45 protein-coding genes (1 of these 45 cut by a window edge) are annotated in these 48507 nt (G+C 72.3%); 23 read left to right on the top strand and 22 right to left on the bottom strand.

The genetic code is table 11. The features are described from left to right. Positions 1-50 precede the first annotated feature (50 nt). The 6 genes from ABD205_RS20110 to ABD205_RS20085 form a co-directional block, all read right to left on the bottom strand. Positions 51-2789 carry a cation-translocating P-type ATPase gene (locus ABD205_RS20110; protein WP_344047979.1) on the bottom strand — a complete coding sequence of 913 codons (2739 nt, stop codon included), beginning with the start codon at positions 2787-2789 and terminating at the stop codon, positions 51-53. Between the two features lie 27 nt (positions 2790-2816). Continuing rightward, positions 2817-5498, bottom strand: a complete 2682-nt coding sequence (locus ABD205_RS20105) for a bifunctional acetate--CoA ligase family protein/GNAT family N-acetyltransferase (RefSeq protein ID WP_344047977.1) — start codon at positions 5496-5498, stop codon at positions 2817-2819. After that, positions 5495-6517: a type I glyceraldehyde-3-phosphate dehydrogenase gene (gene gap / locus ABD205_RS20100; RefSeq protein ID WP_344048215.1), complete on the bottom strand. Its 1023-nt coding sequence runs from the start codon at positions 6515-6517 to the stop codon at positions 5495-5497. The genes ABD205_RS20105 and gap overlap by 4 nt, the downstream gene beginning before the upstream one ends. 229 nt (positions 6518-6746) lie before the next feature. Further along, a complete protein-coding gene (locus ABD205_RS20095) occupies positions 6747-7595 on the bottom strand; it encodes a universal stress protein (protein WP_344047975.1) in 849 nt (282 codons plus the stop codon). A gap of 5 nt (positions 7596-7600) precedes the next feature. After that, entirely contained in the window at positions 7601-8500 is a 900-nt protein-coding gene (locus ABD205_RS20090; RefSeq protein WP_344047973.1) for a class I fructose-bisphosphate aldolase, read from the bottom strand. A gap of 28 nt (positions 8501-8528) precedes the next feature. Then, positions 8529-8801: a DUF1876 domain-containing protein gene (locus ABD205_RS20085; protein WP_344047971.1), complete on the bottom strand. Its 273-nt coding sequence runs from the start codon at positions 8799-8801 to the stop codon at positions 8529-8531. Between the two features lie 264 nt (positions 8802-9065). Between ABD205_RS20085 and ABD205_RS20080 the strand changes: the two genes are divergently transcribed. The 6 genes from ABD205_RS20080 (at position 9066) to ABD205_RS20055 (ending at position 16723) form a co-directional block, all read left to right on the top strand. Further along, positions 9066-9851 carry an ATP-binding cassette domain-containing protein gene (locus tag ABD205_RS20080; protein WP_344047969.1) on the top strand — a complete coding sequence of 262 codons (786 nt, stop codon included), beginning with the start codon at positions 9066-9068 and terminating at the stop codon, positions 9849-9851. After that, the gene (locus ABD205_RS20075) at positions 9851-11107 is read left to right on the top strand and encodes a transketolase C-terminal domain-containing protein (RefSeq protein ID WP_344047967.1); all 1257 of its coding nucleotides are present in this window, start codon (positions 9851-9853) and stop codon (positions 11105-11107) included. The genes ABD205_RS20080 and ABD205_RS20075 overlap by 1 nt, the downstream gene beginning before the upstream one ends. A gap of 18 nt (positions 11108-11125) precedes the next feature. Further along, positions 11126-12166: a thiamine pyrophosphate-dependent enzyme gene (locus tag ABD205_RS20070; RefSeq protein WP_344047965.1), complete on the top strand. Its 1041-nt coding sequence runs from the start codon at positions 11126-11128 to the stop codon at positions 12164-12166. Then, positions 12153-13790 carry an NAD(P)-binding protein gene (locus ABD205_RS20065; RefSeq protein ID WP_344047963.1) on the top strand — a complete coding sequence of 546 codons (1638 nt, stop codon included), beginning with the start codon at positions 12153-12155 and terminating at the stop codon, positions 13788-13790. The genes ABD205_RS20070 and ABD205_RS20065 overlap by 14 nt, the downstream gene beginning before the upstream one ends. Positions 13791-13804: 14 nt before the next feature. Then, positions 13805-16213, top strand: coding sequence for a phosphoenolpyruvate synthase (gene ppsA, locus ABD205_RS20060; RefSeq protein WP_344047962.1), 2409 nt, complete (start codon positions 13805-13807; stop codon positions 16211-16213). Positions 16214-16543: 330 nt separating this feature from the next. Next, entirely contained in the window at positions 16544-16723 is a 180-nt protein-coding gene (locus ABD205_RS20055) for a hypothetical protein (protein WP_344047960.1), read from the top strand. Between the two features lie 26 nt (positions 16724-16749). Here ABD205_RS20055 and ABD205_RS20050 read toward each other — a convergent pair whose 3' ends face one another. From ABD205_RS20050 to ABD205_RS20040, 3 genes are read right to left on the bottom strand one after another with little or no spacing between them, the layout of a single operon-like run. Continuing rightward, positions 16750-16947 carry a DUF1918 domain-containing protein gene (locus ABD205_RS20050; protein WP_344047959.1) on the bottom strand — a complete coding sequence of 66 codons (198 nt, stop codon included), beginning with the start codon at positions 16945-16947 and terminating at the stop codon, positions 16750-16752. Positions 16948-16969: 22 nt separating this feature from the next. Continuing rightward, positions 16970-17959, bottom strand: coding sequence for a zinc-dependent alcohol dehydrogenase family protein (locus ABD205_RS20045; protein ID WP_344047957.1), 990 nt, complete (start codon positions 17957-17959; stop codon positions 16970-16972). Next, the gene (locus ABD205_RS20040; protein ID WP_344047955.1) at positions 17956-18456 is read right to left on the bottom strand and encodes a hypothetical protein; all 501 of its coding nucleotides are present in this window, start codon (positions 18454-18456) and stop codon (positions 17956-17958) included. The genes ABD205_RS20045 and ABD205_RS20040 overlap by 4 nt, the downstream gene beginning before the upstream one ends. 120 nt (positions 18457-18576) lie before the next feature. Here ABD205_RS20040 and ABD205_RS20035 point away from each other — a divergent pair, with 120 nt between their 5' ends. Then, complete coding sequence (locus ABD205_RS20035) at positions 18577-18996, top strand: pyridoxamine 5'-phosphate oxidase family protein (protein WP_344047954.1); 420 nt, start codon at positions 18577-18579, stop codon at positions 18994-18996. A gap of 75 nt (positions 18997-19071) precedes the next feature. Here ABD205_RS20035 and ABD205_RS20030 read toward each other — a convergent pair whose 3' ends face one another. The 3 genes from ABD205_RS20030 to ABD205_RS20020 are packed head-to-tail and all read right to left on the bottom strand — an operon-like array spanning position 19072 to position 22364. Beyond that, complete coding sequence (locus ABD205_RS20030) at positions 19072-20457, bottom strand: MBL fold metallo-hydrolase RNA specificity domain-containing protein (protein WP_344047952.1); 1386 nt, start codon at positions 20455-20457, stop codon at positions 19072-19074. A 7-nt stretch (positions 20458-20464) separates the two neighbouring features. Continuing rightward, positions 20465-21406 (bottom strand): universal stress protein, encoded by a 942-nt coding sequence (locus tag ABD205_RS20025; RefSeq protein ID WP_344047950.1) that lies wholly within the window; start codon positions 21404-21406, stop codon positions 20465-20467. Positions 21407-21434: 28 nt separating this feature from the next. After that, positions 21435-22364 (bottom strand): universal stress protein, encoded by a 930-nt coding sequence (locus ABD205_RS20020; RefSeq protein WP_344047948.1) that lies wholly within the window; start codon positions 22362-22364, stop codon positions 21435-21437. Between the two features lie 163 nt (positions 22365-22527). Here ABD205_RS20020 and ABD205_RS20015 point away from each other — a divergent pair, with 163 nt between their 5' ends. From ABD205_RS20015 to ABD205_RS20005, 3 genes are all read left to right on the top strand, one after another. After that, entirely contained in the window at positions 22528-24255 is a 1728-nt protein-coding gene (locus ABD205_RS20015) for a sensor histidine kinase (protein WP_344047946.1), read from the top strand. 163 nt (positions 24256-24418) lie between these two features. Further along, the gene (locus tag ABD205_RS20010; protein WP_344047945.1) at positions 24419-25909 is read left to right on the top strand and encodes a bifunctional aminoglycoside phosphotransferase/ATP-binding protein; all 1491 of its coding nucleotides are present in this window, start codon (positions 24419-24421) and stop codon (positions 25907-25909) included. After that, on the top strand, positions 25906-26562 hold the full coding sequence (locus tag ABD205_RS20005; RefSeq protein ID WP_344047943.1) for a hypothetical protein: 657 nt from the start codon (positions 25906-25908) through the stop codon (positions 26560-26562). The genes ABD205_RS20010 and ABD205_RS20005 overlap by 4 nt, the downstream gene beginning before the upstream one ends. 21 nt (positions 26563-26583) lie before the next feature. Here ABD205_RS20005 and ABD205_RS20000 read toward each other — a convergent pair whose 3' ends face one another. After that, complete coding sequence (locus ABD205_RS20000) at positions 26584-27492, bottom strand: universal stress protein (RefSeq protein WP_344047941.1); 909 nt, start codon at positions 27490-27492, stop codon at positions 26584-26586. Beyond that, entirely contained in the window at positions 27489-28055 is a 567-nt protein-coding gene (locus ABD205_RS19995; protein ID WP_344047939.1) for a flavodoxin family protein, read from the bottom strand. The genes ABD205_RS20000 and ABD205_RS19995 overlap by 4 nt, the downstream gene beginning before the upstream one ends. A 209-nt stretch (positions 28056-28264) precedes the next feature. On the opposite strand from ABD205_RS19995, the gene ABD205_RS19990 reads away from it, so the two are divergent. The 4 genes from ABD205_RS19990 (at position 28265) to ABD205_RS19975 (ending at position 31917) form a co-directional block, all read left to right on the top strand. Beyond that, a complete protein-coding gene (locus tag ABD205_RS19990) occupies positions 28265-30766 on the top strand; it encodes a cation-translocating P-type ATPase (RefSeq protein WP_344047937.1) in 2502 nt (833 codons plus the stop codon). Between the two features lie 75 nt (positions 30767-30841). After that, complete coding sequence (locus tag ABD205_RS19985) at positions 30842-31264, top strand: pyridoxamine 5'-phosphate oxidase family protein (RefSeq protein WP_344047935.1); 423 nt, start codon at positions 30842-30844, stop codon at positions 31262-31264. 89 nt (positions 31265-31353) lie between these two features. Further along, positions 31354-31740, top strand: a complete 387-nt coding sequence (locus ABD205_RS19980) for a carboxymuconolactone decarboxylase family protein (RefSeq protein WP_344047933.1) — start codon at positions 31354-31356, stop codon at positions 31738-31740. A gap of 15 nt (positions 31741-31755) precedes the next feature. After that, the gene (locus ABD205_RS19975) at positions 31756-31917 is read left to right on the top strand and encodes a hypothetical protein (protein ID WP_344047931.1); all 162 of its coding nucleotides are present in this window, start codon (positions 31756-31758) and stop codon (positions 31915-31917) included. Between the two features lie 294 nt (positions 31918-32211). Here ABD205_RS19975 and ABD205_RS19970 read toward each other — a convergent pair whose 3' ends face one another. The 4 genes from ABD205_RS19970 to ABD205_RS19955 all read right to left on the bottom strand — a co-directional run bounded on the left by ABD205_RS19970 (position 32212) and on the right by ABD205_RS19955 (position 35480). Further along, positions 32212-33141, bottom strand: coding sequence for a universal stress protein (locus tag ABD205_RS19970; protein WP_344047929.1), 930 nt, complete (start codon positions 33139-33141; stop codon positions 32212-32214). 119 nt (positions 33142-33260) lie between these two features. Continuing rightward, the gene (locus tag ABD205_RS19965) at positions 33261-33443 is read right to left on the bottom strand and encodes a hypothetical protein (protein ID WP_344047927.1); all 183 of its coding nucleotides are present in this window, start codon (positions 33441-33443) and stop codon (positions 33261-33263) included. 24 nt (positions 33444-33467) lie between these two features. Then, a complete protein-coding gene (locus ABD205_RS19960) occupies positions 33468-34919 on the bottom strand; it encodes a DUF4389 domain-containing protein (protein ID WP_344047925.1) in 1452 nt (483 codons plus the stop codon). A gap of 75 nt (positions 34920-34994) precedes the next feature. Beyond that, entirely contained in the window at positions 34995-35480 is a 486-nt protein-coding gene (locus tag ABD205_RS19955) for a hypothetical protein (RefSeq protein WP_344047924.1), read from the bottom strand. 212 nt (positions 35481-35692) lie between these two features. Between ABD205_RS19955 and ABD205_RS19950 the strand changes: the two genes are divergently transcribed. The 9 genes from ABD205_RS19950 to ABD205_RS19910 all read left to right on the top strand — a co-directional run bounded on the left by ABD205_RS19950 (position 35693) and on the right by ABD205_RS19910 (position 42207). Further along, complete coding sequence (locus tag ABD205_RS19950) at positions 35693-36115, top strand: pyridoxamine 5'-phosphate oxidase family protein (protein WP_344047922.1); 423 nt, start codon at positions 35693-35695, stop codon at positions 36113-36115. 111 nt (positions 36116-36226) lie between these two features. After that, positions 36227-36727, top strand: coding sequence for a DUF2231 domain-containing protein (locus ABD205_RS19945; RefSeq protein ID WP_344047920.1), 501 nt, complete (start codon positions 36227-36229; stop codon positions 36725-36727). 10 nt (positions 36728-36737) lie between these two features. Further along, positions 36738-37427 carry a response regulator transcription factor gene (locus ABD205_RS19940; protein WP_344047918.1) on the top strand — a complete coding sequence of 230 codons (690 nt, stop codon included), beginning with the start codon at positions 36738-36740 and terminating at the stop codon, positions 37425-37427. Further along, complete coding sequence (locus tag ABD205_RS19935) at positions 37424-38767, top strand: sensor histidine kinase (RefSeq protein WP_344047916.1); 1344 nt, start codon at positions 37424-37426, stop codon at positions 38765-38767. Before ABD205_RS19940 ends, ABD205_RS19935 begins: the two co-directional genes overlap by 4 nt. Positions 38768-38866: 99 nt before the next feature. Further along, positions 38867-39220: a hypothetical protein gene (locus tag ABD205_RS19930; protein ID WP_344047914.1), complete on the top strand. Its 354-nt coding sequence runs from the start codon at positions 38867-38869 to the stop codon at positions 39218-39220. Continuing rightward, a complete protein-coding gene (locus ABD205_RS19925; protein ID WP_344047912.1) occupies positions 39217-40143 on the top strand; it encodes an FAD:protein FMN transferase in 927 nt (308 codons plus the stop codon). The genes ABD205_RS19930 and ABD205_RS19925 overlap by 4 nt, the downstream gene beginning before the upstream one ends. Continuing rightward, positions 40140-40775, top strand: coding sequence for a hypothetical protein (locus ABD205_RS19920; RefSeq protein WP_344047910.1), 636 nt, complete (start codon positions 40140-40142; stop codon positions 40773-40775). The genes ABD205_RS19925 and ABD205_RS19920 overlap by 4 nt, the downstream gene beginning before the upstream one ends. Next, a complete protein-coding gene (locus ABD205_RS19915) occupies positions 40772-42016 on the top strand; it encodes an NADH-ubiquinone oxidoreductase-F iron-sulfur binding region domain-containing protein (RefSeq protein WP_344047908.1) in 1245 nt (414 codons plus the stop codon). Before ABD205_RS19920 ends, ABD205_RS19915 begins: the two co-directional genes overlap by 4 nt. Further along, positions 42013-42207 (top strand): ferredoxin, encoded by a 195-nt coding sequence (locus tag ABD205_RS19910; protein ID WP_344047906.1) that lies wholly within the window; start codon positions 42013-42015, stop codon positions 42205-42207. The genes ABD205_RS19915 and ABD205_RS19910 overlap by 4 nt, the downstream gene beginning before the upstream one ends. Before the next feature lie 33 nt (positions 42208-42240). Here the strand turns inward: ABD205_RS19910 and ABD205_RS19905 are convergent, their stop codons facing one another. The 4 genes from ABD205_RS19905 to ABD205_RS19890 all read right to left on the bottom strand — a co-directional run. Beyond that, positions 42241-43962 (bottom strand): copper resistance CopC/CopD family protein, encoded by a 1722-nt coding sequence (locus ABD205_RS19905; RefSeq protein WP_344047904.1) that lies wholly within the window; start codon positions 43960-43962, stop codon positions 42241-42243. A gap of 49 nt (positions 43963-44011) precedes the next feature. Then, positions 44012-44491: a hypothetical protein gene (locus ABD205_RS19900; protein WP_344047902.1), complete on the bottom strand. Its 480-nt coding sequence runs from the start codon at positions 44489-44491 to the stop codon at positions 44012-44014. A gap of 63 nt (positions 44492-44554) precedes the next feature. After that, positions 44555-47692, bottom strand: a complete 3138-nt coding sequence (locus tag ABD205_RS19895; RefSeq protein WP_344047901.1) for a multicopper oxidase domain-containing protein — start codon at positions 47690-47692, stop codon at positions 44555-44557. A gap of 11 nt (positions 47693-47703) precedes the next feature. Beyond that, a protein-coding gene (locus ABD205_RS19890) for a multicopper oxidase domain-containing protein (RefSeq protein WP_344047900.1) crosses the window boundary here: on the bottom strand, positions 47704-48507 show its 3' portion. The gene runs 564 nt beyond the window's last position; the window shows 804 of its 1368 coding nt (coding positions 565-1368); its start codon lies beyond the right edge, outside the window; it ends in the stop codon at positions 47704-47706.

Genomic DNA, 48507 nt, shown 5'->3' with positions numbered 1-48507 from the left:
CCGGACAGCCCGCGCCCCGACACCGTTCCGGCGTCGGAGCCGTCCTGCGCTCAGTCGTTCGCGACGGTTGTTCGCAGCGACCGTCGCCGGCGTCGAAGACCGCGATCCAGCTCGTCGACCCCCCACGTGACGAGCGGCAAGGGCAGCAGGGCCAGCACCATCCACGGCGACGGGACCGCAGTCCCGAAGAGCCGCTGCAGGGGTGGCACCACCACCACGCCAGCCGAGAACACCAGCTCGAAGGCGATGCCCCACAGCAGCATCGGATTGGTGGTGAGGCCCACCTCGCGCAGGGACGCGGTCTGGGTGCGGGCCGCGACCGCGGTGCCCACCTGGCACGCGACGATCCCGAGGAACGTCATGGTCGTGGCCTGCTCCCACAGGTGGTGCAGCGGACCCCTGCTGACGTCGTCACCCGGGCTCCAGCCACCGTCGACCAGGGTCCAGAGGAACAGGCCGGTCACCAGCACCGCGGACGTGCCGCCGAGCAGCCCCCAGGCCCTGGCGAGCATGGGTCCGTCGATGACGTTCTGCGTGCGGCGCCGCGGCGGCTTGTCCATGAGGCCCGGCTCCGCCGGCTCGCGTCCCAGGGCCAGGGCGGGCAGGGTCTCGGTGCCCAGGTCGATCGCGAGGATCTGCATGACGGTCAGCGGAAGGGGGATGCGCCCGCCGGACAGCGCGTATAGGAGGAACGGGACGACCTCCGGGGTGGCGTGGGCGAAGATGTAGACGATGAACTTCCGGACGTTGTCGTAGACCTGGCGGCCGGCCTGGACCGCTGACACGATGCTGGCGAAGTTGTCGTCGGTCAGGATCATGGTCGAGGACTCGCGTGCCACGTCCGTGCCGGACCTCCCCATGGCGACCCCGATGTCGGCTCGCCGGAGTGCGGGCGCGTCGTTGACGCCGTCGCCGGTCATGGCGATCACGTGTCCGAGGCTGCGCAGGGCGTCGGCGATCCGGAGCTTCGCCTCGGGGGAGCTGCGGGCGAAGACGAGCTCGGAGTGCTCGGTCAACAAGGCATCCAGCTGGCGCTCGGACATCGCGTCGAGGTCGCGGCCGGTGATGAGCGGCATGTCGTCCGCACCGATGCCGACCCGGCGGGCGATGCCTTGCGCTGTCAACGCGTGATCGCCGGTGATGACCACGAGGCGGATGCCGGCATGGTGGCAGCGCTCGACGGCGTCGCGGACCTCGGGACGAGGCGGGTCGATCATCGCGACGAGACCCAGGAGCTCGAGATCGCGTTCGACGTGATCTCGCGGAGACCCCGACCGGGCGCCGTCGAGAGAACGGCGAGCGATCGCCAGCACGCGCAGTCCGGTCGCCGCCCAGGTGCCGACCATCGCGAGGACGTGGTCGCGCTCCTCGGCGCTCAGCGGCCCGCCGTCGACGTACGAGCAGAGCGGGAGAACGTCCTCGGGGGCGCCTTTCGTGTGCGCCCACACGCCGCTCGGGTCTCGGTCGATCGTCGTCATGCGGCGCAGTTCCGGATCGAACGGAAACTCGGCGAGGCGCTGTGGTGTGTCGGCGACCCCGGCTGCCTCGGCTGCTGCTCTGAGTGCCGTCTCGGTCGGGTCGCCGGAGACGATGCCGTCGCCGAGAGTGGTCAGGTCGGTGCAGGCTGCCGCTGCGCGCAGCATGTCCCGGCTGCGCTCGTCCGCGGCTTCACCGCCCGCCAGATCGACCGTCCCGCCAGGCGTCCACGTGCGTTGCACCTGCATCTGGTTGAGGGTGAGCGTGCCGGTCTTGTCCGTGCAGATGACACTCGTCGAGCCGAGGGTCTCGACGGCTGAGAGTCGTTTGACGATCGCGCCCTGGCGGGCGAGGACACGAACACCGACCGCAAGAGCGAGCGTGATGGTGGGCAGGAGTCCCTCGGGCACGTTCGCCACCAGGAGGCCGATGGCGAACGTCACGGCGTCCTGCAGCGGCAGGCCCGCGGCGAGGGTGCCGATCGGCACGAACGCAAGACCCAGGCCCAGACCGACGAGCGCGATGATCCTCGCGACGCGTTTGACCTGGCGCTCGAGCGGTGAGTCCTCGGTCCGCACGCGCTGGGACAGAGCGGCGATCCTGCCGATCTCCGTGCGCATGCCGGTCGCCAGCACCACGGCGACCGCGTTGCCCTGCGTGCACGTCGTCCCGCTGAACAACAGGTTGCCGGCCTCGATCGGTGGGCCCACCTCACGGGGCGGCGAGGCGGTGCGGCTGACGGGTGCCGACTCGCCCGTGAGCATCGACATGTTCACACGCAGACTGCCCTCGATGACGCGCGCGTCAGCGCTGACGCTCTCGCCTTCGGCGACACGCATGATGTCGCCACGCACCAGGTCGCGCGCGGCGATCACGCTGGTCGATCCGTCGCGCACGACGCGAGCGGTCGCCGGCAGGTAGCTCGAGAGGGCCTCGACGGCCCGCTCCGCATGGCGTTCCTGGATGACCGCGAAGACGGCGTTGAGGAGGATCACGACCACGATGGCGCCGGCGAGGGGAGCCGACCCGCTCACCGCGGCCAGCGCCGCGGCGACCCAGAGCAGCGCCGCCAGCGGGTGGACGAGCTGACTGACGACCTCGGCCGCGAGTCCGGACCGCCGGTGGGCGGTGAGCGCGTTCGGGCCGTCGACCTCGAGCCGACGAGCTGCCTCACGCTGCGCCAGGCCGTCGAGCGAGGTCCGCAGCGTCGCCAGCAGGCGTGCTTGGTCCTCACGTGCCTCGGCTTCGGTGTCGTCGGGTGAGGACGGTGCTGCCGGAGTGAGCGACCCGGAGCGTGGCGCAGTGGCGGTCATGGGGTGGCTCCTGGCGGAGGGTCGGGGTCAGGCCGGGTCGCGGAGCCGTCGGGGAACGCCGTCGTCGTCGGTGGAGGCGGGGCGGAGCGCGACCTTGGCGTCGACGGCAACGGCGCCGCCCGGCTGGCAGAAGACGGGGTTGAGGTCGAGCTCGGAGAGCTCGGGGACGTCGAGGGCGAGCTCCGCGAGGGAGACGACCATCCCCTCCAGGGCGGCGACGTCGACCCGGGGCGCACCGCGGTAGCCGTCGAGCAGCGGCCACATCCTCAGCGACCGGATGGCCCGAGCGGCGTCCTGCGCGGAGACGGGCGGGAGGAGGAACGTCCGATCGGCCAGGATGTTGGTGGCGATGCCACCCGCCGCGACCATGACGAGCGGCCCGAACCCGGGATCGCGAATGACACCCATCGCGACCTCGACACCCTCGACCATCGGCTGCACCAGGACCGCCGTGTGCTCGGTGCCGACGATGGCAGCGAGGTCGCGGGCGCCGGCGGTGACCGCGGAGGCCGTCCGGAGGTCCACCCGCACGAGACCGCGGTCGGTCTTGTGCACGATGTCCGGACTCGCCGCTTTGAGCACGACGGGGAAGCCGATCTCGGCGGCCGCGCGAGCCGCCTGGTCCGGGTCCTCGGCGACGAGGCCGACGGGCGCGAGCCCGTAGGGGTCGAGCAGGTCGTGCACCTCGCCGGGCGGCAGCCAGCGGGCGGCGTCCTGGGTGGGGTCGACCAGCTTCGCGGCGACGGCGCGCACCGCGTCGGTCCGCGCGACGTCGCGCGGCGCGTACGACGCTGGGGGAGTGCGTCGCCACTCGGCGTACTGGACGGCGTGCGTGATGGCGTCGATCGCGTGCTCGAGGGCGTGGTAGACGGTGACGCCACCGGCTCCTTCGCCGAGATCCCCCAGACCGACGAGCACGATCGGCTTGTCCGCGTGCTGCGCCTGGAGCGAACCGAGGGCCTCGACCAGGGGACTGGCCGTTGCGACGGTGGTCGGGACGAGCACGACGAGCAGGACGTCGATCTCGTCGCTGCCGAGGAGCCCGTCGACGACTCGGGTCATGTGCCCGGCGGTCGCTCCGGCGCCGAGGTCGACGGGGTTGCTGGTGCCGACGGTGACGCTGACCTGCGTCGCCAGCTCGGCCCGAAGGTCACCGGACAGCTCAGGCACGAGCAGGCCGGCGGCCTCGGCGGAGTCGACGGCGAGCACGCCCAGGCCGCCGGCGTTGCTCACCACACCGAGTCGCCGGCCGGAGGGGAGCGGCTGCTGGTCCAGCAGCAGCGCGGTCCTGGTCATCGACTCGGCACTGTCGCACCTGATGACACCCGCTTGGGCGAACAGGGCCTCGACGCCGACCGCCGGTGTCGCGGCCGCCGCGGTGTGGGAGGCACCGGCGCGCCGGCCGCTGGCCGACAGGCCGCCGACGACGGCCAGCAGAGGCTTGCGCGCCGCGAACCGGCGGGCCACCCGTGCGAACTTCCGCGCGTTGCCGAACGACTCCAGGTAGAGGGCGGCGGCTGTGACCGACGGGTCGTCGACCCACGCGTTGAGGAGGTCGTTGCCGGACACATCCGCCTTGTTGCCGAGTGAGATGAAGGCGTGCACGCCGAGACCGTGCCGGCGCGCCGCGTCGAGGAGCGCGATGCCGACGCCACCGGACTGGGATGCGACGGCCAGACCACCAGGACGCGGGACGCTGCTGGTGAAGGTCGCGTTGAGCCTGATGTCGGGATCGTTCGAGGTCACGCCCATGCAGTTCGGTCCGACCAGGCGCATGCCGTGGCTGCGTGCCAGGCGCAGGATGCTGCGCTGCAGGTCGGCTCCCTCCGGGCCGAGCTCGCCGAAGCCGGACGAGATGACCACGGCGGCCGGCACTCCGGCGGCGGTTGCGTCGTCGATCGCCGCCACCACCTGATCGGCGGGGACGGTCACGATGGCGAGGTCGACGTGGTCGACGATGTCCCGCAGTCGGCGAACGGTGGTGATGCCCTCCATCGAGGGCACATCGGGATGGACCACGTGGACCTTGCCGGTGAACCCGCCGTCGATGACGGAGCGGAGCACCGCGTGCCCCAGGCCGCTGCCGTCGCGGCGCACGCCGATGAGCGCCACACTCCGCGGATAGAGCAGGGGGCGCAGCGAGCGCGCCTCCGACGCAGACTCCCGGGCGTCGGCGGCCTCGACCGCTCGCGCCGTGGCCTCGGTGCTCATCTCGACGGAGACCTCGCCCCGGTCGATGTGCCGGACCGTGTCGAAGCCGGCGTCCCGGAACACCTGCAACATCGCGTTGTTGTCCGCGAGCACCTCGGCCACGAACCGGTGGATGCCCCGGTTGCGGCACGCGGCGGCCACGTGCTCGAGGAGCAGGCTGCCGAGCCCGTGCCCGTGCTCGCGGTCCGCGACGAGCATGGCGACCTCGGCAGCGTCGGCACTGAGGATCTCCGCGCTCACGACGCCGACGAGCTCCTCGGACACGACCGCCACCAGGGTCAGGACGGCATCCTCCGGCGCGCTGAGGAGGTGGTCGACGTACCGGTGGGCGGCGATGCGGCCCGGGGTGAAGAAGCGGAGGCGGATGCTCTCGTCCGCGACCGCGTCGTGGAGCGCGATCAGGCCGGCCCGGTCGGAGCCGTCGAGCGGGCGGATCGAGGCGATGCGCCCGTCGGAGAGGAGGACGTCCGCGGCGCGGGGCGGACTCGGGGAGGTCATGCTGTCGGCCCGCGGTCGGACCTGCCGATGAGGCGGCACAGGTCGGCGAGCCGTGACGTGTAGCCCCACTCGTTGTCGTACCAGCCGAACACCTTGACCATGCGTCCGGAGGCCTGCGTCAGACCCGCGTCGAACACGCAGGACGACGGATCAGCGATGACGTCGGAGGAGACCAGCGGCTCGTCGGAGTAGGTCAGGAACCCGGCGAGCGGGCCGGTCTCCGCGGCCGCTCGGAACGCCTCGTTGACGTCCGCGACGCTGGCCTCGCGCTCGAGAAGGACGGCGAGGTCGACCAGCGAGCCGTCGACGACCGGGACGCGCAGCGCCACCCCGTCGAGCCGTCCGGCCATGTCCGGGAGCACCTCTCCCACGGCCTTCGCCGCGCCCGTCGTGGTCGGGATGATGTTGACCGCGCCGGCACGCGCTCGCCGCGGGTCCTTGTGCGGCCCGTCCAGGATGTTCTGGTCGTTGGTGTAGGCGTGCACGGTGGTCATGAGGCCGCGCTCGATCCCGAAGGCGTCCCGCAGGACCTTGACCATCGGCGCGACGCAGTTGGTCGTGCACGACGCGTTCGACACGACGTAGTGGTGGTCGGGGTCGTAGGTCTCGTCGTTGACGCCCATCACGATCGTGGCGTCGACGCCCTTCCCGGGCGCAGAGATCACGACCCGGTGGGCGCCCGCGTCGAGGTGGGCCCGGGCCAGCTCACGGGTGCGGAACCGCCCGGACGACTCGAGGACGAGATCGACCCCGTGCTCGGCCCAGGGGATCCGGTTCGGCTCGGCGTAGCGGCTGACGGCCACCTTCGCGTCGCGCACGATCAGGAGGTCCTCGCCCGCGACCCGAACGTCTCCGGGGAACGGCCCGAACGTGCTGTCACGTCGGAGCAGCCGTTGCAGGCTCTGGGTGTCGGCGATGTCGTTCACCGCGACGACCTCGAGATCCGACGATCCGGCTGCGAGCCGCATGAAGGCCCGGCCGACGCGGCCCATGCCGTTGATTCCGATCCGTACCATGATCCTTCGCCTCTCGACCGGCGCTGCCGGCTCGCTCGTTCACTCCGACGACGCGGCCCCGCCGAGGAGTACGGCGGTCAGCGCGCGTCCACTGACAGGGGTCCGATTCGGGCCCACTCGTCATGCTTCTCCGGGGCCCGTCGCCTCGATGCGGCCATGCGTCATCAGCCGAGGGACGTTGGTCCCGTGGCCACTGCCCTCGTCCCGCCGACGAGGTACTCGAACGAGATGCTCAGCGGACGACGGCCACCGAGCAGTGGGCATCGTGGAGGACCCGCTGGCTCACCGACCCGAGCAGCAGCTCGGCGAAGGCGTCGCGGCCACGCGACCCGACGACGACCATCGATGCCACCGCGCTCGAGTCGACGAGCGCCCGCACGGGCGACACGGCGATCGACTCCGTGAGGATCTCGACGTCGGGATTCTCACGCGCGGCCGCAGCGACCCAGTCCCGGAGGAGCCGCTCGGCGTGCTCGATGCGGATGGCCACCTCGGAGGAGAAGATGTCGTCGGTGGTGCCCTTGGCCGGCGTGACGGCGTGGAAGCCGTGCACGGCGAACACGGTCTGCTGCTGAGCGCGTGCCAGCCCGCACGCGAACCGGAGCGCACGGTCGCTCTCGGGGGACCCGTCCACGCCCACGACGATGTGGCGGGAGTCGGGACGATGCGGCCGTCGTACGACGACCACGGGGCAGGTGGCGTGCCGGGCGAGGTGCTGGCTCACCGATCCCGTCAGCGAGCCGGTCATCAGACCGTGTCCGCGACTGCCGACGACCAGCATCTCCGCACCGTGGGAGGCGGCCAGCAGCGTCGGGACCGTCGGCCCGTGCCGGACGGCGATGCCGCTGTCATCGAGGTCCGAGGAGCTCAGGACGGTGACGGCGAGCTCACGCCACTCGGCCGCCGCCTGCTCGGCGTGCTCGTGGTGGTGGCCGAGGACGGGATCGAGGTCGTTGACGACGATGACGGTCTCGAGCGCCAGGTCACGCCGGCGAGCTGTCTGCGCGCCCCACTGCAGGGCGAGGTCCGCGTCGGGCGAGCCGTCGTAGCCGACGACGATGCGCGAGAGTGCTGTGTCCATCACGATCACCCGGCCGAGCTCGGGTGCTCTTCGAGCACCTTGCGCAGGGTCGCCACGAACCGCATCGACTCGTCCCGGTCGCGCTGCCAGACGTTGCGCCCGAAGATGAGTCCGGTCGCGCCGGCATCCATCGAGCGGCGCGCCTTGTCGAACATCGCGTCGTCGCCGGCGTGGCTGCCTCCGGAGATGAGCACGAGCGACCGGTTGGCCGACCGTACGACGGCGTCGACGGCCTGCTGTGCCGAGACGGCCGTGCCGTAAGGGTCGGGGACGTGCTCGGTCTTGTCCGGGTGCGGGAAGTTGAGCTTCACGACGTCGGCGCCGAGCTCGCTGGCGGTCCGGGCTGCGTAGTCGACCGCGTAGAACGAGTCGCGTCCCCCCTTGGCCTCGATGGCCGAGCCCCGCGGATAGGCCCACACGATCAACGGCATCCCGAATCGGGCCGCGTCCGCGCGCACCTTGCGGTACTGCTCGAAGTCCGCTTCCTGTGCAGGTGTGCCGACGTAGAGCGTGTAGCCGACAGCATCGGCGCCCAGCCGCACGGCCTCCTCGACGGTCGCGTTCAGGGGCGAGAGCGCCTCGGCGTCGGAGGGGATCTCCGTCTTGCCGTTCAGCTTCAGCACGAGGGGGACCTGACCGGCGTACTCCCAGAAGAACTGTTGCGCCAGGCCGATCTGGAGGACGACTCCGTTGAAACCACCCTCGATCGCGAGGTCGAGGATGTAGCGCGGATCGGAGGAGGCCGGGTTCGCGGCGAAGTCGCGCGGTCCGTGCTCGAGGCCCTGGTCGTAGGGGAGGAAGAGGGCGGTGCCGTTGCGCAGACCGTGATCGAAGAGGATGCGTCGCAGTCGGCTGTGCTTTCCGGGGCCGAGCCCGTGGCTCGCCAGGGTGGGACGCTCGTTCATGGTGGTCACCTCGTCGTCGTCCGCGTGATCAGTCGACCGCGATGACGGCGGGGTGCTCGGGGTCGGCGGCTGCCACGTCCGTCAGAGTCGCTTCGAGGAGGTCGTGGGCGAGCCCGGTGACGGCCCGGCAGGCCGCGAGCTCGTCGCCGATCTCCGGGACGTCGCGGTCCGCGGGGTTGCGACGTGCGACTCCGCGATGGCGGAGCTCGGTGCCGACGTCGGTGCGGAGCACCGCTTCGGCGCGCGTGACGTTCTCGTCCTCGTAGAGGTAGATCTCCACGTGCCAGGTCCGGGTGTGCATGGTTCCTCCTCGGTGATGGGTGGTCGTCGCGGGTCTCCCCACGCCTCGCCACTTCCCTCTTGTCAGCGTGGCCGAGCCGCGGCACCGCCGAAGTGGGCCTCGGTCACTGGCGTGACGGACGTTGGTCCCAAGCCCCGAGGTGCCCAGGGCACATGGACCCTCGGGGTCCGGTCATTCGTCTCTTCCACGGCGCTCGACGCTGCGACCACCGTGGAGTGCGCCCGTCCGACGAGATGTCGGGCGCCACCCGAGGAAGGAGCCGACGTGGAACCGTCCCTGCCTCTGCTCAGGCTCGAGCACATCGACAAGCGGTTCGGCTCCGTCGAGGCGCTGACCGACGTCAGCTTGGACATCCCGGCCGGACAGGTCACCGCGCTGGCCGGGGACAACGGCGCGGGCAAGTCCGTGCTGATCAAGTGCGTCGCCGGGATCCACCCGCCCGACGGCGGCCGGATCCTGTGGGAAGGGCACGAGGTCCACATCGGGAGCCCTCGCGATGCGGCCTCGCTCGGGATCGAGACGGTCTACCAGGACCTCGCGCTGTGCGACAACCTCGACGTCGTCCAGAACATGTTCCTGGGAAGGGAGCGGGAGCATCGGCATCTCGTGCTCGACGAGCAGTCGATGGAGACCGCAGCGCGTGACACGCTCGCGTCCCTCGCCGTCACGACCGTGCAGTCGCTGCGCCAGCCCGCCGGCTCACTCTCGGGTGGGCAACGGCAGTCCGTGGCGATCGCCAAGTCGGTGCTGTGGCACTCGAAGCTGGTCATCATGGACGAGCCGACGGCCGCGCTCGGCGTCGCCCAGACCGCGGTGGTGCTGCGGCTGATCCGCGCCCTGGCCGAGCGAGGTGTGGCCGTCATCGTCATCTCCCACAACATGAACGACGTCTTCGAGGTGGCCGACCGGATCGCTGTCCTGTACCTGGGCCGGCTGGCAGCCGTCAGGCCGGTGGGCGAGCTCGACCGGTCGATGGTCGTCGAGCTGATGACCGCAGGGCACTCGGACCGGCTCGCCGAACCGGTGCCGGAGCTCGGAACGAGGGTCTGATGCTGAAGCAGATCGAGGGTTCGCTCGCCGTCGCCGAGACGGTCGGCCTGTGTCGCCCGCAAGTCGTCGCCGCCTACCCGATCTCGCCCCAGACCCACATCGTCGAGGCGCTCTCGGACCTGGTGCGAACCGGAGAGCTGGACCGGTGCGAGTACCTCATGGTCGAGTCCGAGTTCGCCGCGATGTCAGCCTGCATCGGCGCATCCGCCATGGGCGCTCGCGCCTACACCGCCACCGCGAGCCAGGGTCTGCTCTTCATGGCCGAGGCGCTGTTCAACGCCTCCGGCCTCGGCCTCCCGATCGTCATGACGGTGGCCAATCGCGCGATCGGCGCGCCGATCAACATCTGGAACGACCACTCCGACGCCATGGCGATGCGGGACTCCGGCTGGATCCAGCTGTACGCCAGCTCGAACCAGGAGGCCGTCGACCTGCACGTTCAGGCGTTCCGCCTCGCCGAGCGGCTGTCCCTCCCCGTCATGGTGTGCATGGACGGGTTCGTCCTCACCCATGCCGTCGAGCGCGTCGACGTGCCTGACCAGGCATCGGTCGACGAGTTCCTCCCGGCGTACGAGCCCCGGCAGGTGCTCGACCCGGCCCATCCGGTCTCCATCGGCGCCATGGTCGGCCCCGAGGCGTTCACGGAGGTCAAGTACCTCATGCATGCCCGGCAGATGGAGGCGCTCGACGAGATCCCGCGGATCGCGACCGCGTTCGAGGCCGCGTTCGGTCGCTCGGCCGGTGGCCTCGCCAGGAGCTATCGGGCCGAGGACGCCGAGACCGTCGTGGTCGCCCTGGGATCCCAGGTCGGCGCCATCGAGGTCGTGGTCGACGAGCTCCGTGCCTCGGGCGAGGCGGTCGGACTCGTCGACGTCACCTGCTTCCGCCCGTGGCCGAGCGACGAGATCAGGAGGATGCTCGCGGCCGCGCGACGCGTGGTCGTCATCGAGCGCGCCTTCGCGGTCGGAGCCGGAGGCATCGTCGGGCAGAACACCCGTCTGGCGCTCGCCGGCACGCCCACGGTCGTGTACGACGTGGTCGCGGGGCTCGGCGGGCGGCCGGTGACCACGTCGGCGATCCGCGAGGTCCTCCTCGACGCGATGTCCGACCGGCTCGAGGAGGGGCGCCTCCACTTCCTCGGACTGCTATCCGACCTGGTCGACGCCCAGCTCAGGCGCGACGCCGCGTCGGTGCCCGGGCCGCACGCCGAGGCGATGCTCCGCGACGTCGGCATCGTCGGCTCCGGGACGCTCTGAGACACGGGGGGATGCACCATGGCACAGCAGGAGATCAAGCTCTACCAGGTCGACACCTTCGTGGTCGGAAACCGCCTCCTCGATCCGGACCAGCGGTCGGTGCAAGCGCGGATGGACCGCTCGAACTCGATCACGTCGGGCCACCGGGCCTGCCAGGGTTGCGGTGAGGTGCTCGGCGCCCGCTACGTGCTCGACGCAGCCATGCGCGCCACGGGCGGCAAGCTCGTCGCGGCGAACGCGACGGGTTGCCTGGAGGTCTTCACGACCCCCTATCCCGAGACGTCGTGGCAGCTGCCCTGGCTCCACTCGCTGTTCGGCAACAGCCCGGCCGTGGCCAGCGGCATCGCTGCCGCGCTGCGAGCTCAGGGCCGTACCGACATCCGCGTCATCGGGCAGGCGGGCGACGGGGGCGCCGTCGACATCGGGTTCGGGTGCCTGTCGGGCATGTTCGAGCGCAACGACGACGTGCTGTTCGTCTGCTACGACAACGAGGGCTACATGAACACCGGTGTCCAGCGCTCGGGAGCGACCCCGCCGGCGGCGCGAACGGCGAACACCAAGCCGGTCGGCGCCGAGCCGGGCAACGTCTTCGGCCAGGGCAAGAGCGTCCCGCTCATCGCGATGGCGCACGAGATCCCGTACGTGGCCACCGCGACCGTGGCCGAGCTGCGTGACCTCGAGGCGAAGGTCGAGAAGGCCATGACGATGCGCGGAGCGCGCTACCTCCACGTGCTGGTGCCCTGCCCGCTGGGTTGGGGATCGGCATCCTCCGACACGATCAACGTCGCCCGGCTCGCGAAGGAGACCGGTCTCTTCCCCGTCTTCGAGGCGGAGCGTGGCCGTGTCACCTCGGTCTCGAAGATCCGCCGGCGTCAGCCGGTCGAGGCGTACCTCCGACGCCAGAAGCGGTTCGCCCACCTCTTCGCCGAGCCACGACGTGACGACGCCGCCGAGGTGATCGCCCGCCTCCAGGCGCAGGCCGACCGCAACATCGAGCGCTTCGGGCTCGTCGGCCCGGACGAGACCGAGACACGAGGAGCTGACGATGACCGAGACTGAGAAGCCGTTCGCGATCACGCTCGACGTGGGCTCGAGCCGGGCGAACAAGACCGGCTCCTGGCGCACCGAACGGCCCGTGTACGTCGATCTGCTGCCGCCCTGCGCCGGAGCGTGTCCGGCGGGCGAGGACGTCCGGTCGTGGCTCTACGACGCCGAGGACGGCGGCGACGGGTACGAGCGCGCCTGGCGCCGGATCATGGAGGTCAACCCGTTCCCGGCGGTGATGGGGCGCGTGTGCTACCACCCGTGCGAGACGAGCTGCAACCGCGGCCAGCTCGACAGCCCGGTCGGGATCAACTCGGTCGAGCGCTTCCTCGGCGACGAGGCGATCCGGCACGGATGGGCCGTCGAACCGGACGCGCCGCCGACCGGCCGATCGGTGCTGATCGTCGGCGCCGGGCCGTCCGGGCTGTCGGCGGCCTACCACCTGGCCCGCAAGGGTCACGCGGTGACGATCCGGGACGCCGCGCCGCGCGCCGGCGGGATGATGCGGTTCGGCATCCCGGCGTACCGCCTCCCGCGTGACGTGCTCGACGCCGAGATCCGGCGCATCCTCGACCTGGGCGTCCGGCTCGAGCTCGACACCCCGGTCACCGACCTGCGGCAGGCCATCGAGGGCTTCGACGCCGCGTTCCTGGCCGTCGGCGCTCAGGTCGGGCGGCGGGCCTACCTGCCCGCAGGGTCGGCCGCCCACGTCCTCGACGCCGTCTCGATGCTGCACGGGCTCGAGGAGGGTGAGCGGCCGCTGCTCGGCCGCCGGGTCGCCGTCTACGGCGGAGGGAACACCGCCATCGACGCCGCTCGTACCGCCAGGCGGCTCGGTGCCGAGGAGGCGGTCATCGTCTACCGACGCACGCGCGACCGGATGCCGGCCCACGACACCGAGGTCCGCGAGGCCGAGGACGAAGGGGTGCTCTTCCGGTGGCTCACGACCATCAAGCAGGCCGACGACGGCGTCCTGCGCGTCGAGCGGATGGAGCTCGACGACTCCGGGTTCCCGCACCCGACCGGGGTCGTCGATGACCTTGCCGCCGACTCGCTCGTCCTCGCGCTCGGCCAGGACACCGACCTGTCCCTGCTCGACGGCCTTCCCGACGTGGTCGTGACCGATGGGGTCGTGCGCGTCGACGACTCCCTGATGACTGGCCACCCCGGTGTTTTCGCCGGCGGGGACATGGTCCCCGGCGAGCGGTCGGTGACCGTGGGAGTCGGGCACGGCCGGAGGGCCGCAGAGCAGATCCACGCCTGGCTGGCCAGGACGCCCGCGCCGCGGGATGCCGAACGCCGGGAGGCCGGGTTCGACCGGCTCAACACCTGGTACTTCGCTGACGCACCGCGCACGCACCGGGCCACGCTCGACGCGGTCCGTCGGCAGTCCACCTTCGACGAGGTCGTCCAGGGGCTCGATCCGACGACCGCGCTCTACGAGGCGCGCCGTTGCCTCTCGTGCGGGACGTGCTTCTCCTGCGACAACTGCTACGGCGTCTGCCCGGACAACGCGGTGCTCAAGATCGGGCGCCCGGGCGAGAAGTACGTGATCGACCTCGACTATTGCAAGGGATGCGGGCTGTGCGCGGCCGAGTGCCCCTCGGGTGCGATCGACATGGTTCCCGAAGAGATCTGACCGAGGAGGACAAGATGGAACTCATCCGTGGCTTCGCCGAGATCGGCGTCGGAGACATCGCCAGTGTCGGAGGCAAGAACGCATCGCTCGGCGAGATGTACCAGCGGCTCGGCGCCGCCGGCGTCCGCGTGCCGAACGGGTTCGCGATCACGGCCGACGCCTACTGGCACCTCCTGGACAGCGCCGGACTCCGTGCGCCGCTCACGGAGCTGTTCGCCGACCTGCGACCCGACGACCCCGCCGACCTGTCCAGACGAGCCGGGGCGGCCCGGCACCTCGTCTACGGCGCCGGCCTGCCGCCGGACCTCGACGATGCGCTGCGCCGGGCCTACCGCACGCTCGAGCAGGAGTACGGCGACGGGGTGGCCGTCGCTGTGCGAAGCTCGGCCACGGCGGAGGACCTGCCGACGGCGAGCTTCGCGGGGCAGCACGAGACCGTGCTCAACATCAGCGGCGAGGAGCAGCTGGTCGACGCCGTCCTGCGCTGCTTCGCGAGCATCTTCACCGACCGCGGCGTGCACTACCGCGCGACGCAGGGCTTCGGTCAGCTCGAGGTGGCGCTCTCCGTCGGCGTGATGAAGATGGTCCGCTCCGACATCGCCGCCTCCGGCGTGATCTTCACCCTCGACACCGAGTCGGGCTTCCGGGACGTCGTGCTCGTCACCTCGTCGTACGGACTCGGCGAGCTGGTCGTCCAGGGGACGGTGGACCCTGACGAGTTCTGCGTCCACAAGCCGACGTACGAGGCCGGCCACCGCACCGTGCTGCGCCGCCGACTCGGCAGCAAGGCGGTCCGGATGGTGCTGGGGGACGGGGCGTCGTCGATGTCCACGACCCTCACCGAGCCGACGCCGCACGCCGACCGGACGCGGTTCAGCCTCTCCGACGACGACGTCCTCGAGCTGACGGGGTCTGCGCTGGCGATCGAGCGCCACTACGGGCGGCCGATGGACATCGAGTGGGCCCGCGACGGTCTCGACGGGCTGCTCTACATCGTCCAGGCCCGACCCGAGACCGTGGTGTCGCAGCGGTCCGGCACGACGCTGACCACGCACGTCCTCGACAGCCACGGCGACCTCCTGATCACCGGGCGCGCCGTGGGGGAGCGCGTCGGCATCGGAACGGCGCGCGTGGTGTCGAGCGTCCACCAGCTCCCTGACGTACGCCCCGGCGACGTCCTGGTGGCCGAGACGACGACACCCGACTGGGAGCCGGTCATGAAGCTCGCGGCCGGGATCGTGACCAACCGGGGCGGTCGGACCTGCCATGCGGCGATCGTCGCCCGCGAGCTCGGCATCCCTGCCGTGGTCGGCACCGGGAACGCCACCGAGACCATCCGGGACGGCGCCGAGGTCGCCGTGTCCTGCGCCGGAGGGGAGACCGGCCGCGTCTACGGCGGGCCGGCCGCGTTCCACGTCGAGGAGCATCGCATCGACGACCTGCCCCGCCCGCGCACGCAGATCATGGTCAACCTCGGCAACCCCGACGTCGCCTTCGGCACGTCCTTCCTGCCCAACGACGGCGTCGGCCTCGCCCGGATGGAGTTCATCATCAGCGAGTCCATCCAGATCCACCCGATGGCGGCGCTGCACCCCGAGCGCGTCGCCGACGAGGCGACGCGGGCGCGGATCCGCGACCTGGTCCGCGGCTACCCCGACGGCGGCGCCTACGTCGTCGAGCGCCTCTCGGAGGGCATCGGCACGATCGCCGCGGCGTTCTACCCCAAGCCCGTCGTCGTCCGGATGTCCGACTTCAAGACGAACGAGTACGCCAGCCTGCTGGGTGGCGCCGCCTTCGAGCCGCACGAGGAGAACCCGATGCTGGGGTTCCGCGGTGCGTCGCGCTACGCCCATCCGGCGTACGAGGAGGGCTTCGCGCTCGAGTGCCGCGCCATCCGGCGGGTGCGCGAGCAGATGGGCCTCACGAACGTGATCGTCATGCTGCCGTTCGTGCGGCGGCTGGACGAGGCCGACCTCGTGCTCGCTCGGATGGCCGAGCACGGGCTCGAGCGCGGACGGAACGGACTGGAGATCTACGCGATGTGCGAGATCCCCAACAACGTCATCCTCATCGACGAGTTCGCGCAGCGGTTCGACGGCTTCTCCATCGGCTCGAACGACCTCACCCAGCTGACCCTGGGCGTCGACCGCGACAGCGAGGTGGTCGCCTTCGACTACGACGAGCGGGATCCGGGGGTCAAGAGGATGATCGAGCTCGCCGTCGAGGGATGCCGGCGCAACGGACGCCACTCCGGCCTGTGCGGCCAGGCGCCCTCCGACCATCCCGACATGGCCGAGTTCCTGGTCGGCATCGGCATCGACTCGATCAGCCTCAACCCTGACAGCGTGCTCCGGACCACCCGCGCCGTCCTGGACCTGGAGGAGCGGCTGGGTCGGCGCGCCGACGCGGTGGTCGCGGGCTGAGCGGTCACACGACGCGAAGGGCGCGATGCCGGCGGCGAGCGGCTCGCCGACGATGCCTGGCGTCGAGCCCGATGCCGTCAGGAGTCGACGAGCAGCACGCTTCGGTCGTGGAAGGTGTGGGTGTGTCGAGCGTCGACTTCGAGCCGTGGACCTGGAGCCTCGGCACCACCCGTTTCCAGCGCTTCCCGCCGAAAGGCCCGAGACGGAGGTCCCGGTTCCGTCGTACCGAGGTCCCAGGAAGTCCGGACGAGAGGCCCTGCTGCGGACGTGCCGCGGCGGCCAGCATGGAGTGGTCGGGTCGCTTCGAACAGCGACACTCCACTGAACGGGATGAGTGCGATGACCACGGACCGCTACGTCTGGCTCGCCGCCCACCCCGCCGCGGGCAGGCCGTCACTGTGCGGTTGCGGGCAGGAGCTCGACGACGGTGTCCGGCAGCACTGTCCGCGCTGTGGTGCCGCCCTCGTGTCCGACGTCGTCGACCCGGCCACCCGCGCGAACGTCGTCTGAGCCGAGGATCCGAACGCCGCCGAGCGTCACGCCTCGTGGTCGAAGTGCTGGACGTGCGCGTCAGGCCCCGGGAACACGAGCGACTCGTGCCCGTTGTCGGACCAGCGGACCACGTACGGCGGGCTGCCGTCCGCATGACGCACCTCGATGATCTCGCCGTCCCGCGCCGGGATCCCTTCGTGGACCCCCATGACGACGAGCCGGTCGCCGACCGCTGCGAACATCGCACTCACCCTTCCGAACTTGTCAGGACCCGTAGGCCGTCAGCACCGCGACGCCTCTGACACGGTCCGCCGCGAGGTCGGCGACCGCCTGGTCGGCGCTCGCCATGGGGTAGCGGGTGACATGTGCCCGCAGCCCGAGCCGGTCCGCCAGCTGGAGCAGCTCCGCGCCGTCGGCACGGGTGTTGGACGTGACGCTCGTGAGGGTCCGCTCGTCGAAGAGCTGGCGGCGGTAGTCGAGGGCCGGGATCTGGGAGACGTGGATCCCTGCGACCGACACCGTGCCGCTGGGCCCGACGGCGCCCAGGGCCTCGGCGACCACCTCGCCTGCCGGAGCGAAGACGATGGCGGAGTCGAGCGGGGGCACCGCGGAGCCGGGTGGTCCGACCGACGCGGCTCCCAGCGCGGTCGCCAGGTGGCGGGCCTCCTCACCGCGGGTCACGACATGCAGCTCCGCGCCTGACGCGAGCGCCAGCTGCGCGGTGAGGTGTGCGCTCGCTCCGAATCCGAAGATCCCGAGCCGGCCACCCGGCGGAACGGCCGCGCGCTTCAGCGCCCGGTAGCCGATGATGCCGGCGCACAGGAGCGGCGCCGCCTGGACGGGGTCGAGCTCCGCCGGCAGGGGATAGACGTACGCCGCAGGCGCGACCGCGTACTCGGCGTACCCGCCGTCGACGTCCCAGCCGGTGTAGCGCGACATCCGGCAGAGGTTCTCGCGGCCCGAGCGGCACCACCGACAGCTTCCGCAGGTGCTGCGCAGCCAGGGCACGCCGACGCGGTCGCCGATACCGATGTCGCCGGTCTCGCCACCGGATCCGACGACGACGCCGACGATCTCGTGGCCCGGGACGACGGGGGACCGGTGCTGGGGGAGCTCCCCGGCGATGACGTGGAGGTCCGTACGGCACACCCCGCACGCCTCGACGTGGACGAGCAGCTTGCCGCGGACAGGCTCGGGCACCGGGAGGTCGACCGGCTGTAGTCGCCCGTCGCCGAAGGTCTGCCACGCCCTCACGCCCGTCTCCCGGGAGCGCTGGGCGTGCCGCCACGCGTACGGGGCGTCGTGTACGCGTGGCGGGGCAGAGCGCGTGTCCGGCCGGGCGTCGTGCCGCGCCACTCGGCCCGATCCGCCCAGGCGAGTGTCGACAGGACGACCAGCGCGGGAACGGCCCAGAGCCAGAACCCGAGCCCGAAGAGCAGGAGCAGGGCGTGGAACACGATGGTCGCCGCCCATCCGATGCCGACGGCCCTCCCGCGGGTCAGCAGGAGGATGCCCGCGACCGTCTCGCCCAGCGCCAGGGCCCCGGCCCAGAGCCGCGGCTGCGCCATGAACACGTCGGCCCAGCCCCGGCTGACGAAGCTGAAGAGCGCTTGGTCGGCGAAGTGCCGGTACGCGGTCGGATCGGCGGACAGGATGCCGACGTGGATGCCCCCGGTCCAGATGAAGAAGGCGCCGATCGAGCGTCGTGCTCGTGGCACCTGCAGGAAGTTGAGGAAGTGCGGCACCGGCATGTGTCCATCGTCTGCGTGCCGACGACACCGCGCTGAGGGTCCGAGGTCCCGTCCTGGAAGGACCAACTGACCTGTTTCCGGCCCGCGCTCACGGGCACGATCGCCCTGAAGGGGCGACACGTGAAGGAGACGATCATGGACGCCGAGTCGACGGCCGCCTCGAAGGGTGCTCTCGTGGACCTCGACGAGGCCACGTGCTGGAGTCTCCTCGGGCCTGCCGGTATCGGCCGCCTGTCCTGGACCAGCGGCGGCAAGCCCTTCGTCGTTCCGGTCAACTACCGCGTGTCCGACGGAAGGCTCGAGGTCGTCACCGCGGCGTACTCCGCCATCGCCCGTGAGTGCGACGACGCGTTCGTGGCGCTCGAGGCGGACAGCACCGACGCCGAGCATCACGCCGGGTGGAGCGTGCTGGTGCAGGGCACCGCGGCCATCGACTTCCAGCACCCGTCGTCGGACGGTCCGAGGCCGTGGCCGGCGGGAGTCCGTCGCCAGCTCCTGGTGATCACGCCCGCGTCTGTGACCGGTCGGCGACTGACCTGACCGGGACGTCATGCGAGCTGGCTGTCCTGGCCACCACCTCGTATGACGTCCCGCCGGCGAAGGGCCTCGACCGGCTCAGTCGAGGCGCACCCGCTCGAAGAGGTGGGGGACCACCGCGCAGACGCCGAGCTCGTCCTCGAGCCTCGCCGCGAGCGCCTCCGAGCTCGACTGCTCCCCGTGCACGACGTACACCGTGCGGGGGAGGGTCTCCGCCGAGCCCACCCAGGCGACCAGCTCGTCGGCGTCGGCGTGGACGGAGAAGTCGGGGATGTCGACGACCTCGGCCCGCACCGGCACGTAGCGCCCGTACATCTTCAGGTGCCGGACTCCCTCGATCAGGTCCCGCCCCCGGGTGCCGGGGGCCTGGTAGCCGGTGAGGACGACGCAGTCCCGAGGGTTGGGCAGCTGGTGCGCCAGGTGGTGCACGACGCGGCCGCCGGTCGCCATGCCGGACGCGGAGATGACGATGCAGGGCTGGGACGGGCGGTTGAGCCGCTCGGAGGCCCCGGGATCGCGCACCAGGTGGACGTCGAGCCGGTCCAGCTCGTCGAGCGGCCCCGCGTGCTCGTCACGCAGCTGCGGCGAGGACTCGTGCAGGGCTCGCCGGTAGACGTCGAGGGTCGCGAGCGCCATCGGGCTGTCGATGAAGATCGGCACACGCGGGATCTCACCGCCCTTCTCGAGGCGCAGGAGCTCGAGCAGGACGAGCTCGGTGCGGTCGACGGCGAACGCGGGGATCAGGACCGAACCGCCCCGGCCGATGGTCCGCTTGACGGCATCCGCCAGCCGCCCAGGCTCGGGAGGGGGATGGCGCCGGTCGCCGTACGTCGACTCGAGGACGAGCGTGGACGCCGCGGGAGGCGGGGCCGGCGGTGCCAGCAGAGGATGTCCCGGGCGCCCGAGGTCGCCGCTGAAGACCACCCGCCGGTCGCCGATCTCCACGACGGCGACGGCCGAGCCGAGGATGTGACCCGCGGGCTCCAGCGTGGCCTGCGCCTGTGGCCCGACCGACGTGCGTACGCCGAAAGCTGTCGGCGCCAGGTGCCGGATCGTCTCCTCGGCGTCCGCCGACGTGTAGAGCGGCAGCGGCGGCTTGTGGCGCGACCAGCCGCCCTCCTGGGCATAGCGCGCGTCCTCCTCCTGGAGGTGGGCGCTGTCGCGCAGGACGATCGCCGCCAGTGTCGCCGTGTCGGGCGTGCAGACCACCGGGCCCTCGAAACCGTCGCGCACCAGGCACGGCAGGTAGCCGGTGTGGTCGAGGTGCGCGTGGGTCACGACGACGGACGACAGCCGACCCGGCGCGACGGGGAACGGGTCCCAGTTGCGCCGGCGCAGCTCGCGACCGCCCTGGTAGAGCCCGGCGTCGACCAGTGTCAGACCCTCGTCGCCGTCGTCGACGAGGAACCGGCTGCCGGTGACGGTGCCGGCGGCGCCCAGGAAGGTCAGGATCGGGTCGGACATCACAGGCTCAGCTGCGCGAGGCGACGTCGCCGACCCCGTACCGGGCCGCCTCCGCTGTCGCCGTGAGTTCGATCGGCTCTGCGGTGGGCGGGTAGACGACGGTCGGGCAGCGGGTCTCGCGCAGGACCGCGCGTCCGGTGCCGCCGAGGTGCCCGAACGGGAACGCGTGCGGCCGGCGCGTGATCAGCAGGAGGTCCGCCTCCGCCGAGGCGTCGACCAGCGCGCGGGCAGGCTGGTCGCGCACCAGCCGCACCTCGGCGTCGACGCCGGGGAAGTCGGGCCTGATGGTGTCGAGCAGCGCGGTCAGGTTCGCAGTGGCCCGCTGCTCCCAGTTCGGCAGGTCGGCATGCCCGGCGATGGCGTCGTCGTACATCGCCAGGAACTCCCAGGCGTGGAGCACCGTCAGGTGGGCGCCGTGCCGTGCCGCGAGCTGGAATCCGTGCCTGATCAGTGGCGCGGACTCCGCGCTCTTGACCCCGACCACGATCGAGCGCCGTTCCGGGGCGTCCTCCCAGTTCGCCGGCACCGCCACCACGGGGACCGGCGCGTGCGCCGCCACGGGGGCGACCACCGATCCGGTGACCATGCGGGACATCGCGGGGTGGGTCTCGTCGCCGAGCGCCAGCATCCGGGCGTCCGCGGCGGCCTGGAGGAGGCCCGAGCGCGCGTCGGTGCGGAGGGCGCTGGTGTCGATCCGGTCGCGCGGGAGGATCTCCTCCGCGACGCGCACGGCGTCGTCGAGGATGTTCTGCGGGAGCATGGCGTCGTCGACCGGCGTCAGCGGGTAGGCCGCGAGGTAGAAGCTGCCCATCGCGTGGTAGCCGGCATAGGCGTGCACGAGGAACAGTCCGAGCCCGAGTTTGTCGGCCTCGCGAGCGGCCCATCGGGTCGCTGCGCGACTTCCGGCGGTGCCGTCGACTCCGACGGCGATCCAGTCACGATGTGACATCGTCCTGTCCTTTCTGGAGGTGGTGAGGTCAGTCGCCGGCCGAGCCGGCAGGCACGTCGGGCCCCGCGACCGGTCCCGGTGGGATTACTTCGACGGGGCAGTGGCTCGCGAGCAGCACGGCGCGTCCCGCGGATCCGAGATGACCGAGCGGGAAGCCGTGCTCCCGGCGGGTGATGACCAGCAGATCCGCGTCGGCGGACGCCATCACCAGGAGGTGCGCGCCCTGGCCGTGGCTGACCTGGAAGTCGATCGCGACCTCGGGATCGGGCCCGCCGGCCATGCTGACGAGCGCGTCCAGCTCGCCGCGCCGGATGTCGGTCCAGGCCTGCTCGTCGTCCGTCGTCGCGATCATGTTGTCGTAGACGACCGGGAACTCCCACGCGTGGAGGACCGTCAGGCGACACTTGCGGATCGCCGCGATCTCGAGGGCACGGCGGACGAGATCCACCGAGACGGGATCCTCCGGGTGCCTCACCCCGACGACGACGCGCCCGTGCTCGCGTGCCGTCGTCCAACCCTCCGGGACGCCGACCACGGGCACCTGCGCGCGGGCGGACACACCGCTGACGACCGACCCGGTGATCAGCCGGTCGAGGCGTCGGTGCCACGGTGCTCCGAGGACGACGAGACGCGCGTCCTCGGCGGCGGCCAGGAGCGTGGGGACGCGTTCGCCGGCGACCATGTGGGTGGTCACCCTGTCTGAGGGGAGGACGCTCGTGGCGAGGGCGACCGCCTCGCCGAACATGCGGTCGCGCCGCTGCTGCAGGCGGGGGACGTCGATGACGTCCAGGGAGTCGACCGATCGCCGCAACGTCCCGACGGCGACCGTCGGGATCACGTGCAGGAGGCGCAGGTCGACGCCGAGGTCGTCGGCCTCGACGGCGGCGTACCGCACGGCTGCGGTCGCCGCCGACGAGCCGTCCACACCGACCAGGATCGGGCGCTCATTCGTCGCCATGCCATGCCCTCCTTGCGCGCGTCAGCCGTGTCCGTCCACCTCGATCCTCGTCACTCGCCGGCACCTGGGGCAGAGGAGCAGGTCCCGACGGGTGGGGCCATGGGCCTCTCACCCGCAGGACCTGGGCCTGTACGGGCCACCCGCGCCGGATTACCGTCAGGGCATGCAGGATGGTTCCCGTGCGGAGGACCCCTTGGATCGACCGCGGCTCGAGCTCGACGACGACCTCGTCACGCTGATCCAGCACGCCCAGGAGGTGCTCGTGTCCCAGGACCGGCTGCGCGGCCTGCTGCAGGCGAGCCGCCGCATCGTCGGCGACCTCGACCTCGACGTCGTGCTGAACAGGATCGTCTCGGCGGCGCGTGACCTGGTCGACGCCGACTTCGCGGCGCTCGGGGTGATCGGGCCCGAAGGCACCGGTCTCGAACGGTTCGTCCACGTCGGTCTCGATGACGAGACTGTGACGGCGATCGGCCACCTTCCGGAGGGCAAGGGGCTTCTCGGGCTCCTCATCGACGACCCGCGGCCCATCCGGCTCCGCGACCTGCGCGAGGACCCTCACGCGGTCGGCTTCCCGGACCACCACCCGGAGATGCAGGCGTTCATCGGTGTCCCGATCAGGGCCCGGGAGGAGGTCTTCGGGAACCTGTACCTGACCCGGCGCGAGGGCAAGGAGTTCACGGATGACGACGAGGCCGTCGTCATGTCGCTGGCCGGCACCGCGGGCATCGCGATCGAGAACGCCCGGCTCTTCGAGGACGGGCGTCGACGGCAGGAGTGGTTGGCGACCTCGACCGAGGTGACCCGGAGGTTGCTCGCCGAGCCGACCGGGGAGCCCCTCGAGCTGATCGCCGACAGCGTGTTCCGCCTGTCCGAGGCGGACCTGGTCACGGTGGCCCAGGTGACCGAGGCCGGCGACATGACCACGGTGCGCGTCGCCGTCGGCGCCGGGGCCGACGCTGTGACCGGTGCGACCTATGCACTCGAGAACACGTTCAGCGAGCTCGTCCTCGAGTCGGGCGGGCCCATGCGACTGGCCGACGCCAGTGACACCCACGCGCACGGGACGCGCCGGGTCTTCCTCGCGGACAAGGTGGACCTGGGGCCGGCCATCATCGTCCCCCTCATGGGTGCCGCCGGGCCACGAGGCGTGCTGTGGGCGGCCCGGCGCAAGCATGCGCACCCGTTCAGCCCGTCGGACGAGGACACGATCGCCGCGTTCGCGAACCAGGCGTCGATCGCGTGGGAGCTCGCGGACGCGCGCCGCGCCCAGCAGCGCGTGGATCTCCTCGAGGACCGGGCGCGGATCGCGCGCGACCTGCACGACCACGTCATCCAACGGCTGTTCGCTGCCGGACTCGGCCTCCAGGCCCTCGCCATGGGCGCAGGCGATCTGGCGCCGAAGCTCGAGGGCGTCGTGGATGAGATCGACGACGTCATCAGGCAGATCCGCAACTCGATCTTCCACCTCCGCCCCGTCGAGGGAGGGATGCGTGCGGCCATCCTCGACGTCGTCGGTGAGGCGCGCAGCGGCCTCGGCTTCGAGCCGCACGTCGTCTTCGACGGTCCGATCGACAACGTGTCGACTCCGGACCTGCTCAACGACGTCACCGCGGTCCTTCGTGAAGCTCTCACCAACGTCGCCAAGCATGCGAACGCGACGACGGCCGATGTCCGGGTCGACGTCCGTGACCATCAGCTGCGGGTCGTCGTGGTCGACAACGGGCGGGGCCTCGGCGTCGTCAGCCGGTCGAGCGGCATGGGCAACATGCGGACCCGTGCCGAGTCGCGGGACGGGACGCTGGTCGTCGAGGCCGCGACCAAGGGCACCGGCACCAGCCTCCAGTGGCGCGTCCCCCTGTCGCGCCGGTCCGCGGACGACGCCGGGTAGCCCGGCCGGAGATCGCCCCCGGCAGGTGCGGCGGACGCGCGGGACGGCCGCTGTCGGCGAAGGTCACCGGACGTGGGACGAACGACCCTGTCCTCGCCCGGGGCCGTTCGGAAGCATGGAAGTCCGGATCGAGCGTGGAGGGACCGGCAGGCGGGAGAGCGTCATGAGCAGCCGCGCCGGGAGTGCGCTGACGGGGGAGCCGTACGTCGTGCTGCGCGAGACCCACTCCGCCGTCGTACTCCTCGTCGGCAGCCGTGCGTTCAAGTTCAAGAAGCCGGTCGACCTGGGGTTCCTCGACTTCTCCACGCTCGCGCGGCGCGAGGACGCCTGCCATCGGGAGGTCGAGCTGAACCGACGCCTGGCCCCGGACGTGTACGACGGCGTCGGGCAGGTCCGGGACGAGGACGGCCGGACGATCGAGCACCTCGTGCTGATGCGGCGCATGCCGGACAGCCGCCGCCTGTCGCGGCTGGTCGCCACGGGAGTCCCGGTCGACGACGAGCTGCGACAGGTCGCGCGCCTCGTCGCCGACTTCCACACACGGTGCCGCACCGGCCCGGACGTCGACGCGGCTGGGATGCGCTCGTCGGTGGCACGTCGCTGGCAGAACAACTTCGACGAGTCCCGTGCGTTCCGCGGCCAGGTCCTCGCGCCACAGGCGTACGACGAGGTGGAGCGCCTCTCGGCGCGGTTCCTCGCCGGCCGGGACGCGCTCTTCGCGGACCGGATCGCGCGGGGAGCCGTCGTCGACGGGCACGGCGACCTCCTCGCCGACGACATCTTCTGCTTGCCTGACGGGCCGCGGATCCTGGACTGCCTCGACTTCGACGACACGCTCCGGTTCATGGACCGCATCGACGACGTCGCGTGCCTGGTCATGGACCTGGAGCGGCTCGGCTCCCCGGCCGTCGGGCGTCGCTTCCGGGAGCTCTACGTGGAGATGAGCGGGGATCGTGCGCCTGCGTCCCTCATCGAGCACTACGTGGGCTACCGGGCGTTCATGCGGGCGAAGGTGACGAGCATGCGCGCCGGGCAGTCCGCCGGGGCGCGTGCGGAGGCGCAGCTGCTCCTCGACATCGCTGTGCGCCACCTGGTCCAAGGCGCCGTCTCGCTGATCATGGTCGGCGGCACCCCCGGCACGGGCAAGACCACGGCCGCCGCAGCGCTGGCGGACGAGCTCGGTGCCGTCGTGCTGTCGAGCGACCGGGTGCGCAAGGAACTGGCGGGTCTGCCCGCCGAGGCACCGCAGCCCGCAGCGTTCGGAGAGGGCATCTACACGGAGGAGTGGTCCGACCGCACCCACCGTGAGCTCATGAGACGGGCGGCGTCGCTGTTGTCGCTGGGCGAGTCGGTCATCATCGACGCGACATGGGCGGATGCCGGTCGCAGACGCGCGGCACGTGAGCTGGCCGATGCGTCCGCGAGCCAGGTCGTCGAGCTCCGGTGCGACGCGCCCGACAAGCTGGCCGATACAAGGGTCGGTGCACGGGAGGCCGGTGTCTCGGACGCCGACCGCGAGATCGCCCGCGAGCTGCGGACACGGTTCGACCCGTGGCCGGAGGCGAGGCGGGTCCGGACCATGGGGCCGATCGAGGAGACGGTCCGCATCATGCGTGACCGGGTGCGACCCCGACCAGCAGAGGCCGCCGGGTGAACGAGCGCCCCCGTCGCCGCGCCGGCACCGACGTCGTCGCTTCCCACCTCGGCCGGCGCTGGATCCGGGCATGCGCCATCGCCGAGACGATCGGCATGACGGCCGCCGCTGCCGCATCCGTGGCCGCCCGTCATCTGGAGTCGGGCCCCGCGGCACTGTCACTGGTCGTCGTCGGCGGACTCGTCGAGGGCACCGCCCTCGGCTCTCTGCAGGGTCGGGTGCTGGCCGCGCGCTGGGGCCGACCGGTGTGGCGGGGCTGGCTGGTCGTCACGGTGATCATCGCCGGCCTCGGCTGGGCGGCGGCCTCGGCGCCCGGGACACTCGCCGACGACGGCGACGGCGGCGACCAACCTGCACTCGTGCTGGTGCTCGCCGGGGCTGCAGCACTGGGAGCGACCATGGGCGCCGTCCTCGGCGCGGCGCAGGCTGCGGTGCTGAGAAGGACCACCGCTGTGCCGCACCCCTGGCGCTGGATCGGGACCAGCGCAGCTGGCTGGGCGGTGGCGATGCCCGTCATCTTCCTCGGCGCGACGATCCCGGCCGCGGACTGGCCTGCCGTCGCGGTCCTGGCGATGGGCCCGCCGACCGGGCTCATCGCTGGAACCGCTCTGGGCGTGGTCACCAGGCGCGTGGTGGACGAGCTCCGCCGCTGAGCGAACGGCGTCAGGACGACGTCACGTGTTGGCAGATGCGCCCAACCGCACCGTCTCGACCGCGGGCGGGAGGACGACAGCCGGACACCGGGTCTCGCGCAGCGCGGTGCGTCCCGTGCCGCCGAGGTGGCCGAGCGGGAACCCGTGCAGTCGACGCGTGATCGCCAGCAGGTCCGCCTCGGCCGAGGCGTCCGCCAGCACCTGCGCCGGCTGGCCGCGCACGAACCTGACCTCGGTGTCGACGTTGGTGAAGTCACGGGCGACGTCGTCGACGACCTGGCGAAGCTCCTTCGCGGAACGCTCCTCCCATCCGGCGAGGTCGACCTGGGCGAACACCAGGTCGTCGTACGGCGCCGAGTACTCCCAGGCATGGAGCACGACGAGACGAGCGCCGCGGTCGGCGGCCAGGTCGAAGGCCTGCCGTACGAGCTCCCGGGAGGCCGCGAAGAACTTGACCCCTGCGACGATGACGCCGCGCGACGGGAGATCCGCGCAGTCTGCCGGGACGACGACGACGGGCGACGACGAGTGCGCCGCCAGGGAGTCGATGATCGACCCGGTCAGGAGCCGGTGATGTGCCGGGTGCGACTCGTCCCCGAGCACCAGGAGGTCCGAGTCGGCCGCTGCCCGCAGCAGGCCGGCCCGACGATCGCCGCGCAGCACCAACGGCTGCACCCGATCGTCGGGCAGGATCGCCTCGACCCGCTGCGCTGCGTCCCGGACCAGCTTCTCCGCGACGTGGCGGCCCTCGATCGATCCGCGCGGGTAGACGGCGGCGTAGAAGCCCGCCATCGGGATGTAGTCGTCGAAGACGTGCACGAGCCGGAGGCCTGCGCCGACCCGGTCGGCTTCGCGGGCCGCCCACTGGGCCGCGGCGTCGCTGCCTTCGGTCCCGTCGATCCCCACGGTGATCCATCCACGCTCGGTCATCGTCCGCTGCCTTCCTCTTGGTCGCTTGTCGAGATGCGAACGGTCTCTGCCAGAGACCGACCCCACGCCGCCGCGCGCTCGAGCTCACCGGCCCGGAGCGGGCCCTTCGTGCCCTCGACGACGAAGGTCATCGGCTTCTGAGTCACGTGGAAGCCGCGCCGACGGGCCAGGCGCGCCGCGGTGGGGGCGGCCCCCAGCGGGAGTCGGCTGACCTGGGCGGCACGGGTGTCGAAGGTGGCCACGCGAGGCTGGCTGGGGCCGGCCTGGAGCGTCGAGATCCACTCGCGGAGTCCGGTCGGCTCGCTGCTGGGGTCGGCTCCTTGCCTGACTGCGCCCGCCCTGCTGTTCGCCCGGCTCAACGAGAACGCATGCGTCGGCGCGCCCAGGACCAGGAGATCGGTCTCGCGGGCGAGCGCCTCGTCGGCCGCACCGACGTCGGTGCAGACCACCTCGGCTCCCGAGTCCTCCAGGGCGCGGGCGACCGCGGCCGCGACGGCCGCGGTGTTGCCGAACATCGACTCATAGACGACGGCCGTACGGGGGGCCGAACCTGAGAATGTCATCGTTCCTCCTCGTTGCTCACCACCAGCCTCGTGCGTGCGCGGGGCCGGGCGGAGGGCTATCAGCCACCGGGTGTGAGGACGTTCTGCCCCCCGGGACCGGCACTTCGCCCCTGCCGTCGGCGGCGGCCGCAGAGCAGGGTCGAGGCAATCGACCGATGCTGCGTCGGCCGCGGTCGCGTTTCCGGCGTCGGACTCAGCAGGAGGCAGCCGTGACGACCCGGGACGAGGCGGTAGGACGCGAGCACGGGCTGAGCTCGGCGGAGGCCGCCGAGCTCCTCGGTGTGGAGGGGCCGAACGAGGTCGCCCCCACGAGACCGCGCACGCTGCCGACGCGGATCGGCCTCCAGCTGGTCGATCCGATGATCCTGCTGCTGTGCGGCGCGTTCGTGGTCGTCTGCCTGCTCGGCGACGTCTCCGACGCGATCATCATCGCGGCGGTCGTCGTCCTCAACACGACCCTCGGCGTCGTCCAGGAGCTTCGGGCCGAGCGCGCGATCGCCGCGCTCGACGAGATGGCAGCACCGCTCGCGAGGGTCCGACGCGACGGCGTGGTCGTCGAGCTGCCCGCCCGCGAGCTCGTCGCCCACGACGTCGTGCGACTCGAGGCCGGAGACGTGGTCCCGGCGGACCTCGAGCTGGTCGAGGCGGTCTCGCTCCAGGTGGACGAGGCGTCGATGACGGGGGAGTCCCTGCCGGTCGAGCGTGGCGTCGGCGAGGAGGTGCAGTCCGGCACGGTGGTGACAGGAGGTCGCGGCTTCGGCGTCGTCGTACGCACCGGAGCGAGCAGCGGGCTCGGCCGCATCGCGACGCTCGTGGCCACCACCCGCGTACGTCGAACCCCGCTGCAACGGCGCCTGACCCGCCTCTCGCGCCAGCTGATCGTCGCCGTCGGGGTGCTCGCAGGCGTCGTGCTCGCGTCGGCTGTGATCCGTGGCGAGCCGTTCGCGGACTCGCTCATCCTCGCGGTGAGCCTCGCGGTCGCGGCCATCCCCGAGTCGCTCCCCGCCGTCGTCTCCGTCGCCCTGGCGCTGGGCGCCTTCCGGATGGCGCGGCAGTCGGCGTTGGTGCGCTGGCTGCCCGCCGTCGAGACCCTCGGGTCGGTGTCGCTGCTGGCATCGGACAAGACCGGCACGTTGACGGAGGGGAGGATGACCGTGCGGGAGCTGTGGGTGCCCGGCGGACGCGTCGAGGTTCCCTCGGGGGCGGACCAGCGCTGGCGGACGGACGCTGACGAACAGGTCCGGCGGCTCCTGCGAGACGTCGTCCTCTGCAATGACGCTCGCCTCGTCCCGGGCGCCGACGGCTGGACCGGGATCGGCGACCCGATGGAGGGCGCCCTGCTGGTCGCCGCAGCGTCGTACGACGCGACGCTGCTCGACTCGGCGACCGCGTTGCCACGCCTCGGGGAGACGCCGTTCGACAGCATCCGGCAGTGGATGGCGACCGTCCACCGCAGTCCTGACGGAGACCTGCGCGTGGTCAAGGGGGCCCCGGAGGTGGTCCTCGACACGGCGCGCCCGGGGCAGGCGACGCGCGCAGCCGCTGCCGAGGCGTCCCGCATGGCCGCCGGCGGCTGTCGCGTGCTGGCGGTCGCGGACTCCGTCGGTGGGGCGGGCGAGCTCGAGGTGGTCGGCCTCGTCGGTCTCGTCGATCCGCCTCGCGACGACGCCGCCGACGTCGTCACCGCGTGCCGGGACGCCGGCATCCGCACGATCCTGGTGACCGGCGACCACCCGGCGACAGCACGGTCGATCGCCGAGCAGGTCGGGATCACGGATGCGGAGGGCGTCGTCGTCGACGGTGACGCGGTGGCGCGCGGGGAGCACGCCGAACGGGTTGCGTCGATCGACGTCTACGCCCGGATCAAGCCGGAGCAGAAGGTCGAGATCGTCGACGCCTGGCAGCGCGGAGGGCACGTCGTGGCCATGACCGGTGACGGCGTCAACGACGCGCCGGCCCTGCGACGTGCCGACATCGGGGTGGCGATGGGGCGCCGTGGCACCGAGGTCGCCCGACAGGCCGCGGACCTGGTGCTGGCCGACGACAATCTCAGGACCGTGGTGGTCGCCGTTGCCGAGGGGCGCCGGATCTACGCCAACATCAGGAAGTTCCTCCGCTACGCCCTGTCCGGCGGTCTGGCCGAGGTGCTCGTCATCCTCGTCGCGCCCTTCCTGGGGATGCCGATCCCTCTGCTCCCCGGACAGATCCTGTGGATCAACATGCTCACCCACGGCTTGCCGGGCGTCGCCTTCGGGGCGGAGCCGCTGGACCGACGCCTCATGCGCAAGCCGTCGCCGCCACCGGAGGAGTCCGTTCTCGGCGATGGGCTTGGTCGCAGCGTCGCCAGCGGCGGCGCCCTGATCGCCGCCGTCAGCCTGGTCGGTGGGCTGCTGGCGCTCGGTCAGGGGTGGCCGGTCACCACGGCGATCTTCACCACGCTCGGCTTCGCCCAGCTCGGGGTGGCGCTCGCCCTCCGGGCGCCACGCCGAGGGACCGGAGTCCTCGAGCGCGGTCTGGAAGGAGCGATCCTCACGTCGGCCGTGCTGCAGGTCGCGGCCGTCGTGGCATCGCCGCTTCGCGACCTCCTGGAGCTCGAGCCGATGGGAGGCGTCGCGTGGGCGGTGACGCTCGTGCTCGCGGCGGTGCCTGGCCTGGCGGTGGCCGTCGGCGTACGCCGGGAGGGTCCGGGCCATTCGGTCCGGAGCTCGTGACCCGGGACCCTGTCGCCCGTGACGAGGATCGATGGACATTCGTCGCGGAAGGTTCTCGACCTACGGGAGGCGATCATGAACGAGCTGTGGTTCCGCGGCCAGCTGAGGGAGATCGGGCGGGCCGAGTGCCTCGAGCTCCTGGAGAGCACGTCGGTCGGACGCATCGCGTTCTGCTCCATCCGGGGCCCGGTCGTGCTGCCGGTCAACCACGCGATGATCGGTGGCGAGATCGTCGTTCGCGTCACGCCGGCCGGCCAGACGTCGCGCTACCTGCGCGACAGCGGTCCCGGTGCCGACCTGACCTTCGAGGTCGACGCCTTCGACGAGTCGACCAAGTCCGGGTGGAGCGTCCTCGTGAACGGTTCCGCCCGCGCGGGGGAGCCCGAGAGCATGCTCGGTGCGACGGACCGTCCCGTGCCGTGGCCGGCTGGCAGCTACTGGGAGTACGTCCGGATCCGCCCCAACCGGGTGACGGGTCGACGGCTCGTCACCGCGTAGGGGGAGGGTCGGCGCCGGATTTCGAACCCCCCAGGGGGATCTGGTACCTTCGAGTAACCCCCCAGGGGGATAGTCGAAAGGGAGTCGGCATGTCGATCACGAACACGGAGCAGTCGCACGGGAAAGAGGTCCTGCGGGCGCTGACGCCGTTGCATCGCGAGCTGCGGCGAGCGATCCCGGACGTCTACCAGGGCTTCGGCGAGCTGTCGAACGCGGCCTTCGCGGACGGCGCGCTCGACCGGAGGACCAAGGAGCTCATCGCGTTCGCGATCGGTGTGGTCGAGGGCTGCGACGGGTGCATCGCCTCGCACGGTCAGGCTGCGGCACGGGCAGGGGCGACGCGCCAGGAGGCCGCCGAGGCGATCGGCGTCACGTTCCTGATGCACGGTGGCCCTGCCACGATCCACGGGGCACGCGCCTACGACGCGTTCTGCGAGTTCGCGGACGCGATCGAGGCCGACGAGTCACCCGCCTGAGGCAGGAGAGCCACCATGTGCCACCCGACCCGCTGCAAGACCTGCGGCAAGACCACCTGGTCCGGCTGCGGCCGGCACGTCGCCGACGTGAAGGCCCGCGTGCCCGCCGACCAGTGGTGTCCCGGACACGACGACCCGAGCAACGACAGCTGGCTGCGCCGCATCCTGGGCCGCTGAGCGACCGGACAGTCGTCGAGTCGGCGCAACCTCGCACTCCAGAGGGGTCGAGTCGGCGCAACCTCGCACTCCAGAGGGGTCGAGTCGGCGCAACCTCGCACTCCGGAGGGGTCGAGTCGGCGCAACCTCGCACTCCGGAGGGGTCGAGTCGGCGCAACCTCGCACTCCGGAGGGGTCGAGTCGGCGCAACTTCGCACTCCGGAGGGGTCGAGTCGGCGCAACCCAGCGAGACCGGTGCGAGGATGCGCCGACTCGGCACTTGTCAGGTGCGAGGATGCGCCGACTCGGCACGTGTCACGGGCCGGACCCCGGCCCGGCTGTGGGCGGGGGCAGCACCGCGACCGGGCACCGGCTCTCCCGGAGGACGGCGCGGCCGGTGCCGCCGAGGTGTCCGTGGGAGTACACGAGCGGCCGGCGCGTGAGGAGCAGCAGGTCCGCCTGCGCGGAGGCGTTCGCGATGACGCGCGCGGGCTGTCCGCTGACGACGTCGACGTCGACCTTCAGGTCGGGATAGCGGTCGCAGTGGGTGGCGACCAGTCGGGCGAGGTCTGCCCGGGCAGCTTCCTCCCACGCGCCCCGGTGTCCGGGGGCGGCGTGCTGGACGTCCCGGGCCTGGAGCACCCGGAGCCGGGCGCCGTGCTCGGCGGCCACAGCCGACGCGAGGTCCAGGAGCACGCCGGAGTCAGCGCACGTCTTCACGGCGGCGACGACGACGGGGTCCTGGGCATGGGGCGTCCAGCCGGCAGGGACTCCGATCACAGGTACGGTGCACCGGGCCGCCACGCCGGCGAGCACCGACCCGGTAGCGAGCCGGTCGACCTGCGGCCGGCGCTGGTCGCCGAGCACCACGAGCTCGCAGCCCTCCTCCGCGGCCGCGAGCAGCCGGTCGACGCGGCCGCCGTACGCGATCTCGGCGCCCACCCTCCCCGGGTCATCGGCCCCGAGGAGCTCGCGGGCACGGGCCGCGGCCGTGTCGAGCAGCTGGTGGCGTTGCTGGCGCCCGATGCGCGCGTGGGCGGAGTCGGAGGCGGCGTACGCCGGCTCCGGTGCGACGTGGAGCAGCTCGAGCCGGAGGCCGCGCGGAGCGGCGTACCGAGCGGCAAACTCGACCGCCGCCTCGCCGGCCTCGCCGCCGTCGACGCCCACGAGGACCCAGCCGTGGGTCATGGCGGTCGCGGCCGACCGCCGGCGTGCGTCGGGTGCAGGCGGAATCCAGGTGGTCATGCCCCCGAGTCTGCGCCGGACCCTCGTCGAGATAGAGGGTCCGAAGTCCCACCGCGAGGTGGACCATGTGACCTTGGGCGGCCGGGCCTCAGGGCGGCAGAGGTCAGGCCGTCAGGTCGTCACGCGAGGGCCGCGAACGCCTGATAGACCAGGTACGCCGGCCACAGGATGCCCTCGACGATCGCCCAGGCGTGCTCCCAGAAGCCGTCGCTCTGCTGCCAGAACCACACCCAGGCGCCGAGCATGCCCAGGCCGTAGATCGCGCCCGAGGTCGAGCACGTCGCTCCTGCTGCCTTCGCCATCGCACTTGTCCCTTCGCGGTGCGGTCACCGGACCGCGTCGGAGAGTCCCGGAGGTGTCGGCGCACTTCCCGAGCCCGCCGGTGCGGGTCGTGGCGCCGGTGGCAGCGCGACGAGGACGAGCACCAGCCCGACGATCGCCAGCAGACCCGCGGACACCAGGAGCGTGACGGCGCCCCAGCCGAGCACGGGAAGGGTGGCTCCCGCCGAGACGACGGCGGTCACGCCGGCCGATCCGTCGGCGTTCATGAGCACGACGGTCCAGTGCCCGTCGGTCGCGTCCCAGCGCATGGTCTGGGGGCCCTCGCCCGTCGCCTGCGCCGCCCAGGCCGTCGCTCCGCCGGGGGCGGCCGCGGGGGCACCGCCGCCGACCTCCCGGTAGAGCGGCGTGCCGTTGCGGACGTCCGTCACGACGGCGTGCGCCACGCCGGCCAGGTAGCCGTCGACCGAGTCCGTGCGAGCGATCCCGATGAACACCGGCACGTCCGAGCCTCGGACCTTCAGCTTCACGTCCCCGATGAAGCGGTGGACCACGCCGTCCCCGCCGAGGCGCATGTCCCCGGTGGTGACGGCGTACGACGAGGTGGTGAACCGCTCGCCACCCGTCATCAGGAAGCCGTCCTGGTCGCGCAGCGCCTTGTCCGCGAACAGCAGCGCCGCACCACCGAGGCCGCTCGCGAGCGCGCCGGCGAGCAGCACGCTGCCGGCGGCCAGGCTCACGATGCGCAGCGTCGTCCACCGGCGGCCCTGTGGTCGGGTCGAGCCGACCTCGACGAGTCCGGCATCGCCCGCGTCGACGGGACCGGGTGTGGGCGACACCGGCTCGCCACCGCCCTGGTCGAGCCGGAACGGCGGGTAGGCGTCGGTCATGAGGAGGACGTACGCCGCCACCCGCATCGTCCAGCGGTCCATGCCGAGCACGAGGTCGAAGACGGGCCGGGGATAGGCGCCGGTGAACAGCAGCACGACCGCGGCGATGAGGACGAGGAGGCCGACGAGCCCGACGCTCCACGGCCACGACGGCTGTCCGCGGGACTGGTCGGTCGCGACGCCGGCGCCCAGGAAGAAGCCGAGGACCAGGTAGTGGGGGATGGCGAGCAGCCAGGACTTGACCAGGACGAGTCCCCGCGAGAGCCGTTCGGGGTAGTCGATGTGCAGCGTCGCCGGGTAGTCGGGCGCCGGACCGAGCGTGAACGGCGGGTAGCGGTCGGTGCCCAACGCGCCGTACGTGTAGAACCACACGCGCCACGACCACCTCAGGACGCCGAGGTTGAAGTCGAAGATGGACCGCGGGTAGCGCCCGGTCACCAGGATCGCGAACCACGCGACCACCGTGAGGACCGCTGCCGCGATCCACAGGAAGAACAGGATGACGGCGTGTGGCACCACGAGGAGCCACTTGATGAGCCACAGGCCGCGGCTCAGGCGTGGCTCGAGCGTGCCCGTGACGGCCACGGGGCTGCTGTTCGGCGATGGCATGGGGCCTCCCTCCGGTCCGTCACCTCAGCCTGCGTGGCGGAGGCGGCGGCGGGCATCCGGCGAAGGTCACCGGGCTCAGGACGAAGGTCCCCGGCCCTGGCCCTTCTCGAGATCGGCGACGAGCCTCGCGAACTCCTGGTCCACCCTCCACTGGTCGGGCCGCACCGCCGTCGACTCACGAGGCGTCCTCATGACGCGGCGTCGGCGGACCGACGCACGTCGCCAGATCACGACGGCGCACGCACCGGCGGCCGCGGCCACCCCACCGACGATCGGCGAGAGGACGGTGAGTCCCACCAGTCCCGCGCCGACGACGGTGACGACGAGACCGAGGTGCATCGACCAGGCGACGCGGTAGCCGTAGTCGGCCAGGCAGGACCAGAGCAGGAGCGTGAGGAAGAGCCAGAAGCCCACGGCGACGACCAGCACGAGCCGTGGGCCCCAGACGACCTCGAGGCAGCTCATGCCGACTCCCGCGACCGCACCGGTCAGCACCGGCCAGGTGCGCGCCAACCGGTCGGAACGGCTCCATGTCGTGGGACGGTGCGTGGCCGTGGTCATGCTCCGAGGCTGAGCGGCTGCTCGGGAGGAGCGACAGGGCCGTCGTACCGGTGTCGGAGGGACGAACGTCCACCGCGCCTCGGCCGTCGGCAGTGGCGGCGCGAGGGTCATTCGTCCCTCACTGCCCATGACTCGGGCCCCTTCCGACGCCGTGGCGACGGCGGCACGGTGGGATCGAACGGGCTGTGTCCGGGCACATCTGGGAGGCGATCATGAAAGAGCTGTGGTTCCGCGGCGAGCTCAAGGAGATCGGTCGCGACGAGTGCTTCGAGCTCCTCGGGAGCAGGTCGGTCGGCCGGATCGGGTACTGCACCAGCGGTGGGGCCGTGATCCTGCCGGTCAACCATGCGGTGATCGGCGGTGAGATCGTCGTACGCGTCTCGCCTGGAGGCCAGACGGCCCGGTATCTGCGGGACAACGCCCCCGAGCCCGACCTCACCTACGAGGTCGACGACTTCGACGACTACACCGAGTCCGGGTGGAGCGTCCTCGTGACGGGTACGGCGCGGGCCACCTCTCCGGAGAGCCTCGCGAGTCTGACGGATCGGCCGGTGCCCTGGCCCGCTGGGGACTACTGGGACTACGTCCGGATCCATCCCACCCGCGTCACGGGCCGGCGCCTGGTGCCCGCCTAGGTCGCCCGGCGCCCAGCCGGACCTGATTTGAGAAGGCTTTAACGTTCCCTTGCGGACGGGCTCGGCCAGCGGGCCGGAGACTGGTCGGACACCCAGCCTGAAAGGAACCCGATGCCGTCCACGATCTTCGGCCTGCCTCTGCACCCCCTGATCGTCCATGCCACCGTGGTCTTCGTGCCGCTCGCGGTGATCGCTGTCGCCGCCGCGGTCCTCGTGCCCCGATTCCGTCGCTGGGCCGGCCCGGTCCCGGCCGCGCTGAGCCTGGTCGCTCTCGTCCTGACTCCGCTGTCGACGTCGAGCGGAGAGAACCTCGAGCACTCCTTGCCGCACAACCAGCTCATCGAGCAGCACGCCGAGCTCGGTGACCAGCTGATCCCGTTCACGATCGGCCTCTTCGTGCTGGCCGCCGGGTTCTGGTGGCTCGACCGCCGTCGCGCGGTCGCCGGGGGCCCGGGCGCGAAGACACGAGACCGGCTGCGGGTCGTGACGGCCGTGGTCGGCGCGCTGGCCGTGCTGGCCGCGGTCGGCACCGGCGTCCAGGTCGCGCGGATCGGACACAGTGGCGCGAAGGCCGCGTGGGCGGGGACCGGGAGCGGGTCGTCTGACCAGTAACGTGACGGGCATGGTGCGCCTCCTGCTCGTCGAGGACGACCCGGACATCCGGCGCACGCTCGCCCGCGGACTGGGGGAGCAGGGCGTGACGGTGGTCTCCGTCGCCACCGCTGTCGAGGCGATCAAGGCGGTCACCAGCGAGCGTCCCGACGCGGTGGTGCTCGACCTGGGGCTGCCGGACCTCGACGGTGCCGACGTCCTGGCGCTCATCCGGTCCAGCAGCGACCTGCCGGTCGTGGTGGCGACCGCGCGTGACGACGAGCGCGAGATCGTCCGGCTGCTCGACGCGGGGGCCGACGACTACCTGATCAAGCCGTTCTCGGCCGCCCAGGTCCTGGCACGGGTCAGGGCGGTCCTGCGCCGTACGGCGCCGACTGCTCAGCAGGACCCGAGGGTCGTCGTCGGCGGCCTGGTCGTCGACCCGGTCTCGCGCACCGCGCAGCTCGATGATCGCGAGCTCACGCTCAACCGCAAGGAGTTCGACCTGCTCTTCGCGCTCGCCTCGCGGGCCGGCGAGGTCGTCACCAAGCGTCAGCTGCTCGCCGAGGTCTGGCAGATGCCGTGGGGCGGCGCCGACCGGACCGTCGACGTCCATCTCTCCTGGCTGCGTCGCAAGCTCGGCGAGACCGCCGCCGACCCGCGCTACCTGGTGAGCGTGCGCGGCGTGGGTGTGAAGCTCGTCGACCCGAGCGCGCCATGAGCCTGCGACAGCGCATCCTGACGTTGGCGGTGGGCGCGTCCGCCAGCGTGATGGTCCTCTTCGCGATCCCGCTGTGGCTGCTGCTCTCCCGCTCGGCGTCCGAGGAGAGTCGCGAGAGTGCCGTCACCGTCGCGCGCGGCGTCGCCGACTACCTGAGCACGGGCCCCGCGGAGCGCACGGTCCTCAAGGCGTACGTCGACCGGCTGAACGGCCGCGACGACCGGGCCAGCGTGACCGTGATGCTGCCCGACGGCACCAGCATCGGAGCCCAGCTCCCTGCCGGTGCGCCCACCGACACCGACCGGGCGGTCAAGGACAAGCACGCCGACACCGACGACAGCAGCGGCCTGATGCCGGTGTCGCAGCCCGAGATCCACGAGGTCGACGGCGGCGAGCTGGTGGCCGTCCGCGCCACGACGGCGGACGGGCCTGTCACGGTCCTCGCCTACAGCTCCGTCGGTGACGAGCGTGTCCGGGCCGTGCACCGGCTCCTCTGGCTCGCGGCGGCCGCCGCGGGGCTGCTCATCCTCGCGGCCGGAGCGGCCGAGGTCGTGACACGACGCCTGGTGCGCGACCTCGACGAGACGGCCGCGGCCGCCGACCGCCTCGGCGACGGCGACCTGTCCGCGCGAGCCCCCGAGGACGGCGTCGCCTCGGAGGTACGCCGGGTCTCGTCCGCCCTCAACCGGCTGGCCGGTCGCATCGGCGACCTCCTCGCCGCCGAGCGCGAGACGGTCGCCGACCTCTCGCACCGGCTCCGCACGCCGCTGACCGCGGTGCGCCTGGACGTCGAGGCGCTGCCCGCCTCCGAGCGGACCGACGAGCTCGACGCCCACCTGGACCACTTGGAACGCACGCTGACCGCGGTCATCCGGGCCGCGCGGCGTCCGGAGCGCGAGGGTGTGATGCCGCGCTGCGACGCGACGCAGGTCCTGCGCGACCAGGTCGACTTCTGGCGACCGCTCGCCGAGGACCAGGGCCGGGTCATCGACCTGGACGTGCCGGACCGGGCCGTCGACGTACGTTGCGCCGCGGACGACCTGAGGGCCGCGGTGGATGCCCTCCTGGAGAACTGCGTCGCCCACACGCCGGAGGGCGTCGACGTCGCGGTCGTGCTCGCCGACCCGGGTCGACGCTCGGGTGAGCCGGTGTTGCTCGAGGTGCGTGACCGGGGCCCCGGGATCCCGGACGGCGCAGTCCACCGCGGCCGCAGCGACCGCGGCTCGACCGGGCTGGGGCTGGACATCGCGCGCGCCTGTGCCGAGGCGAGCGGCGGTCGGCTGGACGTCGAGAGGGACGAAGGGTGGACCGTCGTCCGCCTGGTGCTCGGTCGACCCTGAAGGGCTCCGGCCCGTCATGGCGGGGGCACAGGTCGATTTGACCTCGATTTGACGGGCCGTTTCGGCACCGCTGAGCCGCATCGGGGCAACGTGGATGTCATGAACGACACCCCTCGCCGCCGTCTCCTCCGCCGAGCACGCATCGCCACCGCCGGGATGATCGTCACTGCAGCAGCCGGCACGGCGGCCATCACCGCCGCCGCGGCGAGCACGACGGCCCAGAGCGGCCAGGGCGGCACGAGCGGGTCCGGCTCCTCCGGCACCCCCCAGTCACCGACCACGAGCCAGTCTCCGACGACCAGCGGCTCGGGTGCGACGACGGGGTCCGCTCACGAACGGTCCCACTCCGGCTCGTCGAGCAGCGGCAGCACCGGCGTGGTGCCCGCACCGCCCTCCAGTTCGTCCTCCAGCTCGTCCTCCAGCTCGTCGCAGGGCGGGTCGAACGCGTCATGACCACACGGAGCTGGCAGGACTGGTCGTGCACCGTCCGGGTGGTGGTCGGCCAGGACGAGACCGTGCCGGAGGCCACCATGGACGAGGCTGTGGCGACGGTCCGCGAGCTCATGGCGGACGTCGACGGCGCGGTCAGCCGCTTTCGCGAGGACTCCGAGCTGGAGGCCGTCAACGACGGCGCCCCGCGACTCCTCCCGGTCGGTGCGCTGACGCTGACCCTGGTCGAGGCCGCGCTCGAGGCGGCCGAGCGCACCGACGGCGCAGTCGACCCCACCGTCGGTGGTCACGTCGCGTCCTGGGGGTACGACGCGGACATCGCCGCCGTCCGCGCTGCGGCGCCGACGCGCCACGTCCGCCCGGTCGCGGCGCCGCCGGCCGACTGGCGCCGGGTCGTGGTCGATCACCAGCTGCGCAGGATCGGCGTCGCTCGGGGTCTGCGGCTCGATCTCGGCGCCACGGCGAAGGCCTGGACCGCCGATGAGGCAGCCCGCCGGGTCGCCGCGCACCACGGTGCTCCGACGCTGGTCGAGATCGGGGGAGATGTCGCCGTCGCCGGAAGCACGGTCGCCCCGTGGCGGGTGCGGGTCGCCGAGACCGCGGAGGGTCCGGGCGAGGTCATCGGCCTGACGCACGGCGGGTTGGCGACGTCGTCCACCGTCGCGCGGCGGTGGCGCACCGACATCGGCGAGGCTCACCACGTCGTGGACCCGCGCACGGGGGCGCCCGCCGACGGCGACATCCGCACCGCCAGCGTGTGGGCCCCGACGTGCGTGCTCGCGAACACCTACAGCACGGCGTCGCTGATCTGGGGGGACTCGGCCGCCGCGCGACTCGAGTCCGCCGGACTGTCAGCCCGTCTCGTCGACCAGGGCGGGGCCGTTCACCGCGTCGGATCCTGGCCCGTGGGCGAGCGTGTCGCATGACGCTCTGGTTCCTCGCCCGTGCCGCAGGGTTCATGGCCCTGCTGGGTGCCACGGTCGCCGTCTGCCTCGGGGCGACGGCATCGGGGTCCTCGCCCTCGACCCGGGTACGCCGCCGCAACCTGCGGCTCCTGCTGCAGCTGACCCACCGCTCGGCGGCGGTCGTGACGCTGGCCCTGCTCGCGCTCCACGCGGTCCTCCTGATCCTCGACGCGCACGTGAACATCTCCGTCCCGGGCGCTCTCGTGCCGTTCACGGCCGGCTATCGCGGAGTGGCCGTCGGTCTCGGCACGCTCGCGGTCTACTGCTTCGCCGTCGTCGCCGTGTCGGGAGCTCTCCGGGGGCGGCTGGCCGGCTCCAGCACAGCGGCCAGATGGTGGCGGCCGGTGCACGCCCTCGCCTACGCGGCCTGGCCGCTGGCGATGGCGCACGGCCTGCTCGCGGGCACCGACACCCACGCTCGCTGGGCATGGTTCCTGTACGGCGGATCGGCGCTCGCCGTGCTGGTCGCGATCTGGAGGCGCCTGTCCGCCGAGGAGAAGCACGCCACCGGTCCGCTGACCGCCTGGCGCGACCTGCACCGGCGGCGCAGCCGGCAGAACACCCCCTTCGTCACCACCGGGAGACACTCGTGACCACGCTTCAAGCGCGTTTCGCACCCACGGCCTACGGGTCGGCCCGGCTCCTGGCGGGCGTCACCCGCGGCGCGTACGCCGACCTCGCCATGCACCGATCGCTCCACGGTGCCCAGCAGCACCGCACCCACGATGCGCTGGTGCGGGAGACCGCCGCGGTCCGGCTGTTGGGTCGGGGCGGTGCGGCCTTCCCCGTCTCGACCAAGCTGGCCGGCCTGCCGGCCAGGTCGTCGGTCGAGGTCGTCGTGAACGGCTCGGAGAGCGAGCCTGCGAGCCACAAGGACCGCACCCTCATGACCCTCGTCCCGCACCTCGTCCTCGACGGCGCCCTCGTCGTCGCCCGCGCCCTGAGAACGAGGCGGGTCACGATCGCCGTCCACGACGCCGCGGCCCACGAGGCGCTCAAGCGAGCCCTCGCGGAGAGGCGTCGTTCGGAGCCGCATCCCGAGTCGGTCACGGTGCGGATGCAGCCGGCCCAGTTCGTCGCCGGTGAGGTCCGTGCGGTGCTCAGCGGCCTCGACGGCGGAGCTGCCGTGCCACCCGGCCGGCGTACGCTCCCGACCCGGCGAGGCCTGCACGGAGCGCCCACCTTCGCCAGCAACGTCGAGACGTTCGCGCAGATCGCGCTGCTCGTCTCCCTGGGCGCGCGCCGTTATGCTGAGGTCGGCGACCCGGAGGAGCCGGGCACCAGCCTGCTGACACTGGTCGGGTCCGGGTCGGGCAGCGGTGTCGTCGAGGTGCCCACCGGTCTGCCGCTCGACGCGCTGCTCGGCGGGAGCGATGTCGACAGCGGGCCGGTCCTGATCGGCGGCTACCACGGGCACTGGGTGAGCGACGTACGCGGCCTGCGGCTGACCCGCCCGGCACTTCGCGCGGCGGGTGTCCCGCTCAACGCAGGTGTGGTCGCCCGCGTGCCGGCCCACGGCTGCGCGCTGGCCGAGGTCGCGGCGGTCGCCAGGTGGCTGGCCAGCCAGTCGGCCGGCCAGTGCGGACCGTGCCTGTTCGGGACCCACGCCGTCGCCCGGGACGTCGACGCGCTGCTGCACGGACGACCCTCGCTGGAGGTCGCCGGTCGCCTGCGGGCCATGACCGGACGCGGCGCCTGCGCGCACCCGGACGGCACCGCCGCGTTCATCAGCAGTGCGCTGACCACGATGACGGCGGAGGTCGCGGCGCACGCCGAGCACGGCGGCTGCGGGCGGCCGTACCTCGGCGTCCTTCCGCTGGTGGAGGACCGATGAGGATCCAGGTCGACTGGACCCGGTGCGACGGCCACGCGATGTGCGCCCTGCTGCTCCCGGAGAACATCGCGTCCGACCCCGACGGCTTTCCTGTGATCACCCACCCCGTCGTCGGGTCGGAGGCGATGCGGCACGCCCGACGCGCGGTCGCCGCCTGCCCCGCGCTCGCCCTCCGCCTCGAGCGGGACTGAGGTCGCGGAGCGGCGCAACCGGCCCGCCAGGCGTCAGGGCAGGGCGGGCTCCTCGTCCCGTGCCGAGGTGCTTCCGTCGGGGGCCGGCGCACGCCGTGCCCGGCGTCGGAGGGCGACGAGCCCGAAGCCGGCAGCGACGCCTGCGAGCGTGGCCGCGAGCAGTCGCACCGCCGGGGTCAGCGGGGTCCGGGACACGACGGCGGACGGCGGCGGCGTCGCGGGTCCGACGACCCACGGGTAGGTCGCCGTCACCGGGTCGATGCCCGGCCGCGTGACGGTCACCGTGATGGCCGTGGGTCCGCTCGGGAGGTCGGGGGCCGGCGCTGACCAGTGACCGTCGCCCAGCGGTCGGGCGCCGCCGAGGTCCGTGCCGCCGACCTGGATCGTGACGCCGGAGACCGGGCCGGGCGCAGGGCGCCGCCGGTCGAAGAGGTCGACCAGGACCACGGAGGGTCCGGCGCGGTTCGGCCGCAGGCTCAGCGCCTCCTCGAGGTCGCCTACCTGTCGCGCGATCGGTCCCCGGTTCGGAGGCGTACCGGCGTCGGCCAGCTGCGGCTCGGTGGCCGGCTGCCCGGCCAGCAGAAGTGCCGTCAACGCGATCACGCCGCCGACCGCGACCGCCTCGGCCGTGATCGTGCGGCGGGGGACGTCGCCTCGACGTCGGAGCCCACGGTGGTTGACCAGCGCCAGCCCGCAGACGGCGGCCACGACGGCGAGCTTGACGAGCAGCGTCCGCCCGTACGACGTGAGCACCGCCGCGTCCGCCGACACGACCACGTCCGAGGCGAGCCACACGCCGGTGACCACGGCGATCGCGAGGCCCACCGCGGCCGGGACCGCGAAGCCGCGCAGCGCTGCGCCCAGCTCGGCCGCCGGGAGGGACTGCCGGGGCCTGCCGGCGAGACCGATCGCGATCCCCGCGACCGCGCCGGTCCAGCCGAGGGCCGCGAGCAGATGGACGGTGGTCACCGGGACCCGCAGCGGGTCGCCGGCTGACTGGGCGACGGCGTGCCCGAGAAGGGTCTGCCCCGCCGCGGCGAGCGCGGCGCCGACGACGAGCGACGCATGGCGCCCGGGAGCGCGGATCCCGTGCACCAGCAGGGCGATGCCCGCCGTGCGGACCACCCACCGGCCGGCGTACCCGCCCGCGAGCAGGACGGCCGCATCCCCGGCGAGCGCCTCCCGCACGGGGCCGAGCAGGGCGGCGCCGATCGCGAGCAGCCCGCCGAGGACGGCCGCTCGACGGATCCGACGCCGCACGGGCGGCGACGCTGGGCGCAGCGTGCGGAGGGCGAGCGGAGCACCGAGCAGCAGGGCCATGCCGCCGAGCAGCACGGCGCCGGCGACGGCCTCGAGTGGGTCGGGGTCCGCCTCGTCGACACCGCCGCCGGCGACGGCGGCCCGAACACCGAAGGCGAGCACCCCCGAGGTCCGATGGAGGTCGTCGCTCGAGAGGGTGCTCCAGGTCAGGCGGTACGTGCCCGTGGGCAGGTCGGGGAGGTCGGCGACGATCTGGGCCGGCGCCTCCGTGTCGTCGAGGTTCGCGCTGTCGAGGCGGAGCCGGGCGAGCGGGACCCTGCGCTCCTGGGCGTCGAACAGCTGGAGGGTGGTCGCCGACAGCACGACGTGCTCGCTGAAGAACAGGCGGAGGGTGTCCGGCGCCCGCGCGACGGTCGCGCCGTCTGCAGGGTTGCTGTGGTCGAGATAGGCATGGGCGCCCGCGGGTGCCGCCCCGCAGAGGAGGGCGGTTCCCACCAGCACGAGGCTCGCGGCCGCTCTGCCGAGGAGACTCACGGCCCGGGCCTCAGAGCACGGGGACGTGCCGGAGGGACACGCCGGCGTAGGTGATGGTGACCCGTTCTCCAGGCTTGATCGCCCCGCCGGTGTTCTCGTACACGAAGTAGTACGTCTGCCCGGCGCGCATCTGGTGTCCGGCGCGCATGATGGACGCGCGCTGCGTGCCGCCACCGTGCTCCTCGCTGGCGAGCCGCGGCGGATGCGCCCGGTCGGCCTGGAAGGTGGTGGCCTTCTCGGTGTCGAGCACGACGTAGAAGAGCGTGATCAGGCCGCCGTCGCCGACGACAGCGACCCGTGAGAACCGGACCCCGGTCCGTGTCTCGAGCTGCGTGCTCTGGGGCACCGTGGCTCCGGCCGAGGCGGCCGGCTGATGGGGTCGGAGCAGCACGAGCCCGAGCACCAGCACCAGGACCACGGCCAGGCCGCCGTTCAGCAGGAGGCGGGGCCGAAGGCTCGGGCTCGGGGCGGTGAGTGTCGTGACAGGCATTGTTCCCCCTAGGTGTGGCGCTGGAGAGGCCCCCGCAGGTCGCGACCCTGCGGGGGCCTCAGGTCAGGGCAGCGTGTAGCGCGTGGACTCGAAGGAGTCGACGTACGCGCTGCCGGTCGAGGTGGTGTTGGTGCCGGCCACGATGCCGAGGCGGGCGCTCTCGATGCTGAGCCCCGTCGTGCTGCCGGTCTGGGTGATCACCGCGACGCCGTCCACCGACAGCCTCAGCGAGCCCTGGGCCGCGCCGGTCGCCGGCCCCGAGACCCAGTCCACACGGATCGCGTGCGCACCGGCCGTCAGGCTCTGCCAGCCGCTGGTGAACGTGCCGCCGATCGTGCGGGCCATGACGACCTGCACCTGGCTGGTGCCGGCCGACCTCCGGTAGTTCACCGTGAACACGTTGCCGTTGGCGCCGTTACGGGCGTCGAACAGGTCGACGGCCGCAGCGCTGCCGCTGGTGAACGTGGTCGCCGAGAGCTGGAACCGCGCGTGGTACGAGGTCTCCGCCGCCGGTGTGTTGTCGGTGAGGAAGTGCGTTCCCGGTCCGGTCAGGAGGAGGCCCTGGTTGCCGGCGCCGTTGGGCAGCCCGGCGATCGGCGAGGCCGCCATCGAGCCGCCACCGACGTTCGTGCGTGCGGACCAGGCGTTCAGGTTCCCGGAGTCGAACGTGTCGGAGAAGATCGCGTTCGGCTTCGAGACCGTCACGGTCGTGTTGACCGCGTTGCTCCAGTTGCCGGCGAGGTCCTGCACCCGCAGGTTGAAGCGGACGGAGCCGGGAGTGATCCCGGTGAGCGGCACCGCCACCACCACGTTGGTGCCGACGTAGCTCACCTGGACGCGGGTGCCCTTGCCGACTCCCGGGTCGGTGGTGCCGGTCCAGAACTCGGCGGTCTGGAAGGCCGTGTCCCTGGTGACCGGTGCGGTGAGCGTGAGCAGCTGGGCGCCGGCGGTGGGGTTGGGCGAGCCGGTGACCGAGGCGAGCGCCGGGGCCGTCTTGTCGATCGTCAACGGGATCGCGAACAGGCTTCCCCAGTTGCCCGCGACGTCCTTGCCGCGGAGCAGCACCTGATAGCTGCCGTCGGCCTTGACCTTGATCTGCGAGAGCGGGACGAGGCCGTAGACCTGCTCGCTCGGGCTGTCGAACCGGCCGTCGACCGCGAGCAGCTGGAGCCCGCTCCCGGCAGCGGGTGCCGGACTGGTCGGCGCGACGAACGCCTCGGCCGCCTTCAGCTGGTTGGCGACGGCGCCGTTCGTCTCCCGGTCTGTGACCACGCCGGCGATCCGCAGGTAGCCGGTGTTGCCGGGCGCGGAGAGGAGGCCGTTGCTCGGGTTGGGAGTGATGCTCGCGGCGTCGACCGCGGGCCCTGTGCGGTCCAGCGTGAACGGTACGTCGAGAACCGGTCCCCACAGTCCGAGTGAGTCGTGGCTGTGCAGGAGCAGGTGGTGCGTGCCCTCGGTCAGGCAGCTGAGCGCGATCGGAGCGGTGGCACAGGTCTGCCCGCTGACGGGCGCTGCCGGGACGACTCCGTCCTCGCTGACGATCGTCGCGGTCCTGTTGCGCGTGAGCTGCTGGCCGCTACCGTCGGTGCCGGCGGTGTCGAGGAACAGCTCGGCCCCGTCGATGACGCCGTCGGCCGCCGTGTCGTCACCGGTGGCGCTGACACTCAACGCCGCCTTGTCGCCGGTCACCGGGGCGGAGAGGGAGCCGTTGGTCGTGGCCGGCCCGACCTTGGGCAGGCTCAGCACCACGGATCCGAGCGGACCCCAGTTGCCCGCGGCGTCGTGGGCCCGCACGAAGACGGTGTGCTTGCCGGCGTCGAGGCAGCTCAGGGCGTAGGGCTGCGAGGTGCAGTCCGACCCCGCGTCGGGTGCCACCGGCAGGCTGCCGTGGACGCCGGTCACGGCGGCCGATCCGAACGCGCCGGTCATGGCAAGTCCGGCACCCACGCCGACGTCGGGGTCGTCGACGAGGATCTCGGCGGCGTCGACCGCCGAACCACCGCTGCTGGTGTCGCTCAGGTCTGCGGTCACCGTCAGGGGCGTGAGGCCTGCGGAGGGGTTCGGGGACACGGCCAGGTGCCTGGACGCCGGGCCGACGTGGTCGTCGGTCGGGGCCGGTGCGTTCGTGTCGAGGAACGTCATCATGCCGCCGGTGGCGACCTGGGTGACGTCGAGCTCGGTCTGGCCGTTGTTGTGAAGGTGACCGCCGGTCTCCATCAGGGTGACCTTGGACTCGGCGCCCGTCGGCATGGTGACGATCGTGTCGACCGTCGCGCCCGAGAGCACCGTGGCGACGACCTCGCGCTGCGCATGGGCGCGCGGGTGACCGTCGTCGGCGACCTCGAGCTGGGTGGCCCCGAGGGTGAGCATGGGGTGCGTCACCGTGCCGGCGTTGACGTAGCGCAGCAGCACCCTGTGGCCCTGGTCCGTGGGGATCGGGTCGGTGGTCGGGAACGGGCGCCCGTTGACGAGCCGGTACGCCGGGTGGAAGTCGCGCATGTCGAAGCCGGCCGGGTCGGCGTTGAGCCGGGGGTCGATCTCGCTGAGCACGACGACCGCCTCGTCGTCGTACGCCTGACCGTTGGCGGTGCCGTCCGTGGGCAGGACGACCAGTGCGCCGGCCAGGCCCAGGGCGACCTGCCGGGTGCCCCCGGGCGTGTGGCCGGCCTCGTAGAGGAACGTGCCCGGTCGGCCGGCGGTGAAGCTGTAGGTGCCGGAGTCGCCGGGCGCGGTGCCGGCCGTGCTGTCCAGGCCGGCGGTGAAGCTGCTCGCCGGCTGGCCCGGGAAGGCCAGGGAGACGTCCTCCGCGAGCTGGTTGTGCAACGTGATGGTGACGGTGTCGCCCTGTCGGACCGCGAGCACGGGGCCCGGTGCGGTCGCCGAGCCGGCGGCACCGGTGCTCGAGAAGCCCCAGATCGGCAGGGTCTTCCCGAGCACCTGCGTGGTTCCCGCCATGGCGTACAGGTCACAGGTGTCGGTCGCCGTGGCGTCGTCGCGGCTGCATCCGGTGGGAGCCAGCCTGCCGACCGGCGCTGCCACCGCTGCGGCTCGCACGGGTGCCGCCGCTGCCGCGGGACCCGACGTCGCGCCGATCGTCGCACCGAGGGCGGCGACGGTGGCGGCGCCGAGACCCACGGCGGTGGCCAGGGCGGTGAGGCACCGGACGAGCCGGTTGGTTCGGGTGGTTCGAGTGGTGTTCATCGACGCCGTCCTCAGCTCGTCGGGCAGCCGGCCGGCGGGTCGATGCGGAACACCGTCATCATGCCGCCGAAGGTGGCTCCGTAGTTGGTGGCCTGCTGGAGCGCGTGGCTGTGCGCTACGTGGTAGTACTCGCCGCACTCGTTGTTGGCGGTGATGTTGGGAGGGAGTGAGCCCTTCTTGCCGAGGTAGCCGCTCTCGCTGAACCAGGTGTCCGGGCCCACCAGCAGCTGGTCCTGGATGGCCGGCAGCTGGGTCGGGATCGGGTTCGTCGCCGGGTCCCACTGCTCGACATCGCGCCAGTCCATCAGCGCGTCGAGCGACTGGCCGGGCTCCACATCCAGGTCGTACTTGAGGTAGGACAGGTCCTGCCCGCCGCTACCGACCAGCGCGCTGCCGTCCTGGGTGACGACGCGCTCGTCGCTGCCGTGCGGGTGGAACGGGTAGTTGACGGACCCGGCGTTCAGGTAGCGGATCAGCGCGGGGTACGGGTTGGTCTGCGCGTCGTAGGGCTTGATGTGGACCATCGCGCCGTAGGGCTGTGTGGGCAGCCAGGAGGCGTGGTTGGGTGCCAGCGTGTCCGGCATGCTGCGGCCGTTGATCATGAAGTAGCGGGCCGTGGAGTGAGCGGCGTCGACGGCCTCGCCACGCTCGACGGCGAGGTGGAGGTCGGGGTCGACCTCGGAGAGCAGGAACACGTACTCGTGGTCGGGGCTGAACCGGGAGTCGGTCCGGTCGTTGGCCTGGTCGGGGTGGCCGGCCGGGCGGACCACCAGGGCGCCGTACAGGCCCATCTGCACCTGCTTGGCGACGTCCGT

The organism is Nocardioides panacihumi, assembly GCF_039530925.1.
In the GTDB taxonomy this organism is placed as follows: Bacteria; Actinomycetota; Actinomycetes; order Propionibacteriales; family Nocardioidaceae; genus Nocardioides; species Nocardioides panacihumi.
This window is presented reverse-complemented; position numbering and strand designations above follow the sequence as displayed.

Bases quoted from the DNA above. Each gene is read 5' to 3' on its own strand.
- ABD205_RS20110 (WP_344047979.1), bottom strand. From the start codon at position 2,789: ATGACCGCCACTGCGCCACGCTCCGGGTCGCTCACTCCGGCAGCACCG.
- ABD205_RS20105 (WP_344047977.1), bottom strand. From the start codon at position 5,498: ATGACCTCCCCGAGTCCGCCCCGCGCCGCGGACGTCCTCCTCTCCGAC.
- ABD205_RS20095 (WP_344047975.1), bottom strand. From the start codon at position 7,595: ATGGACACAGCACTCTCGCGCATCGTCGTCGGCTACGACGGCTCGCCC.
- ABD205_RS20090 (WP_344047973.1), bottom strand. From the start codon at position 8,500: ATGAACGAGCGTCCCACCCTGGCGAGCCACGGGCTCGGCCCCGGAAAG.
- ABD205_RS20085 (WP_344047971.1), bottom strand. From the start codon at position 8,801: ATGCACACCCGGACCTGGCACGTGGAGATCTACCTCTACGAGGACGAG.
- ABD205_RS20075 (WP_344047967.1), top strand. From the start codon at position 9,851: ATGCTGAAGCAGATCGAGGGTTCGCTCGCCGTCGCCGAGACGGTCGGC.
- ABD205_RS20070 (WP_344047965.1), top strand. From the start codon at position 11,126: ATGGCACAGCAGGAGATCAAGCTCTACCAGGTCGACACCTTCGTGGTC.
- ABD205_RS20065 (WP_344047963.1), top strand. From the start codon at position 12,153: ATGACCGAGACTGAGAAGCCGTTCGCGATCACGCTCGACGTGGGCTCG.
- ppsA (WP_344047962.1), top strand. From the start codon at position 13,805: ATGGAACTCATCCGTGGCTTCGCCGAGATCGGCGTCGGAGACATCGCC.
- ABD205_RS20055 (WP_344047960.1), top strand. From the start codon at position 16,544: ATGAGTGCGATGACCACGGACCGCTACGTCTGGCTCGCCGCCCACCCC.
- ABD205_RS20050 (WP_344047959.1), bottom strand. From the start codon at position 16,947: ATGTTCGCAGCGGTCGGCGACCGGCTCGTCGTCATGGGGGTCCACGAA.
- ABD205_RS20040 (WP_344047955.1), bottom strand. From the start codon at position 18,456: ATGCCGGTGCCGCACTTCCTCAACTTCCTGCAGGTGCCACGAGCACGA.
- ABD205_RS20030 (WP_344047952.1), bottom strand. From the start codon at position 20,457: ATGTCCGACCCGATCCTGACCTTCCTGGGCGCCGCCGGCACCGTCACC.
- ABD205_RS20025 (WP_344047950.1), bottom strand. From the start codon at position 21,406: ATGTCACATCGTGACTGGATCGCCGTCGGAGTCGACGGCACCGCCGGA.
- ABD205_RS20020 (WP_344047948.1), bottom strand. From the start codon at position 22,364: ATGGCGACGAATGAGCGCCCGATCCTGGTCGGTGTGGACGGCTCGTCG.
- ABD205_RS20015 (WP_344047946.1), top strand. From the start codon at position 22,528: ATGCAGGATGGTTCCCGTGCGGAGGACCCCTTGGATCGACCGCGGCTC.
- ABD205_RS20010 (WP_344047945.1), top strand. From the start codon at position 24,419: ATGAGCAGCCGCGCCGGGAGTGCGCTGACGGGGGAGCCGTACGTCGTG.
- ABD205_RS20000 (WP_344047941.1), bottom strand. From the start codon at position 27,492: ATGACCGAGCGTGGATGGATCACCGTGGGGATCGACGGGACCGAAGGC.
- ABD205_RS19995 (WP_344047939.1), bottom strand. From the start codon at position 28,055: ATGACATTCTCAGGTTCGGCCCCCCGTACGGCCGTCGTCTATGAGTCG.
- ABD205_RS19985 (WP_344047935.1), top strand. From the start codon at position 30,842: ATGAACGAGCTGTGGTTCCGCGGCCAGCTGAGGGAGATCGGGCGGGCC.
- ABD205_RS19980 (WP_344047933.1), top strand. From the start codon at position 31,354: ATGTCGATCACGAACACGGAGCAGTCGCACGGGAAAGAGGTCCTGCGG.
- ABD205_RS19975 (WP_344047931.1), top strand. From the start codon at position 31,756: ATGTGCCACCCGACCCGCTGCAAGACCTGCGGCAAGACCACCTGGTCC.
- ABD205_RS19970 (WP_344047929.1), bottom strand. From the start codon at position 33,141: ATGACCACCTGGATTCCGCCTGCACCCGACGCACGCCGGCGGTCGGCC.
- ABD205_RS19965 (WP_344047927.1), bottom strand. From the start codon at position 33,443: ATGGCGAAGGCAGCAGGAGCGACGTGCTCGACCTCGGGCGCGATCTAC.
- ABD205_RS19960 (WP_344047925.1), bottom strand. From the start codon at position 34,919: ATGCCATCGCCGAACAGCAGCCCCGTGGCCGTCACGGGCACGCTCGAG.
- ABD205_RS19955 (WP_344047924.1), bottom strand. From the start codon at position 35,480: ATGACCACGGCCACGCACCGTCCCACGACATGGAGCCGTTCCGACCGG.
- ABD205_RS19950 (WP_344047922.1), top strand. From the start codon at position 35,693: ATGAAAGAGCTGTGGTTCCGCGGCGAGCTCAAGGAGATCGGTCGCGAC.
- ABD205_RS19945 (WP_344047920.1), top strand. From the start codon at position 36,227: ATGCCGTCCACGATCTTCGGCCTGCCTCTGCACCCCCTGATCGTCCAT.
- ABD205_RS19940 (WP_344047918.1), top strand. From the start codon at position 36,738: ATGGTGCGCCTCCTGCTCGTCGAGGACGACCCGGACATCCGGCGCACG.
- ABD205_RS19935 (WP_344047916.1), top strand. From the start codon at position 37,424: ATGAGCCTGCGACAGCGCATCCTGACGTTGGCGGTGGGCGCGTCCGCC.
- ABD205_RS19930 (WP_344047914.1), top strand. From the start codon at position 38,867: ATGAACGACACCCCTCGCCGCCGTCTCCTCCGCCGAGCACGCATCGCC.
- ABD205_RS19925 (WP_344047912.1), top strand. From the start codon at position 39,217: ATGACCACACGGAGCTGGCAGGACTGGTCGTGCACCGTCCGGGTGGTG.
- ABD205_RS19920 (WP_344047910.1), top strand. From the start codon at position 40,140: ATGACGCTCTGGTTCCTCGCCCGTGCCGCAGGGTTCATGGCCCTGCTG.
- ABD205_RS19910 (WP_344047906.1), top strand. From the start codon at position 42,013: ATGAGGATCCAGGTCGACTGGACCCGGTGCGACGGCCACGCGATGTGC.
- ABD205_RS19900 (WP_344047902.1), bottom strand. From the start codon at position 44,491: ATGCCTGTCACGACACTCACCGCCCCGAGCCCGAGCCTTCGGCCCCGC.
- ABD205_RS19895 (WP_344047901.1), bottom strand. From the start codon at position 47,692: ATGAACACCACTCGAACCACCCGAACCAACCGGCTCGTCCGGTGCCTC.